Origin of the sequence: Sphingobium sp. D43FB (genome assembly GCF_002312805.1) — a bacterium.
In the GTDB taxonomy this organism is placed as follows: domain Bacteria; phylum Pseudomonadota; class Alphaproteobacteria; order Sphingomonadales; family Sphingomonadaceae; genus Sphingobium.
Window position 1 is genome coordinate 111,789 of record NZ_NMUA01000003.1, and the last position, 53,751, is coordinate 165,539.

Here is a 53,751-nt window from a genome sequence, read left to right on the forward strand (position 1 = left end):
CGCACTCTCTCCCGTCTTTGCGCGGGCTATCGCGTGACCATGCGACGAATGCCAGCAACTTTTTGGCCCGACGACCGTTCTGTGGATTATGGAAATGCAGCGCAAATATGCTTGCCGATCGGCAACCGGTGGAGACGGCGACAAAGGCCGGATCGTCACCGTGGCGCTGCCCGCCCCTTATGAGGGGATCGGCAATGCCTTGCGCAAGACCTACAGTCCGCCGCGCGACAGTTTGCCCGACGATATGATGGCGCTGCTCAAGAAGCTCGACCATCATTGAAATGGCACGTTGCCTGGTAGGGCAGCAGTTTCTTTACCTCTGATCCTTAAATGCAGACTGCATTATCGTCGGGATTTGGGACGGCTCCATGCTCTATCGCAACTTTGCCATTGCCACCTTGTTGGGCGCGCCCTTGCTTGTCATGGTCGTGGAAGCGGTGGTGCCCAAGCCGCAGCCTGCAGCGGAGACAAGCGCCGTGGCGGCGGCGACCCCCGCGCCAGTCACGCCGGTCCCGCCATCACCTCCCATTGTCATGCCCGAAGCGCAACCCGTCTCGGCGATGCCCGATTATGGACAGCCGCTTCCGGGCGCGGGCCAGCCGCTGATCGTGCCAAGTGGAAATATGCCTACGGCAGCAAGCGGGCCGATCTTTTCGTCCCGTTCCGCGCCGCCGGGATCGCCCAACGCGGAATGACAGTCAGATCGCGCCGCTGAACGTGTCGCACTGAGCCGGGTCGCCGGTCGACAGGCCCTTGCGGAGCCAGAGCATACGCTGCGCGCCGCTGCCATGCGTAAAGCTCTCAGGCACGGGTCGACGCCCGGCCGCCTTTTGCAGCGTATCATCGCCGATCGCTTCGGCGGCGCGCATGCCTTCTTCCAGATCGCCCGCTTCCATCAAATTGGTATCGCGCGCGGCCCAGACGCCGGCATAGCAGTCGGCCTGCAACTCCATCTTGACCTGGAGCGCGTTGCCCTCCGCCTCGCTGGCCCGGCTTTGGGCGGCGCGGACCTTGTCGGCGGTGCCGGTGATGGTCTGGATATGATGGCCTACTTCATGCGCGATGATATAGCCGATCGGGAAGTCGCCCGGCGCGTTGAAGCGACTTTCCATCTCGTTGAAGAAGTCGGTGTCGATATAGATGCGCTGATCGGCCGGGCAGTAGAATGGTCCCATCGCCGATTGTGCCGCGCCGCAGCCCGACTGGCCGTTTTGGGTGTAGAAGACCAAGGTGGGCGGCGGATATTGCTGCCCCTCTGCCTTGAAGATGTCCGCCCAGCGGCGCTCGGTCGATCCGAGGACCCTGAGCGAGGTGCGCTGGATGTCGGTCAGTTCAGTCGTCGCCGGGCGCTCCGTCTGCACCGACTGGCCACCGCCGCCTCCGCCGATCAGGCTCAGCGGGTTCATGCCCATCACCACCATGATGACCAAAACCACGGCGATGCCGCCACAGCCAAAGCGGCTGCCGATGAGCGGCAAGAGCATGCCCAAGCCGCCGCCAAGGCCGCCGCCCCCGCCCCGGCCGTCCTGCACTTCGAAATTGCCGCTTTCCTGTTCGTCGTCGAGCCGCATGATGCCCTCCCTCTATCCATCGCGGCCTACGCGATTCCCTGACGGCTGGAAACCGTCGCCAACGTGATTGGGTTGCAAGGCGGTGAATAATTTACCTGCCAATATGCGTTGGATTGCCGGGCCTAAACCCTATATTGCAGTGCGACATGGCTGACAGTGATCCCCCCATCCACCCCAAGCCGCTGCGCCGTGCGCGCACGCCGCTCCCCCTTCCCCGCGAAGTCGCGCTCTTGCTGCAGGGCGGCGGTGCGCTCGGTTCCTACCAGTCGGGTGCCTATGAGCGACTCGACGAACTAGGTGTCGATGTCACCTGGGTCGCGGGGATTTCGATCGGCGCGATCAATGCGGCCATCATCGCGGGCAATGAACCGCACCGGCGGATTAGCCGCCTGAAGAAATTCTGGTACACGGTGTCGGGGGGCATGCCCAACATCATCCTGCCTGAAATCGACCAGATCCGCGAAGCCATGCATTTGATGGCCGCCAGCACGGTCGCCAGCTTCGGGGTGCCCGGCATGTTCCGCCCTCGCCTATGGCCTGCGACCATGATGCCCGAAGGCACGACGGGTGCGATCAGCTTCTATGACAGCGCGCCGCTCAAGGAGACGCTGGACGCCTGCGTCAATTGGGACCTGCTGAACGATGGCCCGGTGCGGCTGTCGGTCGGCGCGGTCGATGTCGAGACCGGCAATTTCGCCTATTGGGATACGCGCGGCCCCGGCGGCAATACGCGGATCGACGCGCGGCACATCATGGCGTCGGGCGCGCTACCCCCTGGCCTGCCGCCGATCGAGATTGACGGGCGCTGGTATTGGGACGGGGGCATCGTGTCGAACACGCCGCTCGCCCATGTGCTCGATCACCAGACCGACGACATGCTGGTATTCCAGGTCGATCTTTTCCCCGCAGAAGGCCCGATGCCGCGCCAGATGACCGACGTTTATTCGCGGGCCAAGGATATCCAGTTTTCCAGCCGTACCCGCCAGGTGACCGATCAACATCTGCGGCTGCGACGCGAACATGGCGCGATCAAGGCATTGCTCGACAAGTTGCCACCCGCCTTGCAGGGCGGACCGGAAGCGCAGACGCTGCGCGACATCCTTGATGTCGGATCGGTCAACATCGTCCACCTCATCTACCGCACGCGCGATTGGGAAAGCGGGGCGAAGGACTTTGAGTTTTCGCGGTCCACCATGCTCGACCATTGGGCGCAGGGTCGCGATGCCGTCGAGGAAGTGATGCACAAGGGCGACCTGATCGCGCGCAACATCCTGAACGGCAAGAGTTCGACCTTTGACCTCGACGCCCCCGATCATCTCAAGGAGAAAAAGGCATGAGCAAGTCGCTGGCAGGCAAGACCGCCCTCATCACGGGTTCGACGTCGGGCATTGGCCTCGCTTATGCCAAGGTGCTGGCGGGCGAAGGCGCGAATGTCGTCATCAACGGCTTTGGCGATGCCGATGCGATCGAGAAGGAACGGCTTGGGCTGGAGGCGCTGAGCGGTGCCAAGGCGCTTTATAGCGGCCATGACCTGACCAAGGCTGACGAGATCGAGGCGATGATGGCGCAGGCGGCCGAGGCCTTTGGCGGGGTCGACATCCTGATCAACAATGCTGGCACGCAGCATGTTTCGCCGGTCGAGGATTTCCCGGTCGACAAGTGGAACCTCATCATCGCGCTCAACCTGACCAGCGCCTTCCACACGACCCGGCTGGCCGTGCCCTATATGAAGTCGAAGAAGTGGGGGCGGATCATCCAGACGGCGAGCGCGCACAGCAAGGCGGCGTCGCCATTCAAGAGCGCTTATGTTACCGCCAAGCACGGGCTTGCGGGCTTCACCAAGACGGTCGCGTTGGAAGTCGCGACGTTCGGGATCACCGCCAACTGCATTTCGCCCGGCTATGTCTGGACGCCACTGGTCGAGAACCAGATTCCCGACACGATGAAGGCGCGGGGCATGACGCGCGAGCAGGTCATGAACGACGTGCTGCTGGCGGGACAGCCGACCAAGGAATTTGTGACGGTAGAACAGGTCGCCGCCATGGCGCTGTTCCTGTGTAGCGACGCCGCCGCGAACATCACCGGCGCGAATATGAGCATCGATGGGGGGTGGACGGCGCAATAAAGCGCCGTCGCCGGTTCGTTCAGGCGGCCGCTGGCTCCAGCAGGCGCAGCACCGATTGCAGGCCATCTTCGCTGGCGGTTGCCAGCGGGAGTGGCCGGTCGGACAGGCCGTCATGTTCGCTGTTGAGGAACAGGATCGCCGCGGAAGCGCCTAGCGCCTCAATAGCAAGGCGCGTGACGCGGCCCTGCCGTTCCGCCGCATCAGGTGCGAGGCGCACGGCGTTGCGGGGCGTGAAGCGTCGGCCGGGCGCGGTGCGTGCTGGCGTTGGCGTGGTGGCGGCGTCAGGTGTTTGCGTCGTCATCAATCAGCTCTTCAACGTCACGATGCCGACCGGCGCAGGCTTGCTGGATGGGTTTGATGCATTGGCCTTGGGCGGTTTTTCCGCCTTGGGCTTGCGCACTTCCTTGTTCGATTTCTTCTGGCTCTTGGCCATCGTCCATTCCTTCGATTACTATTAAAGGTCAGCCGACCGCGCGGGCGGCGGCTTCGTCTTCGGCCTGAAATTCTGCGACGATCGCTTCATCTTCCGTAGCGACCGTGCGGGTTGCGCGGCGGCGTTCGGCATTGGCGGCGAGCGTTGCTTCCTTGCCCCAGGCATCGGCAGCAGCAAGCGCGATCCGGCGGGTGTTGGGCAGGGTTTCCGACTGCGAACGGGCGATATGGAGCGACTGCTGGGTGAGGCAGAATGCCGATGTCTGGGCCATGGATCAGGCTCCTAGTGCGAGGAATGGGGCGTTCGTGGCGGCAGGGCCAAAATCAGGGCCAAAAAAGGAGAAGTGCCGCAGGGAGGATGATCATCGGGCCGCGTCGTGCGACGGATCGTTCCTTTCACATGTGAAATAGTCTCTTATGCACAAGTTTACAAGGGTGGCCTTGGAAACAGCCCCTTTTTAACCGGCGCAAAATAGGCTTATGCTCCCCCGATCCAAGGGAGACATATCAGCATGCGCCACGCGCTTACGGCCATCATGGCCGCCGTCAGCTTTTCGTCCATCGCCACCGCCCAAACGGCGGATGCCCCCGTCGTCGCAGCGCCGCCCGCGCAAAGCGAGATCGGCGCGGCGATCGCCAAGGATATGGACGGGCTGATGGCGCTCTATCGCGACCTGCATGCCAACCCCGAACTGTCGGAAAAGGAAGTCAACACCGCCGCCAAGCTCGCCAAGCGGTTGAAGGCGATGAAATATGACGTGACCGAGAAGGTCGGCGGCACGGGCGTCGTGGCGGTGATGAAGAATGGCTCCGGCCCGGTGCTGCTGATCCGCGCCGATATGGACGGCCTGCCGGTGGTCGAGCAGACGGGGCTGGAGTTTGCGTCCAAGGTCCGCACCAAGACGCCCGAAGGCGTCGAAACGGGGGTGATGCACGCCTGCGGCCATGACACGCATATGACCGCCTTCATCCAGACCGCCAAGCTGCTGGCCGCGCGCAAGGATGACTGGAAGGGCACGCTGGTCATGATCCTGCAGCCCGCCGAGGAGGTTGGGCGCGGGGCGCGGCTGATGCTGGAGGATGGGCTCTATACGCGCTTCCCCCGGCCGACCCATGCCATCGCCTTCCATGATGCCGCCAATTTGGAGGCGGGCAAGATCGGCTATACGCCGGGCTTTGCGCTGGCCAATGTCGATAGCGTGGACATCCTCGTAAAGGGCGTCGGCGGCCATGGGGCTTATCCGCAAACGACCAAGGATCCGATCGTGCTGGGATCGCGGATCGTGGGATCGCTCCAGACGTTGGTAAGCCGCGAGCAGGAACCGCAAGATCCCGCCGTGGTGACCGTGGGCAGCTTCCAGGCCGGGGCCAAGCATAATATCATCCCCGACGAAGCGAAGTTGCTGCTGACGGTGCGCAGCTATTCGGACGAAACGCGCGAGAAGCTGATCAAGGGGATCGAACGGATCGCGCGCGGCGAGGCGATCGCGGCGGGCATTCCCGACAACCGGATGCCGGTGGTGAGTGTGAAGGATGAGTTCACCCCCTCGACGTTCAACCCGCCCGAATTTGCCGAACAGATGGCAGGCGTGCTGAAAGCCCATTTCACCGACGACCGGGTGGTCAAGACCCCGGCGGTGATGGGCGGCGAGGATTTCGGCCGCTTCTATCGCGCGGACAAGAGCATCAACAGCTTCATCTTCTGGGTGGGTGGCGTCCCCGCCGACAAGATGGCCGCGGCCGCTGCGGGACAGACGACGCTGCCGTCGTTGCACAGCCCCTTCTGGGCACCGCAGGCCGACAAGGTGATCGCGTCGGCCAGCGAGGCGATGACGGTACTGGCGCTGGATATATTGAAGGAGAAATAGGGAAATGGCGGCTTAGCAGCGCATCCTGCTTCTAGGCCATCGCGGTCCTCAGTCCCAGATGCGCAACGAAAGGGTCGAAATCACGGTCGCTGAAAAGCAGCGCATGGCCGTCGCGGATGCATCGAGTGGCGATCAGCGTATCGATCGTCTTGCGGACAGTGATGCCCAATGCGCGGAGGTGGCGGAAGTGCCGAGCGGCATCGATCGCCACGTCCGCCCCGCCGATGACGATCACATCCATGGTCAGGAGCAGGCGGCGAACGCGGTCGAATTCCCGGTCGGCACTGATGCCCTGTAATATTTCGGCGAGGATGAGATCGCCGACCAGCAAGGGTTCCCGTCCCAACAGAGTGTCGAGACGGTCGGCCTGGGGCGTCGCGATACCGCGAAAATAGTCGATCCAGACGCTGCTATCGACGAGGATCATCCGTCGCAGCGCTGGGCGTCAAGATCACCGTCCCAGTCGATCGCGCCGCGCAACGACCGCAATTCCGCTTGCTCGCTCAGGCGCAGCAGGGTGCGCAGCCCCTGTTCCACGGCCTCTTTCTTGGTCTTGATGCCGGTCGCGTGCATGGCCCGCGCCATGAGTTCGTCGTCAATCACGATATTGGTGCGCATGATGTGTATCCGATTAGAGAATCATACACATATCATGTCGGTAGAGCGGGAACAAGCAAGGCCCTTCGACAGGCTCAGGGCGAACGGAACAGCGAACATATCATGTCGGCCGGTGGCCCTTGCGCCATTTGGTCCAGAGGTGGCGGGCGAGCATCAGGGGGGGCATGCGGAGCCAGTGGGAGCGCAGGAAGAAGGCGAAGACCAGGGCCTTGCGGGTTTCGCGGCCCCAGCCGTCGCGGGCGAGCAGGCGGGCGCGGACGAGGTGGTCCCACAGGGTCAGGCGCGCGCCGTCGCCATAGAGGGCCAGCGCCAGGCGCCGCGCCTGCTGCACATGGGCGCGCAGGCCGTGGTGGGCGGCGCGCTGGTCCAACAGGCTCGGATCGCATTCGGCTAGCAGGCCATATATGTCCCACAGGTTGCGCAGCCCGCCCTGCAGATCACCATCAGCCAGCATATGCGCGGCGGCGTGACAGACGCGGTCTTCCGCCGAGAGCATATATAACCCGTCGGCTATTGGTTCAGCGTCAGCGATCAGCGCCGCTGCATCGGGCTTGGGACGGGCGGTGAGCGGCAGGATGGTGTGATGCACATCGATCATCCGGTCGCGGGTACGGTGGATCATCGGGGGGAGTTCGTGCATCCACTGGCGATAATAGGCGTCGTCATAAGCGTCTTTCTTCACCCATTCCCAGCCCGCCGCGATCAGCGCCTGTTCAACCGCCGATAGCCGGTCGCGCGGCACGAGTATGTCGAGGTCGCCGATGAAGCGCCCCTGCCCTGCGCGCAGTCCGGCCGCTGCATAAGCGGTGCCCTTGAGCAGGATGACCCGCACGTCGAGGGGACGCAGCGCCTGGACCGCGCGGTCGGCTTCCCACAAGGCCTGGCGCGCTTCGCGGGCGGCGTCGGTGCGGGCGTCGGCGAGGATCGGTTGCACTGCTGGCGGAACGGCGATTTCAGCGAGGCGGAAGGCCAGCGTGCCGATCAGCCGTTCGGCGCGGGCTGCGGCGATCAGGCCGTTCCAGCCTGTTGCATCGAGTGTCGTGACGGACGCAGGGTCGCGCAGCGCCCGCACCAGCAGCGCGGCGCTCATGCCCGCTCCTCCCACAAGCGTTCGACCATGGCGATCGCGTCTTCGCCCGTGGGGAAGTCGATGGCGCGGGCAGGCACGTCGCGCACGAAGCGGGTCAGGGCGACGAAGGCCGGTTCGCCGAGTGCGACATAGTTGGTCGAGGCCTGGGTCAGACGCATGAAGATTTCGCCCTGCCCGACCGGGCGGATGTCCGGCGCATGGCCGAAGCGAGGGAAGAGCAGCAGGGCCGGCATCGCCCCCTCCCCCATGCGCGCGACGGCATCGGCGCGGGGGACCATGTGGCGGATGTCGCCCTTGGCGGTGGCGGCGAGTAGTGGACCCATGTGGGCTTGCCCGACCGTATCGGCGACCACATCGATCGCGCGGTTCTTGAGGCTGACGAGGCGAGGGAAAGGCAGAATCGCACCGCTGTCGAGATCAAGCAGGGCAAATTCGTCGCCCATGAAGCGCCAGCCGCGCTCGCCCAGCAACGCCGCCAGGGTGGATTTGCCCGACCCCGACTCGCCGGTCATCACCAGCACGCAGCCGTCCTTTTCGACGCTCGATGCATGGAGCAGCAAATGCCGTCGCCAGCCGAGCGCCATCTGGAGGTTCATACCCATCTCCGCCGCCAGCAAGCCGTGCGAGAGACTCATCGGCGCGGCATCGGCAAGGCCATGGTCGCCGGTGATGAAGATGGAAGGGCGGACCCAGCGGCGCACCATGCTGGTCGGCTGGAGCCGGACGGTGAAGTCGGCGACTTGCCCCGTCACATCGGGATAGGCGGCATAGAGGCGTTGCAACTGCGCGATCGGCTGGGGCCAGGCCGCGCCGATGCGGAAAGTGGCGGGGCCGATGCGCAGGGTCAGCGCATGGTTCATGCCGGACGCACCAGGCCAAGCGCGGCCAGCGCATAGAGATGGGTGGCGATTTCAGCGAGCGCTTCGTCGGCGGGGCCGAGGTCGAAGTCCTGCGCTAGTCGGTCATGCAACGCCTGCGCGGTGACGGTGGCACCGTCGGCCATGCGGTCGAGCAATTCGGGGACCGGGCTGATGACCATGTGGGTCTGGCCCGACCGGCGATGATAGAGCAGCGTCAGGTCTTCGAGCGCGCAACTAAGCAGCGCGTCGGCCGGATCGCGTCGATAGGATAGGCTGTTGTCCATAGTCCGGCACCCTGCTGCTTTGCCTCCCTCTAGCGCGGAAGCGTAGCCAAGTGCCTAACGTATCAACGCAGGGCTGGCGATGGCAGGGCGTGGGTTTCGGGGCGATCGGCGAGGGCCGCGAAGGCGCGCCAATAGCCGTCTAGCGCACGATCGACATGATGATCGCGCACGGCGGCGGCGAGCGTTGCGGGGTCGGCGGGCTGGCGCAGCGCGCGTTCGATGGCGCGGGCGAAGGCGGCGGGATCGCCGGTCGGCACCGGGGGATGCTGCGCGGCGGCGGCGAGGACCGGGTGGATGTTGGGCGTGCTGTCGGTCGCGACCACGCCCGCGCCGCAGGCCAGGGCTTCGATCAGGGTGGCGCAGAGGCCCTCCCAGCGAGAAGGCTGGAGCAGCAGGTCGGCGTGGCCCATCAACGTGGCGAGTTGATGCGGGTCACCGACGAAGCCGATAAAATGCACGCGGTCGGCGATGCCAAGCGCAACGCATTGCTCCTGAAGGTCGGCGCGCAGCGGACCCTGGCCAGCGATCGTCAATTGCCAGTCGAGATGGGGTAGCAGCGCAAGCGCTTCGAGCGCCGTTGCCTGATCCTTCTGTGCGGTCAGGCGGCCTACCATCAGCAGGCGCACGGGCGCGGCGGGATCGCGGGGCGAGCGGGCGGCGCGGGCCTTATCCATGATGGGGGTGACGGTCGGACGGGGGAGCAGGCGCACGGGGCCGCTGTCCGCCAGCAGGGCGCGATCATGCTGGCCCATCACGATGGTCAGGGCGCTGAGCCGCGCGATGGTGCGAAAGCGGAGGAGCCGGGCCTGGGCAGCAAGGCCGTGGCTGCCGGGGCGCTGGATCGGATTGGAAATGCGGGCGACCGCCTGCGTCGCGGTGCCCAGCGCCGCGAGCGCGACCAGCATATTGCTCTGATTGCCCGCCGAATAGAGGATGTCGGGGCGGTGCCGCCGGACCAGCCGGGCCAGCGCAGGCCATTGCGCGATCATCGCCAATCGGCGGTTGCCGCCGGGCGCGGGAAGGCGGCGGACGGTCAGTGCCGGATCGATCAGATGCGCCGTCGGCCCATCGGTGCGCGCCATCCACAGTTCGACGCGCACGCCACGACGAAGGAGGTGATTGGCCAGCAGGATCGCGACCCGATCAAGCCCGCCATCGCCAGGCTCGTAAAGATAGACTGCGACCGACAGGGCATGCGCCGGGGGTTGGCGGAAATGGAACATGGGGCTGCCCTTGCGTTGGATCGAACCTTTGCAGGTTCGACGTCTTCAACGCGGGAAAGCCGTATTCGTCCTGATCGTTATAGCTAGGGTAGTCGCGGAAAAGCGGCGTTTCAGCGCGGCATCTGCAGCGAGGCGTAGCAGGTGAAGCCGCTCTGCCCCGATTGGAGGCGGCGGATATAATTGAGATAGGCCTGATTCTGCTGATAGCTGGTGCCAGGCAGCGGACGGCCTCGCAAGGCTTGCTTCACCTGTTCGCCGGTGAAGCTGCGCCCGGTGCCGGGGAACGCGCCGGGGGTGCCCGCAGGCACCACATGCCCGTTGGGCGCGATGAAATTGCCCGCGCGGCCATTGTCAGGCACGGGAATGGTGCAGTTGAGGACCGAGGCGGCGGTGTTGGCGAGCGCGGGGCGGATCGAGACGATGGCGGACGCCGCCATGGCCCCGCCCATCAACAGTTGGCGACGCGAGGCGACGGCCGGTTCAGCGGCGGTTTCGTCCATCTGGGGACCGTCCTGATCGGGCATCTGCTCGCTCATATCGTCCTGTTCCGCATCTCGCGCTTGCCAAAGCGTAATGATTGCACGCTATTGGGCTTAGGTCTTCGCAGTGTTTGCGCGACAAATCCAGTGCGGTAACCATGAATCGACTCAGCATTTCCCAAATCACCGCGTCGCTGGCCGTGCTTATGCTGGGCACGGGCGGCGCCTTGTTGCTTGGCGCTTCGCCTGTTGGCATCGCCCTGCCGATTCTGGCGGGGCTGGTCGTGTTGCTGATCGCGGCGCACGGGCATGACCCGGAGCCGGACCAGCCCGCGCCGCCGATCGAACAGCCCGACTTGATCGACCATCCCGATTTTCCGACGTTGCTGGAAGGGATTTCCGATCCGCTGATGCTGGTGGAAAAGGGCAAGATCGTGCGCGCCAATCGCGCGGCGCAGCGCTTGCTGGGCGCGCATATCGAGGGGGACGATGCGCGAATCGCCATCCGTCATCCCGCCGCGGCCGAACGGCTGGCCAGCACTGCGCCGCTGGCCGATCCGTTCATGATCGAACTGGTGGGCCTCGGCAGTCGCGAACAGCGCTGGCAGATGCGGGTGGCACCAGTGGGCGCGGTGACGTCGATGCGGCGGCTGGTGCATTTGGTCGACCATAGCGGCACCCATGCGGCGGAGCGGATGCGCGTCGATTTCGTCGCCAATGCCAGCCACGAGCTGCGCACGCCGCTGGCGGGGATATTGGGCTTTATCGAAACGCTGGCCGACCCGGAACTGGGCAAGGACCATGAGACGCGGCAGCGTTTCCTCAAAATCATGGATGGCGAAGCGCGGCGGATGCAGCGGCTGATCGACGATCTCATCTCGCTCTCGCGCATCGAAGCGGAAAAATATCGCGCGCCCGACAGCGCGGTCGATCTGTCCGAATTGGTTGCCGAAGTGGTCGGCGTGTTCCGGTCCAGCCATGGTTTGCGCGGGCGGGACGTGGAGATGGAGATCGCCCATTCGCTGCCCCCGGTGCTTGGCGATCGCGCGCAATTGTCGCAATTGGTGCATAATCTGATCGGCAATTCGGTGAAATATGGTCGGCCCGACACGCCGATCCGCGTCACACTGACCGAGGGACCGAGCGGCATGACCCGACTGGCCGTGGCGGATGAGGGCGAAGGCATAGGCCCCGATCATTTGCCGCGATTGACCGAGCGCTTCTATCGCGTCGATTCGGGCCGCAGCCGCGCGATGGGCGGCACGGGGCTTGGCCTTGCCATCGTGAAACATATTATCGAGCGGCATCGCGGTCGGCTGGATATTGCCAGCACGCTGGGCAAGGGCACGACGATCACCATATTGCTGCCGCCAGCGACCGATGAGGGGGTGACGAAGGCCGATGAACGGCGGCGGCCATCGGCGCTTTCGGGCACGGTGTCATGAAACTGCAACCTGACTGTCACAAAGGCGCGATGGTCCGCAGCTAGACGCTTGCTCCATGGGGGGCGGCGACATGCGAATCGCGGCCTTAGTTGATGGAGGTTTTCCGTGAAGAGATTCGCCTTGCTCGCCGCCACGGCGCTGAGCGTCCTTAGCCTGTCCGCTTGCGGCGATCAGGGCGGCGCGGGGGCGACCCGCGACCAGATCCGCGCGGTCGGTTCCTCCACCGTCTATCCCTTCGCTACGGCCGCATCCGAACTGTTCGTGCAGACCAATGCCGGCATGAAGTCGCCGATCATCGAATCGACCGGCACCGGCGGCGGCATGAAGCTGTTCTGCAGCGGCGTCGGCGCGCAATATCCCGACATCGCCAACGCCTCGCGCCGGATGAAGAAGGCCGAGTTCGACCTGTGCCAAGGCAATGGCGTCAAGGACATCATCGAAGTGCAGATCGGCGTCGATGGGCTGGCCTTTGCCGAAGCGAAGAATGGCCCCGGCTACAAGTTGACCCCCAAGATCGTCTATGAAGCGCTGGCCGCCAATCCCTATGGCAAGGGTCCGAACAAGACGCAGACCTGGAAGGATGTGGACCCCAGCCTGCCCGCCATCGCGATTTCGGTGTTCGGCCCGCCATCGACCAGCGGCACGCGCGATTCGCTCGCCGAGTTGATCCTGGAAAAGGGATGCCAGAGCGATCCGGCGATGGAGGCGCTCAAGGAAAAGAGCGAGGACGAATATAAGGCGACCTGCACGCGCGTTCGCGAGGACGGCAAATATGTCGATTCGGGCGAAAACGACAATCTGATCGTGCAGAAGCTGGGTGCGAACCCCAATGCGGTCGGCGTATTCGGTTTCAGCTTCCTCGAAGAAAATCGCGCCACGCTGAAGGATATTCCGATCGACGGGATCGAAGCTTCCTATGAGACGGTCTCGTCCGGCCAATATCCTGGCGCGCGCCCGCTCTACATCTATGTGAAGAAGGCGCATATGTCCGCCATTCCGGGCCTTCAGGGCTTCCTGAATGCATTTGCAACCAATTGGGCGCCGGGCGGCGCGCTGACCAAGCGCGGCATGGTCGCCGCGCCGGACGATGTCCGCAAGGCGAACGAACAAACCGTCAAGGCGCTGACCACGCTTGACGGCGCGCAGCTGAAATAAGCGAGACCCCATGACCGGACCCGCAATCCTCCTGCTGCTGGCAGGCCTGGGCGCGATCGCCTGGGTCAGTGCCCGCGCCCGCGCCATGCGTCTGCAGGCGGTGGCACGGACCACCGGGCGGCGTGACGCCGTCCACAGCCTGCCGGGCTATCATGGCTGGTATGTGGCGCTATGGACGCTGCTGCCCGCTGCCCTTTTCCTGGTCGTGTGGGCCAATGTGGCACCCAGTCTGGTGACGCAGGCCGTGCTGGCCGATCCGGCCGCGCAGGCTTTGCCGCTCGACGACTTCTCTCGTTCCGCCATATTGGGCGAAGCGCGGGCGATCGCGACGGGGATGCAGGCAGGTGCCTTTAATCCCGCCTCGCAAGCGCTGGTCGAGCCATATGCGCGAGCGCTCGACAAGTTCGGGCTGGCAGGCGCGATATTGGCGCTGGTGCTGGCTTTTGCCGGGGGTGCCTATGCCTTCACCCGCATCCGTCCCGATTTCCGGGCGCGCACGCGGGTCGAGCGGCTGGTGATGGCGCTGCTGCTGGTGGCATCGCTGCTGGCGATCGTGACCACTGTCGGCATCGTCGCGTCGCTATTGTGGGAAAGTTTCCGCTTCTTCTCAATGGTCAACCCGATCGATTTCCTGTTTGGGACCAAGTGGAGCCCGCAATCGGCGGCCATGGGCTATGGCAATGAGGATGCGTTCGGCGCGATCCCGCTCTTCTGGGGCACGATCTTCATCGGTGCCATCATCGCGATGATCGTCGCCATTCCGCTGGGCCTGATGAGTGCGGTCTATCTGACCCAATATGCCAGCCCCACGGTCCGCCGCTGGATGAAGCCGACGCTGGAGATGCTCGCGGGCGTGCCCACGGTCGTCTATGGCTATTTCGCGGCGCTTACCATTGCGCCGGCGCTGCGCGACTTTGCGGTGATGATGGGCATTTCCGGTGCATCGTCGGAAAGCGCGCTAGCGGCCGGCCTCGTGATGGGTGTGATGATCATTCCCTTTGTCTCCTCCATGGCCGATGACAGCATTGCCGCGGTGCCGCAGTCGATGCGCGACGGCAGCCTGGCGATGGGTGCGACCACCAGCGAAACGATCAAGCGCGTTCTCATCCCCGCCGCCCTGCCGGGTGTCGTCGGCGGCGTATTGCTCGCCGTCAGCCGTGCGATCGGCGAGACGATGATCGTGGTGATGGCCGCAGGGCTTGCCGCCAACCTGACGCTCAATCCTTTCTCCAGCGTGACCACGGTGACGACGCAGATCGTCCAGTTGCTGACCGGCGACCAGGAGTTTGACAGCGCGAAGACGCTGGCGGCCTTCGCGCTGGGGCTGGTGCTGTTCATCATCACCCTGTTGCTCAACATCGTGGCCCTGCGGGTCGTGAAGAAATATCGCGAGGCTTACGAATGACCGTCGAACGTCTGCCCACCGACTGGAAGTCGGAGGCGATGCGCAAGCGGATTGCGGGGCGCTATGCCAAGGAACGCCGCTTCCGGCTGATCGGCTTAGGCGCCGTGGTCCTGTCCGCCGCTTTCCTCGCCTTCCTGCTCTTCACCATGATGGGGAATGGCCTGCGCGGCTTTACCCGGACGGAGATTGCGCTGACGGTCGATTTCCCGGCCTCACCGCTGCTGCTCGATCCTGCCGCGATCACGGACGAATCGCTCAATCAGGCGAACCTGCCGATGGTGACCAGCACGGTCGCCAAGCAGGCGTTGGGACCGGACGCTGATACGCTCCTGTCATCGACCGCGTGGATCACCATCCGCGACGCGATCAAGGCCGATCCCTCGATCCTCAGCCGGACCGAGACGATCGCCCTGCCCGCTTCGACCGGCATCGACCTGGCGGCCAAGAGCGAAGGACCGCCCGAAGCCGAAGCCGCTGTCGCGCGGATGGAAAAGGCGGGCGTGCTAACGACCGGTTTCAACTGGAATTTCCTGTCGGCCAGTGACGGCACCGATCCGGCGCAGGTCGGCATCTGGGGCGCGTTCAAGGGCACGTTGCTGACGATGCTGGTGACGCTGTTGCTCAGCTTCCCGGTGGGCGTGGCAACCGCGCTCTATCTGGAGGAATATGCGCCCAAGGCGTGGTGGACCGACATCATCGAAGTGTCGATCAACAACCTCGCCGCGGTGCCTTCGATCATCTTCGGTCTGCTCGGCCTGTCGATCTTCCTCAACCTGCTGCACCTGCCGCGATCGGCGGCGCTGGTCGGCGGCATGACGCTGGCGCTGATGACGATGCCGGTCATCGTCATCGCCGGGCGTAACGCGATCAAGTCGGTGCCGCCCAGCATCCGCGACGCGGCGCTCGGTATCGGGGCCAGTCCCGTGCAGGTGGTGTTCCAGCATGTGCTGCCGCTCGCCCTGCCCGGCATATTGACCGGCACGATCATCGGCATGGCCCGCGCGCTGGGCGAGACGGCACCGCTGCTGATGATCGGCATGCGCGCCTTCATCGCCACCCCGCCGGGCGGAATCAGCGATCCGGCGACCGTCCTGCCCGTCCAGATTTTCCTGTGGTCCGACGAAGTGTCCAAGGGCTTTGTCGAAAAGACATCAGCGGCGATCATCGTGCTGCTGGCGTTCCTCCTCGCGATGAACGGCCTCGCCATCTATCTGCGCAACAAGTTTGAAACACGGTGGTAACCACACCCATGACCCAAGACCAAATCAACCTGGCGATCGCCAATCCGAAAATGTCGGCCCGCGACGTCAACGTCTTCTATGGCGAGAAGCAGGCGATCAAGCGCGTCTCGATCGACGTCGACATGGACAATGTCACCGCCTTCATCGGCCCGTCGGGCTGCGGCAAGTCGACCTTCCTGCGGACCTTGAACCGCATGAACGACACGGTCGCGTCGGCGCGGGTCGAAGGCGAGATCACGCTGGACGGCGAGGATATCTATGCCACGTCCATGGACGTGGTGCAGTTGCGCGCGCGGGTGGGAATGGTGTTCCAGAAGCCCAACCCCTTTCCCAAATCGATCTACGAAAATATCGCTTATGGGCCGCGCATCCATGGCTTGGCCGCATCGAAGGCGGACATGGACGTGGTGGTCGAAAAATCGCTGCGCCGCGCTGGGCTGTGGGAAGAAGTGAAGGACCGGCTGCACGACAGCGGCACGGCCCTGTCCGGCGGGCAGCAGCAGCGGCTATGCATCGGCCGCGCGATCGCGGTCGAGCCCGAAGTCATTCTGATGGACGAGCCCTGTTCGGCGCTCGATCCGATCGCGACCGCCAAGATCGAGGAACTGATCCACGAACTACGCGGCCGTTACGCGATCGTGATCGTCACGCATAATATGCAGCAGGCCGCGCGCGTGTCGCAGCGGACCGCCTTCTTCCATCTGGGCGAACTGGTCGAATATGGGGTGACGTCGGACATCTTCACCAATCCGCGCCAGGAGCGGACCAAGGACTATATCACCGGTCGTTACGGCTGATCGGGCGGAGAGAGACAAGACATGGCTGAACATACGATCAAGGCATTTGACGACGAAATCGACCGGCTGCGCGGGTTGATCGCCGAAATGGGCGGTCGCGCGGAAGCGGCGATCGAAAATGCGATGCTGGCGCTGCAACGGCAGGATCTGGCGCTGGCCGCCGAGGTGGTCGAGGGCGACAAGCGGATCGACGCGATCGAGGCCGAGGTCGAGAAGCTGGTGATCGAAGTCATCGCGCTGCGCGCGCCGATGGCCAACGACCTGCGCGACGTGATCGCCGCGCTCAAGATCGTCAGCGTGATCGAGCGGATCGGCGACTATGCCAAGAATATCGCCAAGCGGGTGCCGCTGATCGCCACCAACAAGCGGTTGCTGGAACCCATGTCGCTCCTCCCCTCCATGGGGCAGGTGGCGGCCGAAATGGTGCATGATGTTTTGAACGCCTATGCCGCGCGCGACCCTGATCTGGCGCAGGCCGTGGTCGATCGCGATGCGGTAGTGGATGATTTCTACAATAGCGTGTTCCGCACGCTGGTGACCTTCATGGTCGAAAATCCCAAGACGATCAGCGAATGCGCGCAATTGCTGTTCGTCGCCAAGCATATCGAGCGGATCGGCGACCATGCCACCAACGTCGCCGAGATGGTCTATTATGCCGCGACCGGCCAGACCATGCCGGAGCGGGAACGCGGCGGCACTGAAGTCCAGGCGGAGATCTGACCATGGGACGGGCCAAAATGCTGCTGGTGGAGGATGACGCGGCTTTGGCCGAACTGCTCATCTGGCATTTCAAGCGCGAGGATTTCGACGTCGCCCATACGGTCGATGGCGAAGAAGCGCTGTTGATGGCGCAGGAAAATGTCCCCGACATCGTGCTGCTCGACTGGATGGTCGAAAGCCTGTCGGGGATCGAGGTGTGCCGTCGGCTGCGGCGGATGACCGGCACCGCCAATGTGCCGATCATCATGCTGACCGCGCGCGGCGAGGAAGAAGATCGCGTCCGTGGCCTCGAAACCGGTGCGGACGATTATGTCACCAAGCCCTTCTCGCCCCGCGAGCTGGTGGCGCGGGTCGGCGCGGTGCTGCGCCGGGTGCGTCCGGCGCTGGCCGGTGAGACGCTGACCTTCGCCGATGTCGAGATGGACACGGTGGGGCATAAGGTGCGGCGTGGCGGGCAAGTGATCCCGCTGGGGCCGACCGAGTTCCGGCTGCTCAAGCATTTTCTGGAGCATCCGGGCTGGGTTTTCTCGCGCGAGCGACTGCTCGACAGCGTGTGGGGGCAGGATAGCGATATCGAACTGCGCACGGTCGACGTGCATATCCGCCGCCTGCGCAAGGCGATCAATGGCGATGGCATCTTTACGGACATCATCCGCACGGTACGGTCGGCGGGCTATGCGCTGGATACCGACGGGGTAGCGTGACATGACAGAAAGCCCCGGTCGGCATGACCGGGGCTTTCCCTTATGGCGGATCAGGCGGCGCGGCGGGCCTTGGTCAGTTTCTTGAGCAGCATGTCGCGCTTCATGCGCGAGAGATGGTCGATGAAGAGCACGCCTTCCAGATGGTCCATTTCATGCTGGAGGCAAGTGGCGAGCAGGCCTTCAAGCTGCTCCTCATGGATGCGGCCATCGCGATCCATCCAGCTGGCGCGGATCGTCGCGGGGCGCTCCACCTCGGCATATTGCTCCGGCACCGACAGGCAGCCTTCATTATAGACCGACAGATCCTGGGATTCGCGCAGGATTTCCGGGTTGATGAAGACCATCGGCCGTTTGACCGGGGGGGCATCCTCCGCGTCGGATTCGGGTTCCTGCAGGTCCATGACCAGCACCCGCTTGGGCACACCGACCTGGATCGCGGCAAGCCCGATGCCCGGCGCGTCGTACATCGTTTCGAACATATCGTCGATCAGCCGTTGCAGATCGTCGTCGATCGCCTCGACCGGGGTCGAAATGGTACGCAAGCGCGGATCGGGCGCCTCAAGGATAGGAAGTATGGCCATCGTGACAAAATAGCGGAATGGCGCGGAATTTCAAGCCGCCCGCCGAGTCGCCTCCGCTTATTCGCCAAGCCATTCGTCGATGGCGGGCTTGAGCGCAGTGGAGATCAGTTCGACCAGCAGCGCGCGATCGGGCGAGGCGAGATAGGCGATGAGGCCATAGCCATCAGCGGGCGCGGCATTGGCGGCACGGACGGTCCAGCCCAGATCGATCAACCGTGCGGTTTCGGCCGGCAGATCATCGACCCAGACGCCGATATGGCGGGCCGTTTCGGCACTGGCGGGGTCGTAGAAAGGCCCCTGCCCCTGCACCAGTTCGATATGAATGGGGCCGCCCAGCGAATAGGTGGCGCGCACGCGAAGGTCGCGCAGGCCGTCTTCGGGCGTCCAGAAAGGCAGCGGATCGAAATCGCGCACGGGTGCGAACGTCAGGCCGAGCGCCGCGCCATAGTCCGCGACGGCGCGATCGATATCGGCAACGGCAATACCCTTGTGATGGGTGCGGGTCAGGTCGATCATCGGGGCATCCCTCCTGTGGTTCTTGAGGTGGGTCTAGCGGAAGGTGGAGAACAGGTCAGCTAGTGGCTTTCGCAGGGGAGGGCCGGACAGAAAAGCCGACCCTCCCCTTAATTGCCCTCTGCGTCGACGGTGAACACCATGGGTTTGCCGCGCGAGGTGGGCTCCCAGCCGGCTTCCAGCGCGGCGCGGATGCCACGGGCAATGATCGCGTCGTTGATCTGCAGGCGACCGCGTTGCAGGCCTTTCAGCAAGCGCTTGGGCGGCGGAAATTCGAGGAGCGCGCCCCGCTGCGTATCTTTCTGCTGCAAGGCGATGGCCATGCCTTTCCACCCGTCAATGTCGCTCCATTGGGGTTCGCGGCGGAGTTCCCATTCATAGGATTCGCCATCGACGTCGATGATACCAGCAAGGTTGTGCATATTTTGCATGGCCTGCGCATAGCAGGACTGGCGCGATAGGCCAGCTATTGCAGTGAGACTTGCGCGGTTGCCCCCTACCCCACCGGCCTTCTGGCGCGCAGCGCCTGGGCGAGCGTGCCTTCGTCGAGATAGTCGAGTTCGCCGCCGACGGGCACGCCATGGGCCAACTGGGTCAGCCGGATGGGGAATCGTTCGAGCCGTTCGGCCAGATAATGGGCGGTGGTCTGGCCTTCGAGCGTGGCGTTCATGGCCAGCACGACTTCGTCCACCCCGCCCTGTTCCAGCCGGGTGACCAGCGCATCGATGGTCAAATCTTCGGGCCGGATGCCTTCAAGCGCGGACAGCCTTCCGCCCAGCACATGGAAGCGGCCGGGAAACAGCCGCGACTTGTCGAGTGCCCACAAGTCGGCGACATCCTCCACCACGCAGAGCGCACGAGGGTCGCGGCGCGCATCCTTGCAGATGCCGCAGGGATCGACCGTATCGACATTGCCGCAGACATGGCAGGTGACGAGCCGCTCATTCACCGCCTCCAGCGCGCGCAGCAAAGGGGCCATCGCCGCCTCGCGCTTCTTGATGAGGTGCAGCACCGCGCGCCGCGCCGAACGCGGGCCAAGGCCGGGCAGGCGGGAGAGCGCCTGGGACAACGCTTCGATTTCGGGAGAGGCCATGGAAGAGTGCCCTATTCAGCGCAAGGCGGGCTGCAAATGGCAGCTTTCTGCGCTTCCGGTGCTCACGTGCCTTAAGCACGCTGCGCGCCGGTTCTCGAAATCTACCATTTTCGCCTCACCCTGCACTGAATAGCTCACCCTTCCCAAGACATAGGGGCTTGCATCCTCTACCGACAAGGCGTTTGAGACGTAAGCATGCGTATCATCTATATGGGCACTCCCGGTTTCGCCGTTCCCGCGCTCGACGAGCTGGTCACGGCCGGGCATAAGGTCGTTGCGGTCTACAGTCAGCCTCCCCGGCCCGCCGGGCGCGGCAAGGCTTTGCGGCCTTCGCCCGTCCACCAGCGCGCCGAGGCGTTGGGGATAGAGGTGCGGACGCCGGTATCGCTGAAAGCGCCAGAGGTGCAGGCAGCCTTTGCCGCGCTCGACGCCGATGTCGCGGTGGTGGCCGCCTATGGCCTGATCCTGCCGCGCGCGATTCTCGATGCGCCGCGTCATGGCTGCATGAACATCCATGCGTCGCTGTTGCCGCGCTGGCGCGGGGCAGCACCGATCCAGCGGGCGGTGCTGGCGGGCGACAATGTCACCGGCGTCACCATCATGGACATGGAAGCGGGCCTCGACACCGGGCCGATGCGCGCGAAATATGTGACATCGGTCGAGGGGAAAACGGCGGGCGCGCTGACCGACGAACTGGCGCAGGCGGGTGCGGCGCTGATGGTCGAGGTGCTGGACGACATCAGCCTGCACCCGGCGATGCCGCAGCCGGAGGAAGGCGTGACCTATGCCGCCAAAATCGACAAGGCCGAAGCGCGAATCGATTTCACGCGCCCGGCGATTCAGGTCGAGCGCCAGATCCGCGCCTTCAATCCCGTTCCCGGTGCCTTTTTCGAATATGGCGGCGAGCGGTTTCGCATCCTGGCGGCGCATGTCGAGCATGAGGATGGCGCAGCGGGCGCAATGCTGGACGATGCGCTGCTGATCGGGTGCGGTCATGGCGCGATCCGCCCGACGCTGATCCAGCGCGCAGGCAAGGCAGCGATGACGCCGGACGATCTGCTGCGCGGGTTCGACATCCCCGCGAGGAGCCGGGTGGATGGATGAGCCGCAGACGGGTCTGACTCGCTTCGCCTTCACGGTCGAATTTGACGGGCGGCCCTTCATGGGGTGGCAGCGGCAGAACCATGGACCAAGCGTGCAGCAGGCGATCGAGGATGCCATCCATGCGGTGACGGGCGAACGGGTGGCGGTGCATGCCGCCGGGCGGACGGATGCGGGCGTGCATGGGCTGGCGATGCGGGCGCATGCCGACATAGCCAAGGCGATCACCCCATTCCGGCTGATGGGGGGGATTAATGCGCGATTGCGGCCGCATCCGGTGGCGATCCTGGCGTGCGAGATCGTGCCGGACGACTGGCATGCGCGTTTTTCCTGCCTTGGCCGTTCCTATGTCTATCGCATCGTCAATCGCCGGGCACCGCTGACGGTCGAACGGGGGCTGGCCTGGCAGGTCGCCAAGCCGCTGGATGCCGATGCGATGCAGGCGGCGGCGCAGTTGCTGGTCGGGCTGCATGATTTCACCACCTTCCGGTCGGCCCATTGCCAATCGGCCAGCCCCGTCAAGACGCTCGACCGGTTGCACGTCGCGCGCGATGGCGAACGCATCGCCGTTCACGCAGACGCGCGATCCTTCCTGCATCATCAGGTGCGATCGATGGTCGGGTGCCTGGCGCTGGTGGGCTATGGACGGTGGTCGGCCGACGATCTGCGCGCGGCATTGGAGGCGAAGGATCGCGCCGCGTTGGGGCTCAATGCCCCGCCCGATGGGCTGTATTTTTCAGCGGCACATTATCCGGTCAGGGAAGATAGCCCGTCCTGAGTTGATTGCGCCCGCCGCGCTTGGCCGCGAGCATGGCGGTGTCGGCGCAGTCGATCAGCGCTTCGAGATCAAGCGCACCGCTTGCAGTGACCAGCCCGAACGATCCGCTGATCCCGCCGCAGCGCGCCGTGAGCGCATGGCGCAACTGATCGCCCAGCGCCGTCGCGGTCGGCGCGTCGCGCAGGGGCAGCAGGAGCAGAAATTCGTCACCGCCCACCCGCGCGACCGCATCGATGGCCCCGGTATGATCCATCAACAACGCTGCCACATCGGCAAGGCAGGCGTCACCCGCCGCATGGCCGCGGCTGTCGTTCAATTGTTTGAACCCGTCGAGGTCGAGGAAGATGAGGCTGACCGGCTGCCCTGTATGCGCGGCGTCGGCCAGAATGGCGTCAGCGCGGTTCGCCAGCCCGCGCCGGTTGAGCAGGCCGGTCAGCGGATCATGCACGGCTTCGAAACTGGCACGGCGCAGGTCGGACAGATCCTCGATCACGGCGACAAACAATTCGGGCTGCCCCGCTGCATCGCGCACCATCGACACGGTCAGGTTGACCCAGACGATGCCGCCATCGGCGCGGATATAGCGTTTTTCCAGCGTATAACGCGGTATCTCACCGGCATGGAGACGCGCCAGTAAGGCTTCGTCGGTATCGAGATCGTCGGGATGGGTAATCCGCTGAAAGCCGACCTGCAACAGCGTATCGGCATCATGCCCGCTGATTTCGCAGAATCGGGGATTTACCAGCAGGAAGCGGCCATCCAGGCCCGCATGGGCAATGCCCACCGGCGCATGATAAAAGGTCGCTTCGAACCGGCGCTGCGCAAGCGCCAGTTCAGCGACGAGATGGTCGTAAGAAATGGAGGCGATGCCTCCTTCGATGTTCGATTGGTCGAAATGCCGATGCGACTGCCTGCTCATGCCCCCTCATGCGACCGGGAGGGTAAACAGGGCCTTATCTCATGCTCGCTGGACGAAAGAAATCAGAGCCGCGCACGGAACGGGGTGAAGTTGGTGCCTGCGTCGTAAACGTCCAGCCCTTCGCGCCGCTTGAGCGCATTGACGACGACATAAGTGACAGGCGTAAGCAGCGCTTCCCAGCCGACCTTCATCGCCCAGTTGGTGACCATGACGGTCAGCACCTGCGCATCGGTCCAATTGCCGTAAAAGGCGAGCGGGTAGAAGAGCAGGCTGTCCACGCCCTGCCCCACGATCGTCGATCCGATCGTCCGCATCCACAAATGCTTGCCCTGCGTCAGCAATTTCATGCGGGCGAGGACGAAGCTGTTGGCCAGTTCGCCCGCCCAGAAAGCGATGAGCGAAGCAAAGACGATGCGCCAGGTGCTGCCGAACACGGCTTCATAGGATGCCTGGCCCGCCCAGCCTTCGGCAGGCGGCAGCGCGACCACGACCCAGCTCATCACCGCCATGAACAGCATGGCGGCAAAGCCCGCCCAGACGCAGCGGCGCGCGCGGGCATAGCCATAGACTTCGGTCAGCACGTCGCCGATCACATAGCCGAGCGGGAAAAAGAGGATGCCAGCCCCGAAAGTGACGCCACCCAGGCTCGACAATTTAGCCGCGCCGATCAGGTTGGATAGCAGCAGGATCGCGACGAAGGCCGCCATCACGAAATCATAATAGCGTAGCGGCCGCGCACCCAGCGCGCCTGCATCGACCCTGTGAACCGCCCAGTCGTTCATAACGCCCTGCATATCGCACAGTCGGGTGATTGCAAGCTGTCCCCGGCGTCGCTATCGAGCCTGCCCAAGGCCCCGTAGCTCAACTGGATAGAGCACCCGCCTTCTAAGCGGGATGTTGCGTGTTCGAGTCACGCCGGGGTCACCATCCACCCATGACCATAAGCAGCGCCATACCGATGATGGTGAGCAGCAGCGAGAACCAGAGAAAGCCGAAATCGGGCTTGTCGGGATCGTGGCTCATGGATTGTTCCTTGGGCGGGACGACGGTCGCCGTCCCGCCTGTTCAGATCACAGGATCGACTGGCCGGTCTTGGCCCAGTCGGCGGCGAAGCCTTCGAGGCCCTTGTCGGTCAGCACATGCTTGGAGAGCATGCGGATGACGGCGGGGGGCGCGGTCATGACGTCAGCGCCGATGCGCGCGCTTTCCAGCACATGGATGGGGTGGCGAACGCTGGCGACGAGGATTTCGGTGTCGAAGCCATAATTGTCGTAGATCAGGCGAATATCCTGGATCAGCGCCATGCCATCGAAGCCATTATCGTCATGGCGGCCAACGAAGGGCGAGATGAAGGACGCGCCGGCCTTGGCCGCGAGCAGCGCCTGATTGGCGGAGAAGCAGAGCGTGACGTTGACCAGCGTGCCCTCGTCGGTCAGCGCCTTGCAGGTCTTGAGACCGTCGATGGTCAACGGCACCTTGATGCAGACATTATCTGCGATTTTGCGCAGGACTTCTGCCTCTTTCATCATCGTCTCATGGTCGAGCGCGACGACTTCGGCGGAGACGGGGCCATCGACCAGACCGCAGATTTCTTCGACCACTTCGAGGAAGGCGCGGCCCGACTTGTGGATCAGTGACGGGTTGGTGGTCACGCCATCGAGCAGGCCGGTGGCGGCCAGGTCGCGAATGTCGGCGGTGTCGGCGGTATCGACGAAGAATTTCATGGGTCTAGCGCTCCGGGGATGAATGAGTCGGTCCCCTTTAGCCGCTGGCTGCCGGTTTCGCCATCGTCGGCGGCGCAGGGCGGCAATTGCAACAAAGCAGCAACATGCCTAAGCCGCAGGAACCCCGCCAAAGGATATGCCATGCTGCTGCGCCGACTGATCATTGCCGTGTCGGTGCTGGCGATGCCCCTGCCCGTTCATGCGGCGACGCAGGAAAGCCAGGCTTGGCTGACCGAGGTGGTGACGATCAAGGCGGGGCCGGCGGACATCATCACGATCGATTCGAGCCAGCGCGCGCGGTCGGACAGTCGGAGCGGCGGCGAGCAGTTTCTCAGCCGGATCGCCATCGACCACCGCATCGCCCCGGCCGTGCAACTGGGCGGGGGCTTTGCCTATCTCAAGAGCGAGGCGGACGAAGAATTGCGGCTGTTCCAGCAAGTGACGCTGACCAAAGGCATCTGGATGGCCCGCACCCGGATGGAGCAGCGCTTCTTCGATACGGTCGATGCGCCGGTGTGGCGGCTGCGCCAGCGGCTGCAGGCGAGCGTCCCGATCGATGCGGCAAAGCAATGGACGGTGGTGGCCGCGACCGAAATCTTCTTCCATCTCAATCGCGGACGCCCCAGCGACAAGACGGGTCTGGCGACGATGCGCCACCAGATCGGCCTGCGTCATCCGATCGCCAAGGGGGTCGATGCGCAGCTTCTCTACATGCGGCAGCAGAATTTTCGCGATGGGCGGCCCGATGTCGTATCGCATGTGCCGTGGCTGACGCTCAGTTGGCGGATCTGACGCGCGGCATTTGCGTGGCGGGCGGGACGGGCTAAGGACGGTCCCATGTCCCGCGCCCGCGTCCTCCTGCTCAATGCTGCCCTGGGGCCGCTCGACTATCGCGTGCCGCATGGGATGAACGTGAAGCCCGGTAGCATCGTCGTCGCGCCGCTGGGGCCGCGCCAATTGGTAGGCGTGGTGTGGGAGGAAGACAGCTTCCCCGATGTGGAGAGCGTGGGCGACAACCGGCTGCGCAACTTGCTCGAACTGGTCGACGCGCCGCCCCTGCCCGCGCCGCTGCGCCGCCTGATCGAATGGACGGCGGACTATTATCTGAGCCCGCCCGCCGCCGTGCTGCGGATGGCGCTGGCATCGATGGCGGCGCTGGAGGGGACGCGCACGGTCATCGAATATCGGGCGACCGGCACGGTGCCCGAACGGATGACCGAGCAGCGCGCGCAAGCGCTGGAGCGAATCGGCGAACGGCAGGGGCTGGTGCGCGAACTGGCGATGATCGGCGGGGTCAGCGATGCAGTGATCCGTGGCCTCATCAAACAGGATGTGTTCGAGCCGGTCGAGGTGAGCGTGGATACGCCCTTCCCCCTGCCCGACCCCGATCATGCGCCGCCCGCCTTGTCGGACGCGCAGATGGCGGCGGCGACCACCATGGCCGATGCGGTGCGAGCGCACGACTTCGCGCCCTTCCTGCTCGACGGCGTCACTGGGTCGGGCAAGACCGAGGTCTATTTCGAGGCGATTGCGGCCGCCATGCGGGCGGGGCGGCAGGTACTGGTGCTGCTGCCTGAAATCGCGCTGACCGAGCCGTTTCTGGAGCGGTTCGAAAAGCGGTTCGGCACGGTGCCGGTGAATTGGCATAGCGGGCTGCGCCAGACCGAGCGGCGGCGGGCGTGGCGCGCCATTGCAGCAGGCGAAGCGCAGGTGGTGGTGGGCGCGCGGTCGGCGCTGTTCCTGCCCTATCCCAACCTTGGTCTCATCGTCGTCGATGAAGCGCATGAAGCCAGCTTCAAGCAGGAGGATGGCGTTCATTATCACGCGCGCGACGTGGCGGTGATGCGTGGCCTGATCGAGAAATTCCCGGTCATCCTGGCGTCCGCCACGCCCGCGATCGAAACGCGGCATCAGGTGGAACTGGGCCGCTATGCCGAGATCAAATTGCCGTCGCGCTATGGCGGGGCGGAGATGCCGCATATCGAGGGCGTCAACCTGCTGACCGATCCGCCTGAGCGCGGGCGCTGGATCGCCCCGCCTCTGGTCAAGGCGATCGACGAGACGATGGCAAAGGGCGAGCAGAGCCTGCTCTTCCTCAACCGGCGTGGCTATGCGCCGCTGACACTGTGCCGCCATTGCGGCTATCGCTTCCAATGCCCCAATTGCACCGCCTGGATGGTCGAGCATCGGCTGTCGCATCGGCTGGCCTGCCATCATTGCGGCCATGTCGTGCCCGCGCCGCGTTTCTGCCCGGACTGCAAGGAAGAGGACAGCCTGGTCGCCTGCGGGCCGGGGGTCGAGCGGATCGCGGACGAGGTGAAGGCACTGTGGCCGCTGGCCCGGATCGCGATCGCCACGTCCGACACACTATTTTCGCCCGCAAAGGCGGCGGATTTCGTCAAATCGGTGGAGGCAGGCGACATCGACATCATCGTCGGCACGCAACTCGTCACCAAGGGCTATCATTTTCCCAACCTGACGCTGGTGGGGGTGATCGACGCCGATCTGGGGCTGGAGGGCGGCGATCTGCGCGCGGCCGAGCGGACCTTCCAGCAGATCGTCCAGGTTGCGGGACGCGCGGGACGCGGGGCCAAGCCGGGACGGGTGTTCATCCAGACGCGGATGCCAAGCAGCGAAGTCATCCAGGCACTGATCGATGGCGATACCGAGCGATTCTATGCGGTGGAAACCGAGCATCGGCGGCGGGCCAACGCCCCACCCTTTGGCCGTTTCGCCGCGATCATCATTTCGAGCGAGGATGCGGACGAGGCCGCGCAGATCGCCCGGCTGATCGGCAAGTCCGCGCCGATTATTGAGGGGATGCGGGTCTATGGCCCGGCCCCGGCCCCGCTGTCGGTGTTGCGCGGGCGGCATCGGCACCGGCTGCTGATTCACGCCACGCGGCAGGTGGATATTCAGTCCGCGATCCGCGAATGGCTGAGTAACATCGTGTGGAAATCCGGGACGCGGGTGGCGGTCGATGTCGATCCCTATAGCTTCATGTGATGGAAACGCCCTGCCGCAACCTCTGTGCGCTGGATGCGGCGCGCGCGACCTGCACCGGTTGCGGCCGGACGATTGACGAGATCGTCCATTGGCGCAGCCTGACCGACGCGCAACGCGCCGCCGTCATGACACGGGTGCAGGACTTTGCGCCTTCGCCGCACCCTTCGGCATTTTCGCCGCCTGCGCGTCGAACTGAGCCTTCATCCTGAGCGCATTTTCGCGCATCCCGGATTCATGGGGCGAATAAGCGATCGGGTCGAGCAGAATAGAGGCGCTGGTATAGTCACCCCTAAAAGCCATCGCCTGGGCAAAATTGAAGCGATAGCCGGGGTTTTGCGGTAGCAGGCTGAATGCCTTGTAGAGACCGTCATAGCCAAGGTCGGGCATCTTGCCGCCCCGCATGGCATGATAGCGATAGAAGAGCGCGAGCGGCACCGGGTCTTCGGTATCAGCGCGGTTGGCGCGCACGATCGCCGTCAGCGCAGCCTTCCAGTCGTCCGCCTTGTCGCTGTCATTGGCACGTTCCAGCAACACTTCTGCGCGAACAGCTTGGGCGCGCGCGGATTGAGGGTTGCTTGCGATGGCGCGGTCAGCGGCGGCAAGCGCCGCGTCTGCCTGATCCGCCTTCCATTCCGCTTCCGCGAGCAACGCCTGCGCGTAGGCGTCGCGGGGATATTGGTCAGCAATGGTGCGGATAGCCGCGACAATTCCGGGCAGTTCTTCCGTCTTGGGGCGGTGGGTCAAGCGTAACTCATCCTCGACCAAAGTCGCCTGCGCTGGGTCAACAGCGGTAACGGTAATCGCTCCGATCGCCATATCCTTGGGCGTGAGTACGCTGATGAATTGCTTTTTACGCATATAGGCTTTGAGGTCTTTTTCGAGACCTTCCAGCCCGCCCTCAAAATAGTCCGCCACGTCGCCGTCCGTCGTGCCCTTGGCAATCTCTGTCAGGTAGCGGTTGATCTCCGCCTTCCGGCTGGAGGCGTGCTGAAAATAGAAATGGGTCAGCAGCCAGGCGGTGCCATAAAAGCGATCGCCGTCTCGCAGGTTCAGTCCTTTGGTTTCGCGCGCCAGCAGTTGCGTCAATGGATAGGGCTGGCCCAGCACGAGGCCCGGTACCCGTGCCATCGGGATATGGCCGAACTCGATCGATCCGTTTTTGGGGAACTTCACGACGGAAAAAAATTCGGCGAACCCCTCCACGAACCAGGCGGGGTAGGCGGCTGGAAAATAGTGCAGCATGAAATGATGGGCATATTCGTGGAACAGTATTTCCTCTGCCCCAATACCGAACTGACCGTTCTTCGTTTCACGTGAGAGGAAGGCGTAGGCGTTCCGTTCCGACGTTGTGTAAAAGCCCTTGAGATTGCGGTTGCCCGCCAGATCCTGCACCTTGCGGTCGTTGGACAAAAGGTAGACTTTGACCGGACTGCCCTGTTGCCGATCCGTGACGCCATAGAGGCGGCGCAGGAGGAAATCGAACTTCTCCAAACGTTCAGCAAAGCCGCGCAGCGTTTCGTCCTTGCCCTCGCTGTAAACGGTGAAATGGTCGGTCTTTGCCTGCCACCAGGTCGCGTGTGCGACGCCGGGCAGCGCGAGCATCAGCGCCGCCAGCGCTTTCAACCAGAATCGCATCATATCCCCCATTCGGCCCAGCCTTCAGAGTGGCCGAGCGATGGCACGAAGGAAAGATACAATCGGCCCGCTACTCGCCCTTTTCGCGGGCGAGCAGCGCCCGTTTGCGGTCCAGACCCCAGGCATAGCCGCCCAGCGTACCATCGCTGCGCAGGACGCGGTGGCAGGGGATCAGCACAGCCAGCACATTGTCGCCACAGGCGCTGCCCGCCGCGCGGACGGCTTGCGGGCGGCCGATGGCCGCCGCGACCTCGCTATAGCTGCGCGTTTCGCCCGGCGGGATGGCGCGCAGCGCGGCCCAGACGGCCTGTTGGAAGGCCGTGCCGCAGACGTCGATCGGCAAATCCGGCGTTTCGCCCGGATGATCCACCAGTACCACGACGGCCTCCGCCAACTGGTCGAGAGTGGCGTCGGCCGGTTGAAGATCAGCATTGGGGAAGCGGGCGCGCAACTCTGCCTCGCCCTCGCCGAAGCTGATACGGCACAGGCCGCGCGCCGTCGCCGCGACCAAAAGCGGCCCCAGGCTGCTGTCGATCGTGCGCCAGCGGATCAGCGCGCCGCGCCCGCCATCCTTCCAGGCGCTGGGCGTCATGCCCAGATGGCGGTCGGCGTCGGCATAGGCGCGGCTTGGCGCATTATAGCCCGCTGCATAGATGGCGCTCGTCACGCTGCCGGGCGAATCAAGCGCCGCCTTCAATCGGTCGGCGCGCAGGGCGCGGGCATAGGCGGCGGGGGTGAGGCCCGTCTCGCGCTTGAACAAGCGGTGGAAATGATGCGGGGCATAGCCGACATGGGCGGCGATCGCCTCCAGCCGGGGGGCATCGTCGGCCCCCTCGATCAGCGCGCGTGCCGCCGCGACGGCGATTCGATCGCGGCCCACCTCGTCCGGGCGACAACGCAGGCAGGCGCGGAAGCCCGCTGCGCGCGCGGCTGCAGGGTCTGGCAGGAAGCGCATATTCTGACGCTTGGGATGACGGGCAGCGCAGCTTGGTTTGCAATAAATGCCGGTAGTGGCGACGCAGCCCACGAAGCGGCCGTCCATGGTGCGGTCGCGCGCAACGAAGGCGGCCCAGCAGGTCGCATCGTCAGGCATGGAGTCGGCAAGGGCGGTCATCAGGGTCATGCCTATGGAATAGACGCGGGCGCTTGACCATGCTTCCCGCGTCTTGCTTTCAAACCATTGCGGCATTTCCCGATTGCGCCGCGCCCGCCATCCAATATGTATGCCCGCTCATGATCGCCCTCCTCCGCCGCTTCGCCCTGCTGATCGCGCTTTTCGCGCCAGCAACGTCCCACGCCGAACAGCAGGATATCGCTGCGGCGGCGCGCGGTGTGGTGCGGGTCGTGCTGGTCGCAACCGATGGCAGCGAAGCCTATTTCGTCGGCCATGGCAGCGGCCTGGCGGTCGCGCCCGACAAGATATTGACCAACGCCCATGTTGTCGAACTGGCGCGCGAGGAGAAGAATCTGGTCATCGGCGTGATCCCGTCGGAGGGCACCAAGACCTATGGTGGGCGCATCATCGCCTTTTCGCCGGGTAACGACCTTGCCCTCATCCAGTTGGAGGAAGGCAGCCTGCCGGTCAGCACTTTTTACGCTGGAGCGATATCGGACGGGCAGCATGTCACCGCCATCGGCTATCCCGGGACCGTGGATCGTGCGCAGGGGCTGGGCCTCAAGCAACTGGTCGAGCCGCTGGCGACGGTGAAGACCAGCGGCAATGTGTCGGCGGGACGGGCGAGCCAGAGTTTCGAGACGGTATTGCACACCGCGCCGCTGGCGGCGGGCAACAGCGGCGGGCCGCTGGTGGACGATTGCGGCCGGGTGCTGGGAGTCAATAGTTTCGGGTCGATTTCGGACGGCAATGACGCCGAATTCGGCTTTGCCGTGTCGTGGCGCGAGATCGCCTCCTTCCTGCGGCAAGCGGGCGTCGCGTCACTGCGCACCGTCGTCCCGTGCCGGTCCATGGCGGAAGCGGACGCCGCCGAAGCGTCGATCACCCAGCGCGAATCGCAGGCCAGCGAGCAGAAGAACCGGGCCAGCGCCGATGCGCGCGAGCAAGCCATGATGCGCGCGCGCGACGCCGCTGAGCGCGATGTCATCACCGCGCGCGAAAACGCCATGGCGGGCGCGGCCGTGCTGCTGGCGCTGGCGGTACTGGGTCTGGGCGCGGGCGGTCTATTCTACAGCCAGGGCAAGGAAAAGCCCGCCATATGGGGCATTGGCGGCGGCGGGGCGTTGCTGTTCGCCGCGCTGGCCCTGTTCGTGTTCAAGCCGAGTTTCGACACGATCGAGGAACGCACGGCCCTGCCGCAGGACAAAAGCATCACCGGCAATGGTGCCTATGCCTGGGCCGGGGACAATATCTGCCGGGTCGACCTACAGCGCAGCCGCCTGACCGTGTCGCAGCCCAACGATATCGGGTTCAACTGGGCCGAAGGTGGCTGCGTCGATGGCGACACGCAATATGTCGCGAGTGGGACCAAATGGCAGCGCGCGAGCATTCCTGCGCAGGGCAATTTCGTCACCATGAGCGCGTTCGATCCGGTCAGTGGCACGCTGCGCGTCCAGCGCTGGCTGCCTGACATGGAGAATATGACCAAGGCGCGCGCGTTGCTGGGCGACAAGCCTTTCCCCGGTTGCGGCAGTGATCCGGAAGCCCTGGCGCGCATCGCTATGCTGCAATCGGACCTGACGGCGCTACTGCCCGCCCAGCCCAATGAGCGGATCGTCTATCATTGCCAGAAGGGACGGCTTGCCCCGGCCGAAGCGACGCAATAGCCGATTCGCGCGGGCGATAAAAACTCAGGCAAATGGCGCGCCCTTCCGACTAATGATGGAATCGCGCACCATGACTTGCATAGTCATAATCGCGCTGCTAACCGGCCCGACAACAAGGGGGACGGGCGTAACTGCTCCCCTCTCTTTTTGCATGACCGGCAAATCACCTGCCAGTAAGTCAATGGAGGACGGCAAGCGCGTGGAGACTAATGGCGGCATACAGGCCAGCCTCAGCGGCCGCTACGCGGTGGCGCTGTTCGATCTGGCTCGCGACGCGAACGCGCTCGACACGGTGGCGCAAAGCCTGGCCGGGTTGAAAGCGGCTATCGCCCAATCCCCTGATTTCAAGGGCCTTATCAACAGCCCCGTGCTGAGCCGGGACGCATCGGGCAAGACGATCGCGGCCGTGGCATCCGCCATGGGCATCGATCCGCTGACGACAAAATTCCTGGGCGTGCTCGCGCAGAACCGTCGCCTGGGGCAATTGGGCGCGGTCATCCGCACCTATGAAACGCTGCTGTCGAATCACAAGGGCGAGGCCCGCGCCGAAGTGACGAGCGCACATCCGCTCGACGCGCAGCAGATCGCCGCGCTGGCACAAAATCTGCGCGCCCGCGTCGGCCGCACCGTCGCCGTCGATGCTAAGGTCGACCCCGCGATCCTGGGTGGGCTGGTCGTCAAGATCGGCAGCCAGATGATCGACAGCTCCATTCGTACCCGTTTGAATAGTCTCGCTATGGCGATGAAAGGCTGAACATGGATATCAACGCCGCAGAAATTTCGAAGGTCATCAAGGACCAGATCGCCAATTTCGGCACCGAAGCGCAGGTCAGCGAAGTCGGTTCCGTTCTGACCGTGGGTGACGGCATCGCCCGCGTCCATGGCCTCGACAACGTCCAGGCGGGCGAGATGGTCGAATTCGCCAACGGGATTCAGGGCATGGCGCTGAACCTGGAAGCCGACAATGTCGGTGTCGTGATCTTCGGGTCCGACAGCGAGATCAAGGAAGGCGACACCGTCAAGCGCACCGGCACCATCGTCGACGTGCCCGTCGGCAAGGGCCTGCTGGGTCGCGTCGTGGACGGCCTGGGCAATCCCATCGACGGCAAGGGTCCGATCGTGTCCGACCAGCGTATGCGCGTCGAGCGCAAGGCGCCCGGCATCATCCCGCGCACCTCGGTCCATGAGCCTGTCCAGACCGGCCTGAAGGCGATCGACACGCTCGTCCCCGTCGGTCGTGGCCAGCGCGAACTGATCATCGGCGATCGCCAGACCGGCAAGACCGCCGTCGCGATCGATACCTTCATCAACCAGAAGACCGCCAATGCGGGCGATGACGAGAGCAAGAAGCTCTATTGCATCTATGTCGCGATCGGCCAGAAGCGTTCGACCGTCGCGCAGATCGTCAAGCAGCTCGAAGAAAATGGCGCGATGGAATATTCGATCGTCGTCGCCGCGACCGCTTCCGAGCCAGCCCCGCTCCAGTATCTGGCGCCCTATACCGGCGTGACCATGGGCGAATATTTCCGCGACAACGGCATGCACGCCGTCATCGTCTATGACGATCTGTCCAAGCAGGCCGTCGCCTATCGCCAGATGTCGCTGCTGCTGCGCCGTCCTCCGGGCCGTGAAGCCTATCCTGGCGACGTTTTCTATCTGCACAGCCGCCTGCTGGAGCGCGCCGCCAAGATGAACAGCGACAATGGGTCGGGTTCGCTGACCGCTCTGCCGATCATCGAAACCCAGGCGGGCGACGTGTCGGCCTATATTCCGACCAACGTGATTTCGATCACCGACGGCCAGATCTTCCTCGAAACCAACCTCTTCTACCAGGGCATCCGCCCGGCCATCAACGTCGGCCTGTCGGTGTCGCGCGTCGGTTCCGCCGCGCAGACCAAGGCGATGAAGAAGGTGTCCGGCTCGATCAAGCTGGAGCTGGCGCAATATCGCGAAATGGCGGCCTTCGCCCAGTTCGGCTCGGACCTCGACGCTTCGACGCAGAAGCTGCTGAACCGTGGCGCGCGCCTGACCGAGCTGCTCAAGCAGGCGCAATTCTCGCCCCTGCCGTTTGAAGAGCAGACCGCGTCGATCTTCGCTGGCACCAACGGCTATCTCGACGGGATCGCCGTCAGCGATGTGAACCGCTATGAAGAGATGATGCTGGGCTATCTGCGCCACGAACATGCCGACGTGCTGGGCATGATCCGCGATACCAAGGATCTGGGCGACGAAGCCAAGAGCAAGCTCAAGGCCGCGCTCGACAGCTTCGGCAAGACGTTTGCCTAACTAAAAGCCCTCTCCCTTGAGGGAGAGGGTTGGGTGAGGGTGTGCAACGCCGATGAGGCGGACCACCCTCTCCTAGTTCAACTAGGCGGCAAGCCGCCAAGTTTCACTTGCCTCCCCCTCAAGGGGTAGGGAAACACGGGATTGAGATGGCTAGCCTCAAAGAACTGAAGATCCGGATCGGGTCGGTCAAATCGACCCAGAAGATCACCAAGGCGAAGCAGATGGTCGCCGCCGCGAAGCTGCGCAAGGCGCAGGCCGCAGCGGAGGCCGCGCGTCCCTATAGCAGCCGTCTGGAAGCCGTAGTCGCCAGCCTCGCCTCGAAAATTACGGGCGGTTCGGGCGAAGGCGCGTCGCCGCTGCTGGCGGGCACTGGCAAGGACGAAGTGCATCTGCTGGTCGTCGCCAACTCCGACCGTGGCCTCGCGGGCGCGTTCAACGCGAACATCGTCAAGGCCGCACGGGTCAAGGCGGATGCGCTGATCGAGCAGGGCAAGACGGTGAAATTCTACCTGATCGGCCGCAAGGGTCGTCCGGTGATCAATCGCCTCTACCCCGGTGCGATCGTCGCCCAGTTCGATACCACCGGCGCCAAGCAGCCCGGTTACGATCAGGCGCAGGCTATCGCGAACGAGCTGACCACCATGTATCTGGACGGCAAGTTCGACATGGCGCACCTTTTCTATTCGCGCTTCAAGTCGGCCCTGTCGCAGATCCCGACCGAGCAGCAGATCATCCCCGTTAAGATCCCGGCCGATGCCGATCGCAACGCCATCGGCGCGACGGTGGAATATGAGCCGAGCGAGGAAGCGATCCTGGACGACCTGCTGCCGCGCAACATCGCGATCCAGCTGTTCAAGGCGCTGCTGGAAAACAACGCGTCCGAACAGGGCGCGTCGATGAATGCGATGGACAATGCCACGCGCAACGCCGGCGACCTGATCAACAAGCTGACCATCCAGTATAACCGCAGCCGCCAGGCCGCGATCACCACTGAGCTGGTCGAAATCATCTCGGGCGCGGAAGCCCTCTAAGTACACGCACGCAAGGAAGCAGTCATGGCAACCACCAACAATGTAGGCCGCATTTCGCAGGTCATCGGCGCCGTCGTCGACGTGACCTTCCCCGATGCGCTCCCGTTCATTCTCTCGGCGCTGGAAACCAGCAATAACGGCCAGCGGCTGGTGCTCGAAGTCGCCCAGCATCTGGGCGAGAACACCGTTCGCACCATCGCGATGGACTCGACCGAGGGTCTGACCCGCGGCCAGGAAGTCACCGACACCGGCGCGCAGATCAGCGTTCCCGTCGGTCCGGCGACGCTCGGCCGTATCCTCAACGTCGTTGGCGAACCGATCGACGAACGCGGCCCGGTGCAGACCGAGATGCGCTCGCCCATCCATGCCAAGGCCCCCGATTTCGTGGACCAGTCGACCGAAAGCTCGATCCTGGTCACCGGCATCAAGGTCATCGACCTTCTCGCCCCTTATGCCAAGGGCGGCAAGATCGGCCTGTTCGGCGGCGCGGGCGTGGGCAAGACGGTTCTCATTCAGGAACTGATCAACAACATCGCCAAGGGCCATGGTGGCACGTCGGTCTTCGCAGGCGTGGGTGAGCGGACCCGTGAGGGCAACGATCTCTACCATGAATTCCTCGACGCAGGCGTCATCGCCAAGGATGCCGATGGCAATGCGATCAGCGAAGGCTCCAAGGTTGCGCTGGTCTATGGCCAGATGAACGAGCCTCCAGGCGCGCGTGCCCGCGTCGCCCTGTCGGGCCTGACCATCGCCGAATATTTCCGCGATGTCGAAAATCAGGACGTGCTGTTCTTCGTCGACAATATCTTCCGCTTCACCCAGGCGGGCGCGGAAGTGTCTGCTCTGCTCGGCCGTATTCCTTCGGCCGTGGGCTATCAGCCGACGCTGGCGACCGACATGGGCCAGTTGCAGGAGCGCATCACCTCGACCAACAAGGGCTCGATCACCTCGATCCAGGCCGTGTACGTTCCTGCGGACGATCTTACCGATCCGGCGCCGGCCACCTCGTTCGCGCATCTTGATGCGACCACGAACCTCAACCGCGCGATTTCGGAACTGGGCATCTATCCGGCGGTCGATCCGCTCGATTCGACCAGCCGCATGCTGACCGCCCGTACCGTGGGCCAGGAACATTATGACACCGCCCGCGCGGTCCAGTCGATCCTGCAGAAGTATAAGTCGCTGCAGGACATCATCGCCATTCTGGGCATGGACGAGCTGTCCGAAGAGGATAAGCTGACCGTCGCCCGCGCGCGCAAGATCCAGAAGTTCCTGTCGCAGCCCTTCCACGTCGCCGAAGTCTTCACCGGCATCAGCGGCAAGTTCGTGCAGATCGAAGACACGGTGAAGTCGTTCAAGGCCGTGGTCGATGGCGAATATGACCATCTGCCCGAAAACGCCTTCTACATGGTCGGCGGCATCGACGAAGCCGTCGAGAAGGCCAAGAAGCTGGCTGCCGAAGCGGCGTAAGCAGAATCTATCTAGCCCTCTCCCGCCTTCGCGAGAGAGGGTTGGGTGAGGGTCTTTCTCTCTTTCTGGCAATGAGCGGAACGACAGAAAGACCCTCACCGACTTTGACTAGGCAGCAAGCTGCCAAGTCTTCGTAGCCTCTCCCGCTAAGGCGGGAGAGGGCAAGAGGATCGAAAACATGGCACTGCATTTTGAACTCGTGACCCCCGAAAAGCTCGTTCGCGCGGCGGACGTGTGGCAGGTCGTAGTGCCGGGCACCGATGGCGACTTTGGCGTGCTGGAGGGCCATGCGCCTTTCATGTCGACCGTGCGCGATGGCAGCATCCAGATCTATGCGTCGGCAGGGGCCACGCCGGAGATTATTCCGGTCCAGGGCGGCTTTGCCGAGGTCAATGAAAAGGGCCTGACGGTGCTGGCCGAAAAGGCCGGTTGATCCGTCAGCGAGAGAGCGGCGGGCATTGGCCCAACCGCATGAGGAGGGGTGCTGTTGGCGCCCCTTTTTATTGTAGCCCTATGTCCGCCACCAAGGGGCGGGCACTGATTGGCCAATGCGCCATTAGCCATTTGTCAAAGTTTCCAATCTATTCACCTTATCCGACACCATCAGGCCGGCGACGGTCGCGAATTGCTGGCGGAGATATATGAGCGCCTTTGGACGGAAAAATGGACCTGCCGCGATCAAGCCCGGCTTTGGCGTCGCCCGACCGATGCACGGCGGCAGCGCGAAGGAGGAGCCGCGCGGCGGCGACCAGTTCCCACCGCTCGACATAGCGTCGCTGCCGGGCGAGAGTTTCGACCCGCTGTCGGCCCCGACCAGCCAGATGCAGCGCAACGCCGATGCGATGATGCGCCTGTCCGACCGCGCCAATGCCGAACATCTGCCCGACGCGGGGCCACAAGGGTTCGAGGCCAGCGTCCACAAGATCAAGGAGCAGGTGCTGCCCCGCCTGCTGGAACGGGTCGATCCCGAAGCCGCGGCTACGCTGACCAAAGATGAGCTGGCGGAGGAATTCCGTCCGATCATCCTGGAGGTGCTGGCCGAACTCAAGCTCACCCTCAACCGGCGCGAACAGTTCGCGCTGGAAAAAGTGCTGGTCGATGAATTGCTGGGCCTTGGCCCGCTCGAAGAATTGCTGAACGACCCGGACATCACCGACATCATGGTGAACGGGCCGGACCAGACCTATATCGAAAAGAAGGGCAAGCTGGTCATCGCCCCGATCAAGTTCCGCGATGAGGAGCATTTGTTCCAGATCGCGCAGCGGATCGTCAACAAGGTCGGCCGCCGCGTCGATCAGACCACGCCGCTGGCCGACGCCCGCCTGCCCGATGGCAGTCGCGTCAACGTGATCGTCCCGCCGTTAAGCCTCAAGGGCACGGCGATCTCCATCCGTAAATTTTCCGCCAAGCCGATCACGCTCGACATGCTGGCCAATTGGGGTGCGATGAGCCCCAAAATGGCGACCGCGCTCAAGATTGCGGGTGCCTGCCGGTTCAACATCGTCATTTCGGGCGGCACCGGTTCGGGCAAGACGACGATGCTCAACGCGCTGTCGAAAATGATCGATCCGGGCGAGCGCGTGCTGACGATCGAGGATGCCGCGGAATTGCGCCTGCAACAGCCGCACTGGCTGCCGCTCGAAACCCGCCCGGCCAATCTGGAAGGCAATGGCGCCATCACCATCGGCGATCTCGTCAAGAACGCCCTGCGTATGCGGCCGGACCGTATCATCCTGGGCGAAATTCGTGGCGCGGAATGTTTCGACCTGCTGGCAGCGATGAATACGGGCCATGACGGCTCCATGTGTACGCTGCACGCCAACAGCCCGCGCGAATGCCTGGGCCGTATGGAAAATATGATCCTGATGGGCGACATCAAAATCCCCAAGGAAGCGATTTCCAAGCAGATTGCCGATTCGGTCGACCTGATCATCCAGGTGAAGCGCCTGCGCGACGGGTCGCGCCGCATCACCAACGTCACCGAAGTCATCGGTATGGAGGGCGATGTCATCGTCACCCAGGAATTGTTCAAGTTCGAATATCATGACGAGGATGACAGCGGGAAGATCGTCGGCGAATATCGGTCGATGGGCCTGCGTCCCTATACGCTCGACAAGGCGCGGATGTTCGGCTTCGACCAGCCGTTTCTGGAAGCCTGTCTGTAAGTTATGATGATCGGGAGGGGTTTTCCCTTCCATTCCCCTTGCGCTTGGCACGGGCGGACGGCACATCAGCCTCTCCCTATAAGAGAGGATCCCCGATGAACCGTCTCGCCCGTACCGCACTTGTTGCAACCGCCCTTTGCCTTCCCCTCCTGCCGCTGGCTGCCCAGCATGCCGATCATGCCGCGCATCAGGCGACCGACCCGATCGCGGCCGCTGTCGCCGCGGCCAGCCGTACCCCGGCCAATGTCGCGCGCGACCAATATCGCCATCCGGCCGAGACACTGGCCTTCTTCGGCGTCACCCCGACCCAGACGGTGGTGGAATATAGCCCCAGTGGTGGCTGGTATTCCGAAATTCTCGCGCCGCTGCTGCGCGACAAGGGGCGCTTCTATGCGCTCCAGCCCAGCGGCCGCTATCTCGACGGCTACAAGACGTTCCTGGCCGCCAAGCCGACCGTCTATGACAAGGTGACGCTGGTCGCCCATCCCGATGCAGCCGGCACGATCCCGGCGGGCAGCGTGGATACGGTGCTGACCTTCCGCAACGTCCATAACATGGTGATGGCGGGCAGCGAAGGGGCGACCTTCAAGGCCTTCTTCGCGATGCTCAAGCCCGGCGGCACGCTGGGCGTGGTCGATCACCGCCTGCCCGAAGATCGTGACAGCGCGCTGGAAAAGAGCAGCGGGTATCTCAAAGTCTCGACCATCAGGCGGATTGCGCAGGAGGCAGGCTTTGAATTTGTCGAGGCTTCGGAAGTCAATGCCAACCCCAAGGATACGGCTGACTGGGCCAAGGGCGTATGGACATTGCCGCCCGGCCTCAGCCAGAAAGAGGTCGATCGCGACAAATATCTCGCCATTGGCGAAAGCGACCGGATGACGCTCAAATTCCGCAAGCCTGCGGCATAAGCCTTTCCTGACCAAGCCCGGTTGCGTCAACGCGCGACCGGGCTAAGGCGGGGGCGTGACCCTTGCCGCCCGCCCCCATCGCCCGCTCCTGGCCATCGGCCTGCGCCTGACCGCTGTGATCTGCCTGTCGGCGATGTTCGTGACGGTGCGGATCGTCGATCAGCGCGGCGTGCATATCGTCGAATCGCTCTTCTACCGGCAGGCGCTTGCCCTGCCCTTCGTCATTGCCTGGCTATCCTTGTCCGGTGGGCTGGGCGCGGTGCGAACGCAGCGGATCGGCGTGCATGCCAGCCGCATGCTGCTGGGCATGACCGGCATGCTGCTCAATTTCCTGTCCTATATCCTGCTGTTGCCCGCCGAGGCGGCGACGATCGGCTTCACCATGCCGATTTTCGGCACCATCCTGTCGGCGCTGATCCTGCGCGAAGCGACGGGCGTGCATCGTTGGAGTGCGGTGCTGATCGGCTTTGTCGGCGTGCTGGTGATGATCCGGCCCGAAGCCGGGCATTTCCCGATGCAGGGTGTCGCGGTCGCAATCGTAGCCGCGATCGTGACCGCCAGCGTCAGCCTGGTACTGCGGGCACTGGGCCGGACGGAAAATGCTGGCGTGGTGGTGTTCTGGTTCACGACGCTGTCGATGATACCTTTGGGCATCGCCATGCCCTTTTTTGCGCAGAGCCATGATCCGCTGACATGGGGATTGCTGCTGCTGATCGGCTGTGTCGGCGGGATCGCGCAGCTTTGTCTCACCGCCTCGTTGCGGTGGGGGCCGGTGTCGGTGGTGCTGCCGATGGATTATAGTGCGATCATCTGGACCACCCTGCTGGGCGTGGCGATCGGCGAGGATTGGCCCATGATCACGACCTGGATCGGCGCAAGCCTGATCATCGCGAGCGGGCTTTACATTGCCTGGCGCGAACATCGTCGCGCCAGGCAATCGGTCGTCAGTTCAGCAGTTCGGCATCCAGACTGATATCCGCCTTCAACAATTTCGAGATCGGGCAATTCGCCTTGGCCTTGCCCGCCAGTTCCTGGAACGTCGCATCGTCGGTGCCGGGGATGGTCGCCTTGAGCGTCAAGTGGCTGGCCGTCACGGCAAAACCGTCATCCTGCTTTTCCAGCGTCACGACGGCATTGGTTTCCATCTTGTCCGCCGTCAGCCCGGCCTCGCCCAAAATCAGCGACAGCGCCATGGTGAAGCAGGAAGCGTGGGCGGCCGCGATCAGTTCTTCGGGGTTGCTGCCCGGCACACCTTCAAAGCGCGTGGCAAAGCCATAGGGATAGGCGTCGAGCGCCCCGCTCTGGGTGGAGATGCTGCCCTTGCCGTCCTTGAGGCCGCCACTCCAGGTGGCCGAACCGTTGCGATTGATCTTCATCTTGTCACTCCTCTTGTGTCAGCCATGGAACCCCAGCCCACCCGCATGGTTGCATTTATATAGCGACATTATGTGAGGAGAGTGACGATGGCCGAACTGGCTATGCACAATCGCGGCGACCTGATCGCATCGGACCGGGTCGAGGGTACGACGGTCTTCAACAAACAAGGCGAGAAACTCGGCAAGATTTCCAATTTCATGGTCGACAAGAAGAGCGGGCAGGTACGCTATGCCGTCCTGTCGTTCGGCGGCTTTCTGGGCATGGGGGAGGATCATTATCCCCTGCCATGGTCGATGCTCGACTATGATGTCGCGCAGGGCGGCTATGTCGTGGAACTAGACAAGGCCGTGCTGGACGATGCCCCTCGCTATGCCGATGAACAACGGCCCGAATATGACGATGGCTATGGCCGCAACGTCTATCAATATTACGGGCTGATCTATCCCTGGTAGGTCCGGAGCATTCGATGTCCTTCGGGAGGCGCATGACCAGCCGGTCATGTGCCTCTTTTCCTATCTGGCGTCGCCAATCGCTAAGCCGAAAGGCGAGAAGCTCTGATTGTCGGCCTGCTATTTTTCATATTTTGTCTACTCATAAAGTTGAGATAAGAAGGGGCAGGAGGTACAGATGACCGACCAACGACCGTTCGATTTGCACCATGGCCGCGCCGACACGCCGCGCATCGACATCGCCGCCAGCATCGAAAAAGTGCGCGATGTTTTGCAGGAGCTGCGCTTCGGCTCGATCACGCTGACCGTGCATGACGCCCGCGTGGTACAGATCGACGTGACGAAAAAGACCCGCCTCACCGCCTGAAACGGAATGGGACCGTAGGATAGCCAAACAGGTCAGCATCTTCACTGTTGGCCATTCCGATGCACATCTCCTGCGAAATTCGGTTTAACTCGCCCATGCCCCACAGTAGGCTGGCTGGATGCAAATCCATTCCGCTCGTCAATGAAAACCCCTGACCGCTATGGCAACTGAGCTTGAAAAGCTGTGGATTGCGCTGCTCATCGGCCAATCCAATATGTCGGGGCGGGGGATCGTAGAACCACAGGACATCGCCGAGATACCCGGCGCCTATAAACTTAATTCGGGAGGATGTTGGGTTCCAGCGACCGACCCATTAAATAGCGATCAAACAAAGCCGATTGGCGTCGGGCCAGGAAGAGAGTTTGCACGCACAGTCCTCAACGCTGTTCCCGCAATTGAAGTCGGCCTAGTTGCTGCCGCCGTTGGTGGTACAACCTTGAATCAGTGGAAACCGGGCGGACGCTTTTATGCACGGGCGATGCGGATGCTGGGGCACGCAAAAAAATCTGGTTCCCTGCGCGTTATTCTCTGGCATTTGGGCGAAACTGACGCAAGCGGGACAGTCGAAGCAGCGCATAGCTATGCAGAACGCTGGGTCAAGATCATGCAACGTCTCAGACAGGATTCTGGAGCAGACGATATTCCCATCATAGTAGGCAAGCTTGGCGGTTTTATCGATCGAGATCATATCAGAGTTATCAATGAGCAGATTGATCTTTTACCCAAGCTTATTGACCATGTTTCTGTTGTTTCCGTGGCTGGTTTGAAAGACGGCGGTGATACGCTCCATTTCGATGCTTCGAGCCAGCGAGAGCTTGGACGCCGTTATGCCCACGCTTTTTTGCAGTTCGCACGATGACCACTAAATTTTCCGCATTGATGGCTTTGATGAGAACCTTCGTATAGCCCCTTAAGGGATAGGCAACGGCGAGAAATTACAGATATGCACCACATGATCGATCATGCTTTGAAGCGAGCTAAGCATCTAGGCCCTTCTGTCGAACTGGATGTCGGAAATTGTTGGGACATAGAAAATCCTGAACTTCCAAATTCCCTGAAGATCAATCGTTCGGGCGGAGGAAGTTTATTTGGGTGCGCCGACATCAATCCTTTACTGCCACCAGGCAAGTCCGCAACGATGAACATAAAGGGCAGTGGCTGCAGCATATTTATTGGTGAAAATTTTAAAACACGCTTTAGTCATTTTATTGTCGAAGGCACGGATTCGACCATCATAATCGGACCAAATTGCAGGCTATTGGATGTAACGATCAAGGTCGTTGGCTCTGGCGCGATCGTCATTATCGGAGGTGGCACGACCTGGGAAGGTGGAGCTATGCTCAACAATGCCAACGATGGGACCAGTAAAACTATCATTGTTGGAAATGATTGCATGCTGTCCAGTGATGTAAACCTTCGTACTGCCGATGGCCATTCCATGTGGCAGGCAGGAGGGCAGGAGCGCATAGATAAATCCGGCGACATAGTCATCGGCAATCATGTCTGGCTTGGGAACGGGTCCAGAGTTGCGCGCGGAAGTCGGATTGGCAATGGTGCGGTCCTGGGTCAGCGGTCCTTTCTTAGTGCGACGATGGAACCGTTCACGGCCTATGCCGGTGTTCCTGCGCGCAAAGTTCGGGATAGGGTCGAATGGTCTCGAACCACATCTTATGATGACATTCCGGAGCGTTATCGCTGGAAAGAGATGGACGATTGCGAGAACTGCTAAGCATCCGTCGTTCCCATAACGCGGGAGTTCCCCGTTCAACGATTGCCTATGCCGGGGATAGCAAAGTGGCGGATGACGCCGTCACATCAGTTGCGAGAAAAAGGAAGAAGCAGAAACTCTCTCCTCCCAATTTTTAATTTATTGTCTACTTATAAACTTGAGATAAAATGCTGACGGCCAGCGTCATTCAGTGGCGCGGAACATCGTCCAAATTACGGGCTTGAAGCCCGACCTATCGGCCATGACCGGACCACCGGAATCGCCGCGATCACACATCCACCGGACATCCGGACATAAAGGGGATATTTATGATTGCGCGTTTCCTGTTGCTCGCCAGCGTGGCGAGCGCTTCCATCATCGTGCCTGCCGCTCATGCGCAGACGCCAGCCCCGGACGCGGCGCCGGACCAGACCGACGCTGAGGCGCAGCGGGTGCGCGGAGATGTAATCGTGGTCACTGCGCGGCGCCGTCAGGAAACGGCGCAGGAAGTGCCACTCGCCATCTCGGTGATCCGCGGCGACAGCATCGAATCCACCGGCAATTTCAACATCGTCAAGCTGCAGCAGCTTGCGCCCACGTTGCAGGTCTATACCACCAACCCGCGCAACACGTCGGTCAACATTCGTGGCCTCGGCGTACCGTTCGGCCTGACCAGCGACGGGTTCGAACAGGGCGTGGGCATCTATGTCGACGATGTCTATAATTCGCGCGTCGCCGCTGCGACGTTCGATTTTCTGGACGTCGCCCAGGTCGAAGTCCTACGCGGGCCGCAGGGCACGCTCTATGGCAAGAACACCACCGCCGGCGCGATCAACATCACCACCAACCAGCCGACCTTCGATTTCGAGGGCCGGGCCGAACTGACCGTCGGCAATCTCAATTACAAGCAGGCCAAGGCCGCAATATCCGGCCCGCTGACCGACACGATCGCCGCCCGCATCGCGATCGCATCGACCAGTCGGCGCGGCACCCTTTTCAACACGACGTCGGATCGCTGGATCAACGAGCAGGACAATCTGGGTATTCGTGGCCAATTGCTGTTCAAACCGAACGAAGACCTCAGCATCACATTGTCGGGCGATTACAGCAAGCAAGACCCGGAAGGCTTTGGCACCGCCTTCGTGCGCGTCGGTCGCACCCAGCGCGCGCTCAACCGGCAATATGACGCGCTGGTCGCGGCGATCAATGCCGCCAATCCGGGCCGCAACTACACGCCCAGTCGCAATGTCTATGATCGCCTCACCGATCTCGATTCCAGCCTGAACGCTGGCAACAAGATTGGTGGCGTATCGCTGAAGGTGAATTGGGATCTGGGCGCAGGCAAATTCACCTCCGTCACCGCCTGGCGGTTCTGGGACTGGAAGCCGGAAAATGATCGCGACTTTACCGGCCTTTCGATCGTGTCCCGATCGCAAAACCCCTCGCAGCAGGACCAGTATAGCCAGGAATTTCGCTACAGCCAGGAAGACGACCGGATCGATTTCGTCGTCGGCCTGTTCGGCTTCAAGCAACGGATCGACACCCAGGGCACAGAGCAACAGGGTGCCGACGCCAGCCGGTGGAGCCTGACCGGTGCGCTGGCGAACGATCCCAGCGTGCTGCAAGGCCTGACCGCCAACAACACGCAATATCTCAAGAGCGACAGCGCAGCGTTGTTCGGCCAGCTTAGCTGGAAGGTGACCGACGCCCTGACCGTTCAACCCGGCGCGCGTATCAATTATGACAAGAAGTCGGGCTTCTACGAGCGCGTGGTGACCAACGGACAGGGCCAGCTCATCAGCTGCTCCCCGACCCCGGCCGCCGGATCAGTGCTGGCCGCGCAATGCGGCGTCTACCAGCCGCAGGTCAGCGCGCCATCGGACAGCGCCTGGAACTTCACCTACGACTTCAACGTGAACTATAAGTTCGCGCGCGATGTCCTCGCCTATGCGACCTATGCCAAGAGCTTCAAGACGCTGGGCATCAACCAGAATGGCTTGCCGCTCAACGCCGACAATAGCGTGAATTATGATGCGGGCACGGTGAAGCCCGAATCGGTCAATCATTATGAAATCGGCCTGAAGACCCAATTGTGGGATCGCCGGGCGACCTTCAACCTCTCCGCCTTCCGCACCGACATCAGGAATTTCCAGGCGACGGTGAATGGCGGCCAGTTCGGCACGGTGCGCGGCTATCTCGCCAACGCTGGCAAGGTCCGGTCGCAGGGCATCGAAGCCGACTTCAAGATCACGCCAAGCGACCGCTTCAGCGCCTATGCGAACGGTGCCTATACGGATGCGAAGTATAAGAGATTCACCAACGCACCCTGCCCGCCTGAACTGTCGGGCGGCACGCTTCAGCCCGCCAGTGCAACGCCCGATTATTCGCAAGCCGGTGTCCCCGGCGCTCTGAGCCCCCGCCAGTGCGATATTTCGGGGCAGGCACTGCCCGGCGTATCCAAATGGGCCTTCTCCTATGGCGCGGAAGTCAATGCGCCGGTCACTTTGCTGACGAAGGAGGGGCAGGTCTATCTTGGCGTCGATGGCAATTATCGGTCGCGATGGAATTCCAACGCCTCGCCTTCGGTCTACACCGAAGTGAAGGGCTATGCGCTCACCAACGTCCGCGCGGGGCTCCGGGGCGAGGGCTTCGATGTCTTCGGCTGGGTCCGCAACGCCTTCGACGTCAACTATATCGAAACATTGCAGGTCGCGCCGGGCAATACCGGCCTGATCGCGGGGCAACCGGGCGATCCGCAGACCTGGGGCGGCACGATCAAATTCTCCTTCTGACAGCTCACCCCGGAGGAGCGGCGCGACCATGCCGCTCCTCCACCCCTGGCTGTTTGCGCGGCGCGCTGCGCTGGGGTAGAGCGCACCCATGTCCACGACCTTCACGATCGACACGGCCACTAGCCGCGCCACGCCCACCCCGGCCCCCATGAAGCGGCTGACCGTGCCCGCCATCCAGCGGCGCAAGTTCGAGGGCAAGACGACCGAGCCGCTGGTGATGCTGACCGCTTATACCGCGCGGCAGGCACAATTGCTCGATCCGCACTGCGACATGCTGCTTGTCGGCGATTCGCTGGGGCAGGTGATTTACGGCCTGCCATCGACCCTGGCCGTCACGCTCGACATGATGTGCGCTCATGGCGCGGCAGTCGTGCGGGGCAGCTATCATAGCGTCGTGATCATCGACATGCCCTTTGGCAGCTATGAAGCCTCCCCGCAGCAGGCCTTTGCCAGCGCCAGCCGCATCATGGCGGAAACCGGCGCTGCGGCGGTCAAGCTGGAGGGCGGGCAGGCCATGGCGGAAACGATCAGCTTCCTTGGCCAGCGCGGTATCCCGGTGATGGCGCATATCGGCTTGACGCCGCAGGCCGTCAATGCGCTGGGCGGCTATGGCGCGCGGGGCAAGAGCCAGCAGGAACATGCCAAGATCATGGCCGACGCGCGCGCCGTCGCCGACGCCGGTGCCTTCGCCATGGTGCTGGAGGGGGTGATGGAGGAACTGGCCGTCGCCATCACCGACAGCGTCGATGTGCCGGTGATCGGCATTGGCGCATCCGCCCATTGCGACGGGCAGGTGTTGGTGACGGAGGATATGCTGGGCATGTTCGAGCGCGTCCCCCGGTTCGTAAAGCGATTCGACAATATCGCCCAAAGCATCGACGGCGCCGCCCAGCGTTACGCCGCCGATGTGCGCAGCCGCGCCTTCCCCACCGAAGAACAGGTCTATCGCCCGAAAAAGTGATTTGCCTGTGGCATAAGCGCCGCTATTGGTCGCGCCTTCTGCCCTTACATATTTCTGATCCATGTCCCGGAGAATGCAGTGGCCCTGACGCCGCAAAATAGTGAAGCCTTCATGCGTGAAGTCGACGAAGCCGTCCGGCAGGACCAGCTCACGTCCTTCTGGCAGCGCTATGGCCGTGTGCTTCTGGTCGTGCTGGTGCTCGGCCTCGCGGCTTTTGGCGGCTGGCTCTATTGGCAGCAGCATCAGCAAAGCCAGTCGCAGGCGGTATCTGAACAGATGGACGCCGTGCTGACGACGGCCGCTGGTGGCGGAACGCCCGACGCCAAGCAACTCGACACGCTGACCAAGGCCGATCAGCCCGGCTACCGCGCCTCGGCGCAGTTGCTCAAGGCCGGCGTCGCCGCGCGCAAGGGCGACAACAAGAGCGCGATCGCCCTCTATGCCGCCATGGCCGCCGACACCGGGCTGGACCAGCCCTATCGCGACCTCGCGCTGATCCGCCAGACCGCATTGGAATTTGAGACGCTCAAGCCCCAGCAAGTGGTCGATCGCCTCAAGCCGCTCGCGGTCGAGGGCGCGCCCTGGTTCGGCAGCGCGGGCGAACTGGTCGCCATCGCCTATGCCAAGATGGGCAAGACGGACCTTGCCGGGCCGATGTTCGCCGCGCTTGCCAAGGACAGCAACGTGCCGCAGTCGATCCGTTCACGCGCGCGTCAGATGGCAGGCGTCATGGGGATCGACGCGGTAGAGATACCGGCCGAGCCGACGGAAGGGTAACGAGGCAATGGGACAGCATAAGATGAAGAGATTTGCGCCCATGGGCCGCGCCCTGACGCTTACCGCCATGATTATGATGGTCGCCGGGTGCGGCATCATCGGCGGCAAGAAGGGCGGACCCAAGACCCCCGTAGTCGGCAATCGCGTATCCATCCTGACCAGCGAACAGGGTGTCGAGGTCGAACCGAGCCTGGCCGACGTTCAGGTCACCCTCCCCGTCCCCGCCGTAAACGAAAACTGGTCGCAGCCGGGCGGTGATCCGTCCAAAGCGATGGGCCATGTCGCGCTCGGCGGTTCGCCGACGCAGCTATGGACCGCGAGCATCGATGGCAGTTCGCCGCAGGCCCGGCTTGCCGCTTCGCCGGTTGTAGCGGGCGGAAAGCTGTTCGTCACGGATGCCGGCGCACATGTCATTGCGTTCGATGCCACGAGCGGATCGAAATTGTGGCAGACCAACCTGCCCGCCGAGGGCAAGGGCAATGGCCGGTCGCTGTTCGGCGGCGGCGTCAGCGTCATCGGCGATCGTGTGTTCGCCAGCACGGGCCTGGGCGACGTGTTCGCGCTCAATGCCAATGACGGCGCGATCATCTGGAAGAAGCATCTGGCCGGGCCGCTGCGCGGCGCGCCGACGCTGGAAAATGGCCATGTCTATGTGATGGGCCAGGACAATCAGATTTTTGCGCTGAACCAGTCCGATGGGGAAACCCAGTGGACCGACAGCGGCACCCTGCAGGTTACGGGGATCTTCGGCGTTGCTGCCCCTGCCGCCGCGCAGGGCACGGTCGTCGCGGGCTATAGCTCTGGCGAAATCAACGCTTATCGCTACGAAAATGGCCGGACTTTGTGGGGCGATGCCCTTTCGCGCACCAGCATTTCGACGGCGGTTGCGACCCTGACCGACATCGACGCCGATCCGGTCATCGACCGTGGCCGTGTCTTCGCGATCGGCCAGGGCGGCCGCATGGCCTCCTATGAACTGACCAGCGGTCAGCGCCTGTGGGAAATCAATATTGCGGGCATCTCCACCCCCTGGGTGGTGGGCGAATGGGTCTTCGCCGTCACCAGCGACGCGCGCCTGCTCTGCGTCGCCCGCGCGACCGGTAAGATCCGCTGGGTCAGTCAGTTACGCCGTTGGCAGAATGAAAAGAAGAAGGACAAGGCGATCCGCTGGACTGGCCCGGTGCTGGCAGGTGGCCGGTTGATCGTCGTTTCGACGCGCGGCCAGATGGTCTATGTCGATCCGACGACCGGTTCGGTGCAGTCGGAAGTGGACATGAAACATTCCATGTCCCTCTCGCCGATCGTCGCCAACAATATACTTTATGTTCTGGCGGATGACGGCAAACTGACGGCGTTCCGCTAAACCGATTATTCGTGCTAAGCATGCTCCTGCGAAGGCTGGAGCCCAGTTCCTCCGCTTTTGGACTGGGTTTCTGCCTTCGCAGGAGCATTGCGTTTTTTTAGATAAGAAGGAAGCGGGCCTCCATGCTGCCCATCGTAGCCATTGTCGGGCGGCCCAATGTGGGCAAGTCCACCCTGTTCAACCGCCTGATCGGCAAGAAGCTCGCGCTGGTCGACGACCAGCCTGGCGTCACCCGCGACCGGCGGGAGGGCGAGGCGCATCTGCTCGGCCTCGATTTCACCATCGTCGATACCGCCGGTTATGAAGATGAGGACGCCAACAGCCTGCCCGGCCGGATGCGGATGCAGACCGAAGCGGCGGTGGAAAATTGCGACGTCGCCTTGTTCATGATCGACGCGCGCGCGGGCATCACGCCACTGGACGAGGAAATCGCCCGCTGGTTGCGCGCCAATGATGCGCCGGTCATTCTGGTCGCCAATAAAGCGGAGGGTAAAGCCGCCGACGATGGCGTGATGGAGTCCTTCAGCTTGGGGCTGGGCGAGCCTGTCCCCTTTTCGGCCGAACATGGCCAGGGCATGGCCGACCTGTTTCAGGCGCTGCTGCCCCATGTCGAGCGCGAAGGCGACGAACCGTTCGAGCGGGAATTTTACGAGGATGACGAGAGCGCGCCGCTCAAACTCGCCATCGTCGGCCGCCCCAATGCGGGCAAATCCACGCTGATCAACCGCCTGCTCGGCGAAAACCGCCTGCTGACCGGGCCGGAAGCGGGCATCACCCGCGACAGCATCGCAGTGGACTGGATGTGGACCAGCCGCGAAGGCGTCGAGCGGCCCGTCCGCCTGATCGACACGGCGGGGATGCGCAAACATGCCAAGGTGCAGGACAAGCTGGAAAAGCTGGCCGTCACCGACGGTCTGAACGCTGTGAACTTTGCCGAAGTCGTGGTGCTGTTGCTCGATTCGACGCGCGGACTGGAAGCGCAGGATCTGCGCATCGCCGACAAGGTGCTGGAGGAAGGGCGCGCGCTGGTCGTCGCACTCAACAAATGGGATACGGTCGAACATGGTTCGGCCTTGTATCAGGGCATCAAGAAGGCTCTGGACGACGGGCTGGCGCAGGTGCGCGGCGTGCCCATCATGACCGTGTCGGCGGCCACCGGCAAGGGTCTGGACGACCTGATCCATGTCGCGTTCGAAACGCGCACCGCCTGGTCGCAGCGCGTGTCCACCGGCGTCCTCAACCGCTGGTTCGAAACCGCGCTGGAGGCCAATCCACCGCCAGCGCCGGGCGGCAAGCGGATCAAGCTGCGCTACATCACCCAGAACAAGACCCGTCCGCCGACCTTCGTGCTGTTCGGCACGCGGCTGGACGATCTGCCCGAAAGCTATCGCCGCTATCTGGTGAACGGCATAAGGCGGGAACTGGGCTTTGGCGCCGTGCCGGTGCGGCTGACGCTACGGAGCGCCAAGAATCCTTATGCCACAAAATGAGCCGCTGTCGGTCAACGCGCGCGGCATGAAATGCCCTTGGCCCGTGCTGCGCGCAGCGCGGGCCATGCGCGGGGCCGATGCGGTGCTGGTGGAGGCCGATGATCCGATCGCGCCTGCCGAACTCGCGGCGCTGGCAACGGCGCAAGGCTGGGCGTTCGAGACTCTGGGCGATCATCGCTTTTCGCTGCGCCGCGCAGGCTGATCATCGGCCCGTTTTAACCGCCTGTTTACGCAGCCCGCCTATTTCCAGACGGTAGCCAAAGGAGCGGTGCGCGTGCCCCATCAAGAGACCGATCTGGTCAACTGGACCGAATTTACCCGGACCCGGAATGAGCTGGGTGCGGCATTTCCACGTATATTGGGCTATTTTCACGAAGATGGCGTGAAGTCGATCCAGGCAATCGAGCAGGCATTCCGCGCGCGCAACGCCGTCGCGCTGGTCACCCCCGCGCACACGCTCAAGGGGGAATCGGCGCAGTTCGGTGCCTATCGCTTGAGCGCCATGGCCGAAGAGATTGAAATGGTCGCCCGCCGCTGCGTGGAAACCCGTGAGCAGCCCGACGAACTGATCGAAACCGTCGTCGCGCTGCGCCCCTGCTTTACCGAAACGCTGGCGCTGTTGGATCGCGATGCCAACCCGTTGGTGGCGCGCCGTCCCGTGACCTTCGGTCGCCGTACCGAAACCCCGGCCCAGGGCTTTGGCCGCGACATCTGAATTTACGTATTGAAATAAAACCCATCATGCCCCCATATGGAGAGCATGACACGCTTTTCCCTGCTCGATCTCGTCCCCGTCCGCGAAGGCGACAGCATTGCTACCGCGCTCGCCAATACAGCTAACCTCGCCGCCCATGCCGAAAGGCTGGGCTATCACCGTTTCTGGGTCGCCGAACATCATGGCATGGCGGGCATCGCATCGGCTGCGACGTCGGTCGTGCTGGCGCATATCGGTCAGGCGACATCAACGATCCGCATCGGCGCGGGCGGCATCATGCTGCCCAATCATGCCCCCCTGCTGATCGCCGAACAGTTCGGCACGCTCGACGCGCTCTTCCCCGGCCGGGTCGACCTGGGCCTGGGTCGCGCACCGGGGTCGGACCAGCGGGTGGCGCAGGCGATCCGCCGCACGCTTGTCGGTGGCGCTGATAATTTCCCGCGCGATGTGATGGAAATACAGGCCTATTTCGCTGCCGACGATCGGCTGGGTATTCAGGCGACACCGGGCGCAGGCGCGAACGTGCCGCTGTGGATTCTGGGCTCCAGCCTCTATGGCGCGCAACTCGCTGCGGCGCTTGGCCTCCCCTACGCCTTCGCGTCCCATTTCGCTCCCGCGGCACTGGACGAGGCGATCGAGATTTATCGCCGCGATTTCCGCCCCTCGGCCCAGCTGAAGGAGCCTTATGTAATGGCGGGCTATAATGTCTTCGCCGCCGACAGCATGGCTGACGCGCAATTGCTCGCCAGTTCGATGCAGCAGGCGTTCGTGCGGCTGCGCACGGGCCAGCCGGGCAAGCTTCAGCCCCCCGTGGCGGATTATTACGACATGCTGCCGCCCCAGGCGCAGGCGATGCTGGCAGATGTGCTGAGCGCATCGAGCATCGGCACGCAAGCCGATATCGAGCGTGACCTGGGTGCCTTCCTGCGCCGCACGCGCGCGGACGAACTGATCCTGACCGGGCAGATTTTCGATACCGCAGCCCGCAAGCGCAGCTTCGCCATCGCCATGGCGGCAGCGCAGGCGATCACCGCGCCCGAACTCGCGCTATAAGCGGCCGCCGCTGAGTAAAGCGGCGGCGCGCGGCGCGACCCGGCGGAGTATCCTGCCGAACGCAACTACCGCGAGCAGAACCAGCAACGGCTGAAGGATCAGGTAGAGCGGATAAAGCGGCGATCCCAGCGGGCCGGTCAGCTTGCCCAATAATGGTCCGCCAAGCCAGATCAGGATCAGGTGCGCGCAAAAAAGCAGGAAGACGAACGGTTCGATCCGCAGCAACATCGCGCGCGCCCGGCTGCCCGCCAGTGCCCAGGCAATGCGCCAGAAAGCGACGACAGCGCTCAGGCGAACGGCCAGGTCCAACGTCCGCTGCGCCAGCACCGCCTCGCCATCGCCGACCATGATCGCGCGATAAAGCTGCGCCCCCATCAACAGCGCGAAGGGCAACAGCGCCCATAACAAGGGCAAGCGAATGATCCGCGCCTCCCAGGCACCTCGTCGCGCCATGATGCCCAAGGTGAAGAAGAACAGGATCGACGCGCGCATCAGCACGGGTGGCCCCAATCCCGTGACGTGGCACGCCGCCGCAACCAGCGCGATGATCCCTAATGCCCAGCCCGGCGCCCGCACCAGCAGCGGCGCGGCGACCATGCACAGGAACAGGTCGCGCAAAAATCCCATCTGGACATTGATGTCGGGATTGCGGGTGAGGACCAGCATTTCATTCACGGCCCACCAGAGGGTC

Annotated in this window: 61 protein-coding genes and 1 tRNA gene (2 of these 62 running past the window's edge); 39 read left to right on the plus strand and 23 right to left on the minus strand. The window is 63.3% G+C overall.

Annotated features, from left to right (window positions below):
* Position 1: a 1-nt sliver of a bifunctional [glutamine synthetase] adenylyltransferase/[glutamine synthetase]-adenylyl-L-tyrosine phosphorylase gene (locus tag SxD43FB_RS04055; protein WP_096061088.1), read on the minus strand. Its footprint begins 2,687 nt before the window's first position; just 1 of its 2,688 coding nucleotides falls inside the window; the start codon is cut by the window's left edge — 1 of its three bases falls inside, at position 1; its stop codon lies beyond the left edge, outside the window.
* Between the two features lie 93 nt (positions 2–94).
* On the opposite strand from SxD43FB_RS04055, the gene SxD43FB_RS04060 reads away from it, so the two are divergent.
* Positions 95–280, plus strand: coding sequence for a hypothetical protein (locus tag SxD43FB_RS04060; protein ID WP_333973896.1), 186 nt, complete (start codon positions 95–97; stop codon positions 278–280).
* Between the two features lie 88 nt (positions 281–368).
* Positions 369–695, plus strand: coding sequence for a hypothetical protein (locus SxD43FB_RS04065; RefSeq protein ID WP_096061089.1), 327 nt, complete (start codon positions 369–371; stop codon positions 693–695).
* A gap of 3 nt (positions 696–698) precedes the next feature.
* On the opposite strand, the gene SxD43FB_RS04070 is transcribed toward SxD43FB_RS04065, so the two are convergent.
* Entirely contained in the window at positions 699–1,571 is an 873-nt protein-coding gene (locus SxD43FB_RS04070) for a neutral zinc metallopeptidase (RefSeq protein WP_096061090.1), read from the minus strand.
* A gap of 146 nt (positions 1,572–1,717) precedes the next feature.
* Between SxD43FB_RS04070 and SxD43FB_RS04075 the strand changes: the two genes are divergently transcribed.
* Both SxD43FB_RS04075 and SxD43FB_RS04080 read left to right on the plus strand, forming a co-directional pair.
* The gene (locus SxD43FB_RS04075; RefSeq protein WP_096061091.1) at positions 1,718–2,908 is read left to right on the plus strand and encodes a DUF3734 domain-containing protein; all 1,191 of its coding nucleotides are present in this window, start codon (positions 1,718–1,720) and stop codon (positions 2,906–2,908) included.
* Positions 2,905–3,696, plus strand: a complete 792-nt coding sequence (locus SxD43FB_RS04080) for a 3-hydroxybutyrate dehydrogenase (RefSeq protein WP_096061092.1) — start codon at positions 2,905–2,907, stop codon at positions 3,694–3,696. Before SxD43FB_RS04075 ends, SxD43FB_RS04080 begins: the two co-directional genes overlap by 4 nt.
* Before the next feature lie 19 nt (positions 3,697–3,715).
* Here the strand turns inward: SxD43FB_RS04080 and SxD43FB_RS04085 are convergent, their stop codons facing one another.
* The 3 genes from SxD43FB_RS04085 to SxD43FB_RS04090 are packed head-to-tail and all read right to left on the minus strand — an operon-like array spanning position 3,716 to position 4,400.
* The gene (locus SxD43FB_RS04085) at positions 3,716–3,997 is read right to left on the minus strand and encodes a hypothetical protein (protein WP_069066081.1); all 282 of its coding nucleotides are present in this window, start codon (positions 3,995–3,997) and stop codon (positions 3,716–3,718) included.
* 3 nt (positions 3,998–4,000) lie between these two features.
* A complete protein-coding gene (locus SxD43FB_RS25810) occupies positions 4,001–4,129 on the minus strand; it encodes a hypothetical protein (protein ID WP_255245595.1) in 129 nt (42 codons plus the stop codon).
* A gap of 28 nt (positions 4,130–4,157) precedes the next feature.
* Positions 4,158–4,400: a hypothetical protein gene (locus tag SxD43FB_RS04090; RefSeq protein ID WP_255245596.1), complete on the minus strand. Its 243-nt coding sequence runs from the start codon at positions 4,398–4,400 to the stop codon at positions 4,158–4,160.
* 240 nt (positions 4,401–4,640) lie between these two features.
* On the opposite strand from SxD43FB_RS04090, the gene SxD43FB_RS04095 reads away from it, so the two are divergent.
* A complete protein-coding gene (locus SxD43FB_RS04095; protein WP_096061093.1) occupies positions 4,641–5,996 on the plus strand; it encodes an amidohydrolase in 1,356 nt (451 codons plus the stop codon).
* A 31-nt stretch (positions 5,997–6,027) separates the two neighbouring features.
* Here SxD43FB_RS04095 and SxD43FB_RS04100 read toward each other — a convergent pair whose 3' ends face one another.
* From SxD43FB_RS04100 to SxD43FB_RS04130, 7 genes are all read right to left on the minus strand, one after another.
* Positions 6,028–6,423 (minus strand): PIN domain nuclease, encoded by a 396-nt coding sequence (locus SxD43FB_RS04100; RefSeq protein ID WP_096061094.1) that lies wholly within the window; start codon positions 6,421–6,423, stop codon positions 6,028–6,030.
* Positions 6,420–6,614, minus strand: a complete 195-nt coding sequence (locus SxD43FB_RS04105) for a type II toxin-antitoxin system VapB family antitoxin (protein ID WP_096061095.1) — start codon at positions 6,612–6,614, stop codon at positions 6,420–6,422. The genes SxD43FB_RS04100 and SxD43FB_RS04105 overlap by 4 nt, the downstream gene beginning before the upstream one ends.
* 100 nt (positions 6,615–6,714) lie before the next feature.
* The gene (locus SxD43FB_RS04110; RefSeq protein ID WP_096061096.1) at positions 6,715–7,704 is read right to left on the minus strand and encodes a nucleotidyltransferase family protein; all 990 of its coding nucleotides are present in this window, start codon (positions 7,702–7,704) and stop codon (positions 6,715–6,717) included.
* Complete coding sequence (locus SxD43FB_RS04115) at positions 7,701–8,564, minus strand: HprK-related kinase A (RefSeq protein ID WP_096061097.1); 864 nt, start codon at positions 8,562–8,564, stop codon at positions 7,701–7,703. The genes SxD43FB_RS04110 and SxD43FB_RS04115 overlap by 4 nt, the downstream gene beginning before the upstream one ends.
* The gene (locus tag SxD43FB_RS04120; protein WP_096061098.1) at positions 8,561–8,848 is read right to left on the minus strand and encodes an HPr-rel-A system PqqD family peptide chaperone; all 288 of its coding nucleotides are present in this window, start codon (positions 8,846–8,848) and stop codon (positions 8,561–8,563) included. Before SxD43FB_RS04120 ends, SxD43FB_RS04115 begins: the two co-directional genes overlap by 4 nt.
* 62 nt (positions 8,849–8,910) lie before the next feature.
* Positions 8,911–10,071 (minus strand): glycosyltransferase, encoded by a 1,161-nt coding sequence (locus tag SxD43FB_RS04125; protein ID WP_096061099.1) that lies wholly within the window; start codon positions 10,069–10,071, stop codon positions 8,911–8,913.
* Between the two features lie 110 nt (positions 10,072–10,181).
* Positions 10,182–10,607, minus strand: a complete 426-nt coding sequence (locus SxD43FB_RS04130; protein ID WP_069066074.1) for a hypothetical protein — start codon at positions 10,605–10,607, stop codon at positions 10,182–10,184.
* A 101-nt stretch (positions 10,608–10,708) separates the two neighbouring features.
* On the opposite strand from SxD43FB_RS04130, the gene SxD43FB_RS04135 reads away from it, so the two are divergent.
* The 7 genes from SxD43FB_RS04135 to phoB all read left to right on the plus strand — a co-directional run bounded on the left by SxD43FB_RS04135 (position 10,709) and on the right by phoB (position 18,017).
* The gene (locus tag SxD43FB_RS04135) at positions 10,709–11,995 is read left to right on the plus strand and encodes an ATP-binding protein (RefSeq protein WP_096061100.1); all 1,287 of its coding nucleotides are present in this window, start codon (positions 10,709–10,711) and stop codon (positions 11,993–11,995) included.
* Positions 11,996–12,100: 105 nt separating this feature from the next.
* Positions 12,101–13,150, plus strand: a complete 1,050-nt coding sequence (locus tag SxD43FB_RS04140) for a substrate-binding domain-containing protein (protein WP_096061101.1) — start codon at positions 12,101–12,103, stop codon at positions 13,148–13,150.
* 10 nt (positions 13,151–13,160) lie between these two features.
* Positions 13,161–14,555, plus strand: a complete 1,395-nt coding sequence (gene pstC, locus SxD43FB_RS04145) for a phosphate ABC transporter permease subunit PstC (RefSeq protein WP_096061102.1) — start codon at positions 13,161–13,163, stop codon at positions 14,553–14,555.
* On the plus strand, positions 14,552–15,796 hold the full coding sequence (gene pstA / locus SxD43FB_RS04150; RefSeq protein ID WP_096061103.1) for a phosphate ABC transporter permease PstA: 1,245 nt from the start codon (positions 14,552–14,554) through the stop codon (positions 15,794–15,796). The genes pstC and pstA overlap by 4 nt, the downstream gene beginning before the upstream one ends.
* Before the next feature lie 8 nt (positions 15,797–15,804).
* Positions 15,805–16,593 (plus strand): phosphate ABC transporter ATP-binding protein PstB, encoded by a 789-nt coding sequence (gene pstB, locus SxD43FB_RS04155; protein ID WP_096061104.1) that lies wholly within the window; start codon positions 15,805–15,807, stop codon positions 16,591–16,593.
* Between the two features lie 21 nt (positions 16,594–16,614).
* Positions 16,615–17,313, plus strand: a complete 699-nt coding sequence (gene phoU, locus SxD43FB_RS04160) for a phosphate signaling complex protein PhoU (protein WP_096061105.1) — start codon at positions 16,615–16,617, stop codon at positions 17,311–17,313.
* Positions 17,314–17,315: 2 nt separating this feature from the next.
* Positions 17,316–18,017, plus strand: coding sequence for a phosphate regulon transcriptional regulator PhoB (gene phoB / locus SxD43FB_RS04165; RefSeq protein WP_096061106.1), 702 nt, complete (start codon positions 17,316–17,318; stop codon positions 18,015–18,017).
* A 50-nt stretch (positions 18,018–18,067) separates the two neighbouring features.
* On the opposite strand, the gene def is transcribed toward phoB, so the two are convergent.
* From def to recR, 4 genes are all read right to left on the minus strand, one after another.
* The gene (gene def / locus SxD43FB_RS04170; RefSeq protein WP_096061107.1) at positions 18,068–18,598 is read right to left on the minus strand and encodes a peptide deformylase; all 531 of its coding nucleotides are present in this window, start codon (positions 18,596–18,598) and stop codon (positions 18,068–18,070) included.
* A 57-nt stretch (positions 18,599–18,655) separates the two neighbouring features.
* Entirely contained in the window at positions 18,656–19,114 is a 459-nt protein-coding gene (locus tag SxD43FB_RS04175; RefSeq protein WP_096061108.1) for a VOC family protein, read from the minus strand.
* 107 nt (positions 19,115–19,221) lie between these two features.
* Positions 19,222–19,542, minus strand: coding sequence for a hypothetical protein (locus tag SxD43FB_RS04180; RefSeq protein WP_096061109.1), 321 nt, complete (start codon positions 19,540–19,542; stop codon positions 19,222–19,224).
* A 65-nt stretch (positions 19,543–19,607) separates the two neighbouring features.
* Entirely contained in the window at positions 19,608–20,204 is a 597-nt protein-coding gene (gene recR, locus SxD43FB_RS04185; RefSeq protein ID WP_096061110.1) for a recombination mediator RecR, read from the minus strand.
* Positions 20,205–20,399: 195 nt separating this feature from the next.
* On the opposite strand from recR, the gene fmt reads away from it, so the two are divergent.
* Together fmt and truA are read left to right on the plus strand one after the other, a co-directional pair.
* The gene (gene fmt, locus SxD43FB_RS04190; RefSeq protein ID WP_096061111.1) at positions 20,400–21,308 is read left to right on the plus strand and encodes a methionyl-tRNA formyltransferase; all 909 of its coding nucleotides are present in this window, start codon (positions 20,400–20,402) and stop codon (positions 21,306–21,308) included.
* A gap of 13 nt (positions 21,309–21,321) precedes the next feature.
* Positions 21,322–22,083 (plus strand): tRNA pseudouridine(38-40) synthase TruA, encoded by a 762-nt coding sequence (gene truA, locus SxD43FB_RS04195; protein WP_096061208.1) that lies wholly within the window; start codon positions 21,322–21,324, stop codon positions 22,081–22,083.
* On the opposite strand, the gene SxD43FB_RS04200 is transcribed toward truA, so the two are convergent.
* A complete protein-coding gene (locus SxD43FB_RS04200) occupies positions 22,061–23,002 on the minus strand; it encodes a GGDEF domain-containing protein (protein WP_096061112.1) in 942 nt (313 codons plus the stop codon). The two genes, truA and SxD43FB_RS04200, sit on opposite strands and share 23 nt — an antisense overlap.
* A 62-nt stretch (positions 23,003–23,064) precedes the next feature.
* Positions 23,065–23,784 (minus strand): queuosine precursor transporter, encoded by a 720-nt coding sequence (locus tag SxD43FB_RS04205; RefSeq protein ID WP_096061113.1) that lies wholly within the window; start codon positions 23,782–23,784, stop codon positions 23,065–23,067.
* Between the two features lie 68 nt (positions 23,785–23,852).
* Between SxD43FB_RS04205 and SxD43FB_RS04210 the strand changes: the two genes are divergently transcribed.
* Positions 23,853–23,929, plus strand: a tRNA-Arg gene (locus tag SxD43FB_RS04210).
* A gap of 143 nt (positions 23,930–24,072) precedes the next feature.
* On the opposite strand, the gene fsa is transcribed toward SxD43FB_RS04210, so the two are convergent.
* Positions 24,073–24,726: a fructose-6-phosphate aldolase gene (gene fsa, locus SxD43FB_RS04215; RefSeq protein WP_037480038.1), complete on the minus strand. Its 654-nt coding sequence runs from the start codon at positions 24,724–24,726 to the stop codon at positions 24,073–24,075.
* Positions 24,727–24,867: 141 nt separating this feature from the next.
* Between fsa and SxD43FB_RS04220 the strand changes: the two genes are divergently transcribed.
* Genes SxD43FB_RS04220 through SxD43FB_RS04230 form a run of 3 tightly spaced genes read left to right on the plus strand, consistent with a single transcriptional unit; the run spans position 24,868 to position 27,941 of the window.
* A complete protein-coding gene (locus SxD43FB_RS04220; protein ID WP_096061209.1) occupies positions 24,868–25,518 on the plus strand; it encodes a DUF2490 domain-containing protein in 651 nt (216 codons plus the stop codon).
* Positions 25,519–25,563: 45 nt separating this feature from the next.
* The gene (locus tag SxD43FB_RS04225; RefSeq protein WP_096061114.1) at positions 25,564–27,732 is read left to right on the plus strand and encodes a primosomal protein N'; all 2,169 of its coding nucleotides are present in this window, start codon (positions 25,564–25,566) and stop codon (positions 27,730–27,732) included.
* On the plus strand, positions 27,732–27,941 hold the full coding sequence (locus SxD43FB_RS04230) for a DUF1289 domain-containing protein (RefSeq protein WP_096061115.1): 210 nt from the start codon (positions 27,732–27,734) through the stop codon (positions 27,939–27,941). The genes SxD43FB_RS04225 and SxD43FB_RS04230 overlap by 1 nt, the downstream gene beginning before the upstream one ends.
* Here SxD43FB_RS04230 and SxD43FB_RS04235 read toward each other — a convergent pair.
* Both SxD43FB_RS04235 and ada read right to left on the minus strand, forming a co-directional pair.
* On the minus strand, positions 27,856–29,370 hold the full coding sequence (locus SxD43FB_RS04235; RefSeq protein WP_096061210.1) for a hypothetical protein: 1,515 nt from the start codon (positions 29,368–29,370) through the stop codon (positions 27,856–27,858). The genes SxD43FB_RS04230 and SxD43FB_RS04235 overlap by 86 nt on opposite strands.
* A 67-nt stretch (positions 29,371–29,437) precedes the next feature.
* Positions 29,438–30,490, minus strand: a complete 1,053-nt coding sequence (gene ada / locus SxD43FB_RS04240; protein WP_096061211.1) for a bifunctional DNA-binding transcriptional regulator/O6-methylguanine-DNA methyltransferase Ada — start codon at positions 30,488–30,490, stop codon at positions 29,438–29,440.
* 110 nt (positions 30,491–30,600) lie between these two features.
* Between ada and SxD43FB_RS04245 the strand changes: the two genes are divergently transcribed.
* The 9 genes from SxD43FB_RS04245 (at position 30,601) to SxD43FB_RS04285 (ending at position 40,981) form a co-directional block, all read left to right on the plus strand.
* Positions 30,601–32,148 carry a serine protease gene (locus SxD43FB_RS04245; protein ID WP_096061116.1) on the plus strand — a complete coding sequence of 516 codons (1,548 nt, stop codon included), beginning with the start codon at positions 30,601–30,603 and terminating at the stop codon, positions 32,146–32,148.
* A 199-nt stretch (positions 32,149–32,347) separates the two neighbouring features.
* A complete protein-coding gene (locus tag SxD43FB_RS04250) occupies positions 32,348–32,902 on the plus strand; it encodes a F0F1 ATP synthase subunit delta (protein WP_176482668.1) in 555 nt (184 codons plus the stop codon).
* A 2-nt stretch (positions 32,903–32,904) separates the two neighbouring features.
* Complete coding sequence (gene atpA, locus SxD43FB_RS04255; RefSeq protein WP_037477463.1) at positions 32,905–34,434, plus strand: F0F1 ATP synthase subunit alpha; 1,530 nt, start codon at positions 32,905–32,907, stop codon at positions 34,432–34,434.
* 146 nt (positions 34,435–34,580) lie between these two features.
* The gene (locus SxD43FB_RS04260) at positions 34,581–35,465 is read left to right on the plus strand and encodes a F0F1 ATP synthase subunit gamma (protein ID WP_096061118.1); all 885 of its coding nucleotides are present in this window, start codon (positions 34,581–34,583) and stop codon (positions 35,463–35,465) included.
* A 24-nt stretch (positions 35,466–35,489) separates the two neighbouring features.
* Positions 35,490–36,935, plus strand: a complete 1,446-nt coding sequence (atpD, locus tag SxD43FB_RS04265; RefSeq protein ID WP_037477467.1) for a F0F1 ATP synthase subunit beta — start codon at positions 35,490–35,492, stop codon at positions 36,933–36,935.
* Positions 36,936–37,113: 178 nt separating this feature from the next.
* Positions 37,114–37,368 (plus strand): ATP synthase F1 subunit epsilon, encoded by a 255-nt coding sequence (locus tag SxD43FB_RS04270; RefSeq protein WP_037477469.1) that lies wholly within the window; start codon positions 37,114–37,116, stop codon positions 37,366–37,368.
* A gap of 208 nt (positions 37,369–37,576) precedes the next feature.
* A complete protein-coding gene (locus SxD43FB_RS04275) occupies positions 37,577–39,100 on the plus strand; it encodes a CpaF family protein (protein WP_069066061.1) in 1,524 nt (507 codons plus the stop codon).
* 95 nt (positions 39,101–39,195) lie between these two features.
* Complete coding sequence (locus tag SxD43FB_RS04280) at positions 39,196–40,008, plus strand: class I SAM-dependent methyltransferase (RefSeq protein WP_096061119.1); 813 nt, start codon at positions 39,196–39,198, stop codon at positions 40,006–40,008.
* An 88-nt stretch (positions 40,009–40,096) separates the two neighbouring features.
* Positions 40,097–40,981, plus strand: coding sequence for a DMT family transporter (locus SxD43FB_RS04285; protein ID WP_255245598.1), 885 nt, complete (start codon positions 40,097–40,099; stop codon positions 40,979–40,981).
* On the opposite strand, the gene SxD43FB_RS04290 is transcribed toward SxD43FB_RS04285, so the two are convergent.
* A complete protein-coding gene (locus tag SxD43FB_RS04290) occupies positions 40,953–41,384 on the minus strand; it encodes an OsmC family protein (RefSeq protein WP_096061121.1) in 432 nt (143 codons plus the stop codon). The genes SxD43FB_RS04285 and SxD43FB_RS04290 overlap by 29 nt on opposite strands.
* A gap of 87 nt (positions 41,385–41,471) precedes the next feature.
* Here SxD43FB_RS04290 and SxD43FB_RS04295 point away from each other — a divergent pair, with 87 nt between their 5' ends.
* The 12 genes from SxD43FB_RS04295 to SxD43FB_RS04350 all read left to right on the plus strand — a co-directional run bounded on the left by SxD43FB_RS04295 (position 41,472) and on the right by SxD43FB_RS04350 (position 53,060).
* Entirely contained in the window at positions 41,472–41,837 is a 366-nt protein-coding gene (locus SxD43FB_RS04295; protein WP_096061122.1) for a PRC-barrel domain-containing protein, read from the plus strand.
* A gap of 175 nt (positions 41,838–42,012) precedes the next feature.
* Positions 42,013–42,201 carry a YezD family protein gene (locus SxD43FB_RS04300; protein ID WP_096061123.1) on the plus strand — a complete coding sequence of 63 codons (189 nt, stop codon included), beginning with the start codon at positions 42,013–42,015 and terminating at the stop codon, positions 42,199–42,201.
* 160 nt (positions 42,202–42,361) lie between these two features.
* Complete coding sequence (locus SxD43FB_RS04305) at positions 42,362–43,060, plus strand: sialate O-acetylesterase (protein ID WP_096061124.1); 699 nt, start codon at positions 42,362–42,364, stop codon at positions 43,058–43,060.
* A 93-nt stretch (positions 43,061–43,153) separates the two neighbouring features.
* Positions 43,154–43,930: a hypothetical protein gene (locus tag SxD43FB_RS04310; protein ID WP_176482669.1), complete on the plus strand. Its 777-nt coding sequence runs from the start codon at positions 43,154–43,156 to the stop codon at positions 43,928–43,930.
* A 308-nt stretch (positions 43,931–44,238) separates the two neighbouring features.
* Positions 44,239–46,701, plus strand: coding sequence for a TonB-dependent receptor (locus SxD43FB_RS04315; protein ID WP_096061126.1), 2,463 nt, complete (start codon positions 44,239–44,241; stop codon positions 46,699–46,701).
* A gap of 88 nt (positions 46,702–46,789) precedes the next feature.
* A complete protein-coding gene (panB, locus tag SxD43FB_RS04320) occupies positions 46,790–47,662 on the plus strand; it encodes a 3-methyl-2-oxobutanoate hydroxymethyltransferase (protein ID WP_037477487.1) in 873 nt (290 codons plus the stop codon).
* 78 nt (positions 47,663–47,740) lie between these two features.
* Positions 47,741–48,439 carry a tetratricopeptide repeat protein gene (locus tag SxD43FB_RS04325; protein WP_096061127.1) on the plus strand — a complete coding sequence of 233 codons (699 nt, stop codon included), beginning with the start codon at positions 47,741–47,743 and terminating at the stop codon, positions 48,437–48,439.
* Between the two features lie 7 nt (positions 48,440–48,446).
* The gene (locus tag SxD43FB_RS04330; protein ID WP_176482670.1) at positions 48,447–49,802 is read left to right on the plus strand and encodes a PQQ-binding-like beta-propeller repeat protein; all 1,356 of its coding nucleotides are present in this window, start codon (positions 48,447–48,449) and stop codon (positions 49,800–49,802) included.
* A 122-nt stretch (positions 49,803–49,924) separates the two neighbouring features.
* Positions 49,925–51,292 carry a ribosome biogenesis GTPase Der gene (der, locus tag SxD43FB_RS04335; protein WP_037480361.1) on the plus strand — a complete coding sequence of 456 codons (1,368 nt, stop codon included), beginning with the start codon at positions 49,925–49,927 and terminating at the stop codon, positions 51,290–51,292.
* Positions 51,279–51,494 (plus strand): sulfurtransferase TusA family protein, encoded by a 216-nt coding sequence (locus tag SxD43FB_RS04340; RefSeq protein WP_096061129.1) that lies wholly within the window; start codon positions 51,279–51,281, stop codon positions 51,492–51,494. The genes der and SxD43FB_RS04340 overlap by 14 nt, the downstream gene beginning before the upstream one ends.
* Before the next feature lie 72 nt (positions 51,495–51,566).
* On the plus strand, positions 51,567–52,007 hold the full coding sequence (locus SxD43FB_RS04345; protein ID WP_096061212.1) for an Hpt domain-containing protein: 441 nt from the start codon (positions 51,567–51,569) through the stop codon (positions 52,005–52,007).
* Between the two features lie 45 nt (positions 52,008–52,052).
* On the plus strand, positions 52,053–53,060 hold the full coding sequence (locus SxD43FB_RS04350) for an LLM class flavin-dependent oxidoreductase (RefSeq protein ID WP_096061213.1): 1,008 nt from the start codon (positions 52,053–52,055) through the stop codon (positions 53,058–53,060).
* On the opposite strand, the gene SxD43FB_RS04355 is transcribed toward SxD43FB_RS04350, so the two are convergent.
* On the minus strand, positions 53,055–53,751 hold the 3' portion of the coding sequence (locus SxD43FB_RS04355; RefSeq protein WP_096061214.1) for an acyltransferase. The gene runs 377 nt beyond the window's last position; only the last 697 of its 1,074 coding nucleotides appear in the window; its start codon lies off the right edge, out of view; the stop codon is at positions 53,055–53,057. The two genes, SxD43FB_RS04350 and SxD43FB_RS04355, sit on opposite strands and share 6 nt — an antisense overlap.

What these genes read in the sequence shown, in the direction of transcription:
- def (WP_096061107.1), bottom strand. Translation starts at nt 18,598, where the DNA reads ATGGCCATACTTCCTATCCTTGAGGCGCCCGATCCGCGCTTGCGTACC.
- SxD43FB_RS04180 (WP_096061109.1), bottom strand. Translation starts at nt 19,542, where the DNA reads ATGCAAAATATGCACAACCTTGCTGGTATCATCGACGTCGATGGCGAA.
- ada (WP_096061211.1), bottom strand. Translation starts at nt 30,490, where the DNA reads ATGACCCTGATGACCGCCCTTGCCGACTCCATGCCTGACGATGCGACC.
- SxD43FB_RS04085 (WP_069066081.1), bottom strand. Translation starts at nt 3,997, where the DNA reads ATGACGACGCAAACACCTGACGCCGCCACCACGCCAACGCCAGCACGC.
- recR (WP_096061110.1), bottom strand. Translation starts at nt 20,204, where the DNA reads ATGGCCTCTCCCGAAATCGAAGCGTTGTCCCAGGCGCTCTCCCGCCTG.
- SxD43FB_RS04260 (WP_096061118.1), top strand. Translation starts at nt 34,581, where the DNA reads ATGGCTAGCCTCAAAGAACTGAAGATCCGGATCGGGTCGGTCAAATCG.
- pstA (WP_096061103.1), top strand. Translation starts at nt 14,552, where the DNA reads ATGACCGTCGAACGTCTGCCCACCGACTGGAAGTCGGAGGCGATGCGC.
- SxD43FB_RS25810 (WP_255245595.1), bottom strand. Translation starts at nt 4,129, where the DNA reads ATGGCCAAGAGCCAGAAGAAATCGAACAAGGAAGTGCGCAAGCCCAAG.
- atpD (WP_037477467.1), top strand. Translation starts at nt 35,490, where the DNA reads ATGGCAACCACCAACAATGTAGGCCGCATTTCGCAGGTCATCGGCGCC.
- fsa (WP_037480038.1), bottom strand. Translation starts at nt 24,726, where the DNA reads ATGAAATTCTTCGTCGATACCGCCGACACCGCCGACATTCGCGACCTG.
- SxD43FB_RS04105 (WP_096061095.1), bottom strand. Translation starts at nt 6,614, where the DNA reads ATGCGCACCAATATCGTGATTGACGACGAACTCATGGCGCGGGCCATG.
- SxD43FB_RS04305 (WP_096061124.1), top strand. Translation starts at nt 42,362, where the DNA reads ATGGCAACTGAGCTTGAAAAGCTGTGGATTGCGCTGCTCATCGGCCAA.
- SxD43FB_RS04230 (WP_096061115.1), top strand. Translation starts at nt 27,732, where the DNA reads ATGGAAACGCCCTGCCGCAACCTCTGTGCGCTGGATGCGGCGCGCGCG.
- phoU (WP_096061105.1), top strand. Translation starts at nt 16,615, where the DNA reads ATGGCTGAACATACGATCAAGGCATTTGACGACGAAATCGACCGGCTG.
- SxD43FB_RS04280 (WP_096061119.1), top strand. Translation starts at nt 39,196, where the DNA reads ATGAACCGTCTCGCCCGTACCGCACTTGTTGCAACCGCCCTTTGCCTT.
- SxD43FB_RS04300 (WP_096061123.1), top strand. Translation starts at nt 42,013, where the DNA reads ATGACCGACCAACGACCGTTCGATTTGCACCATGGCCGCGCCGACACG.
- SxD43FB_RS04110 (WP_096061096.1), bottom strand. Translation starts at nt 7,704, where the DNA reads ATGAGCGCCGCGCTGCTGGTGCGGGCGCTGCGCGACCCTGCGTCCGTC.
- panB (WP_037477487.1), top strand. Translation starts at nt 46,790, where the DNA reads ATGTCCACGACCTTCACGATCGACACGGCCACTAGCCGCGCCACGCCC.
- SxD43FB_RS04095 (WP_096061093.1), top strand. Translation starts at nt 4,641, where the DNA reads ATGCGCCACGCGCTTACGGCCATCATGGCCGCCGTCAGCTTTTCGTCC.
- SxD43FB_RS04065 (WP_096061089.1), top strand. Translation starts at nt 369, where the DNA reads ATGCTCTATCGCAACTTTGCCATTGCCACCTTGTTGGGCGCGCCCTTG.
- SxD43FB_RS04295 (WP_096061122.1), top strand. Translation starts at nt 41,472, where the DNA reads ATGGCCGAACTGGCTATGCACAATCGCGGCGACCTGATCGCATCGGAC.
- SxD43FB_RS04075 (WP_096061091.1), top strand. Translation starts at nt 1,718, where the DNA reads ATGGCTGACAGTGATCCCCCCATCCACCCCAAGCCGCTGCGCCGTGCG.
- fmt (WP_096061111.1), top strand. Translation starts at nt 20,400, where the DNA reads ATGCGTATCATCTATATGGGCACTCCCGGTTTCGCCGTTCCCGCGCTC.
- SxD43FB_RS04080 (WP_096061092.1), top strand. Translation starts at nt 2,905, where the DNA reads ATGAGCAAGTCGCTGGCAGGCAAGACCGCCCTCATCACGGGTTCGACG.
- SxD43FB_RS04120 (WP_096061098.1), bottom strand. Translation starts at nt 8,848, where the DNA reads ATGGACAACAGCCTATCCTATCGACGCGATCCGGCCGACGCGCTGCTT.
- SxD43FB_RS04135 (WP_096061100.1), top strand. Translation starts at nt 10,709, where the DNA reads ATGAATCGACTCAGCATTTCCCAAATCACCGCGTCGCTGGCCGTGCTT.
- SxD43FB_RS04235 (WP_096061210.1), bottom strand. Translation starts at nt 29,370, where the DNA reads ATGATGCGATTCTGGTTGAAAGCGCTGGCGGCGCTGATGCTCGCGCTG.
- SxD43FB_RS04225 (WP_096061114.1), top strand. Translation starts at nt 25,564, where the DNA reads ATGTCCCGCGCCCGCGTCCTCCTGCTCAATGCTGCCCTGGGGCCGCTC.
- SxD43FB_RS04350 (WP_096061213.1), top strand. Translation starts at nt 52,053, where the DNA reads ATGACACGCTTTTCCCTGCTCGATCTCGTCCCCGTCCGCGAAGGCGAC.
- SxD43FB_RS04340 (WP_096061129.1), top strand. Translation starts at nt 51,279, where the DNA reads ATGCCACAAAATGAGCCGCTGTCGGTCAACGCGCGCGGCATGAAATGC.
- SxD43FB_RS04100 (WP_096061094.1), bottom strand. Translation starts at nt 6,423, where the DNA reads ATGATCCTCGTCGATAGCAGCGTCTGGATCGACTATTTTCGCGGTATC.
- SxD43FB_RS04200 (WP_096061112.1), bottom strand. Translation starts at nt 23,002, where the DNA reads ATGAGCAGGCAGTCGCATCGGCATTTCGACCAATCGAACATCGAAGGA.
- atpA (WP_037477463.1), top strand. Translation starts at nt 32,905, where the DNA reads ATGGATATCAACGCCGCAGAAATTTCGAAGGTCATCAAGGACCAGATC.
- SxD43FB_RS04290 (WP_096061121.1), bottom strand. Translation starts at nt 41,384, where the DNA reads ATGAAGATCAATCGCAACGGTTCGGCCACCTGGAGTGGCGGCCTCAAG.
- SxD43FB_RS04070 (WP_096061090.1), bottom strand. Translation starts at nt 1,571, where the DNA reads ATGCGGCTCGACGACGAACAGGAAAGCGGCAATTTCGAAGTGCAGGAC.
- phoB (WP_096061106.1), top strand. Translation starts at nt 17,316, where the DNA reads ATGGGACGGGCCAAAATGCTGCTGGTGGAGGATGACGCGGCTTTGGCC.
- SxD43FB_RS04275 (WP_069066061.1), top strand. Translation starts at nt 37,577, where the DNA reads ATGAGCGCCTTTGGACGGAAAAATGGACCTGCCGCGATCAAGCCCGGC.
- SxD43FB_RS04330 (WP_176482670.1), top strand. Translation starts at nt 48,447, where the DNA reads ATGGGACAGCATAAGATGAAGAGATTTGCGCCCATGGGCCGCGCCCTG.
- SxD43FB_RS04270 (WP_037477469.1), top strand. Translation starts at nt 37,114, where the DNA reads ATGGCACTGCATTTTGAACTCGTGACCCCCGAAAAGCTCGTTCGCGCG.
- SxD43FB_RS04315 (WP_096061126.1), top strand. Translation starts at nt 44,239, where the DNA reads ATGATTGCGCGTTTCCTGTTGCTCGCCAGCGTGGCGAGCGCTTCCATC.
- SxD43FB_RS04090 (WP_255245596.1), bottom strand. Translation starts at nt 4,400, where the DNA reads ATGGCCCAGACATCGGCATTCTGCCTCACCCAGCAGTCGCTCCATATC.
- SxD43FB_RS04310 (WP_176482669.1), top strand. Translation starts at nt 43,154, where the DNA reads ATGATCGATCATGCTTTGAAGCGAGCTAAGCATCTAGGCCCTTCTGTC.
- SxD43FB_RS04130 (WP_069066074.1), bottom strand. Translation starts at nt 10,607, where the DNA reads ATGAGCGAGCAGATGCCCGATCAGGACGGTCCCCAGATGGACGAAACC.
- SxD43FB_RS04205 (WP_096061113.1), bottom strand. Translation starts at nt 23,784, where the DNA reads ATGAACGACTGGGCGGTTCACAGGGTCGATGCAGGCGCGCTGGGTGCG.
- SxD43FB_RS04175 (WP_096061108.1), bottom strand. Translation starts at nt 19,114, where the DNA reads ATGATCGACCTGACCCGCACCCATCACAAGGGTATTGCCGTTGCCGAT.
- der (WP_037480361.1), top strand. Translation starts at nt 49,925, where the DNA reads ATGCTGCCCATCGTAGCCATTGTCGGGCGGCCCAATGTGGGCAAGTCC.
- SxD43FB_RS04115 (WP_096061097.1), bottom strand. Translation starts at nt 8,564, where the DNA reads ATGAACCATGCGCTGACCCTGCGCATCGGCCCCGCCACTTTCCGCATC.
- pstB (WP_096061104.1), top strand. Translation starts at nt 15,805, where the DNA reads ATGACCCAAGACCAAATCAACCTGGCGATCGCCAATCCGAAAATGTCG.
- SxD43FB_RS04125 (WP_096061099.1), bottom strand. Translation starts at nt 10,071, where the DNA reads ATGTTCCATTTCCGCCAACCCCCGGCGCATGCCCTGTCGGTCGCAGTC.
- SxD43FB_RS04060 (WP_333973896.1), top strand. Translation starts at nt 95, where the DNA reads ATGCAGCGCAAATATGCTTGCCGATCGGCAACCGGTGGAGACGGCGAC.
- SxD43FB_RS04245 (WP_096061116.1), top strand. Translation starts at nt 30,601, where the DNA reads ATGATCGCCCTCCTCCGCCGCTTCGCCCTGCTGATCGCGCTTTTCGCG.
- pstC (WP_096061102.1), top strand. Translation starts at nt 13,161, where the DNA reads ATGACCGGACCCGCAATCCTCCTGCTGCTGGCAGGCCTGGGCGCGATC.
- SxD43FB_RS04220 (WP_096061209.1), top strand. Translation starts at nt 24,868, where the DNA reads ATGCTGCTGCGCCGACTGATCATTGCCGTGTCGGTGCTGGCGATGCCC.